Source organism: Fodinibius salinus (assembly GCF_008124865.1).
Taxonomy (GTDB): Bacteria; Bacteroidota; Rhodothermia; order Balneolales; family Balneolaceae; genus Fodinibius; species Fodinibius salinus.
The window spans coordinates 461,372-519,042 of sequence record NZ_VNHY01000002.1 but is presented as its reverse complement, the minus strand read 5'-3'; the positions used below and the strand labels follow the sequence as shown (position 1 = coordinate 519,042).

Genomic DNA, 57,671 nt, shown 5'->3' with positions numbered 1-57,671 from the left:
CATCTATCTCACCAAAGACCTGATGGAAATATCCAAACTCGAAACCGGTGAGCTTAAGTCAGATGTGCAAGATATTTACCTGCGAAATGTTATAAAAGAAGTCGTTGAAAACCTCCAGTACAAAGCTAAGAAAGAAGATGTTAGCCTACAGTTTGAAGATTTTTCGAAAAGTGTGCTCGTCAATGCCGACCGTAACCAAATAAAACAGGTCCTTATTAATCTTATTGAAAATGCCATTAAGTATAACGAACCAGGTGGCAGTGTTACTGTTGGTGCCAAATCATTTTCTAAAGATGAAGACCGTATGCTGGTTTATGTTGAAGATACCGGTATTGGCATTAATCAACAGTTTATCGACCGGGTAACCGAGCGATTCTTCCGTGTTGACAAGTCGCGTTCCCGGGAGAAGGGCGGCACAGGTTTAGGACTGGCCATTGTAAAACATATTATGGAAGCTCATGGCGAAGAATTCTTCATTGAAAGCACCCCGGATATCGGATCTACATTTAGCTTTACCCTTTCAAAAGTTGATCGCACTTCTGCTGCAGCAGAAGTGGAAGATTAACTTTTCTCGGGACAACCTATATAGCCAAAATAGAACCATAACTCCATAAACTATTATTACTTTCACTCTTTCCATGATTTTGGCTAATTTCCAACGTCACTCATATAATCAACTGATATTATGTTACATGCCGTTATAATGGCCGGTGGATCCGGCACTCGTTTCTGGCCTCGGAGTACCGACGCCAAACCCAAGCAATTCTTAAATATATTTGGGAATAAAACAATGCTCCAGGCTACTGTGGATCGTATTAATTCACTGATTCCAGCTGACCGCGTCTGGGTTATCACCAATCAAAAATATGTGGACTTAGTACAAGACCAACTACCAGACGTACCCGAGCAAAACATTGTAGGTGAACCGGTAGCAAAAGATACCGCTCCCTGCGTGGCCTTGGCCGCTGCACTTATTCACGAGCAGGATTCTGACGGAACCATGATGGTGTTACCTGCAGATCATCAAGTTACAGAACCCGATGAATTTATAGATACTCTTAAATCAGCTGAAGCCAAAGCACAGGCCGATGATTCACTGGTTACTATCGGTATCAAACCTGATCGCCCTGAGACCGGTTACGGCTATATTGAATTTGATAAAGATAAATCTGAAGAGTACAATGGCCGTGAAATTAAAAAGGTGAACCAATTCAGGGAAAAGCCAGATTTAGTAACTGCACGACAGTTTATCCACTCAGGCAATTTCTTGTGGAACAGCGGTATGTTTATCTGGAAAACCTCTACCATTCTCGACCAATTTAATCAACACCTGCCCTCTGTGGGTAAACAGGCACAAGAGTTTTCTTCGGCTCTTACATCTACGGATCAACAGCAAGCCATACATGATTTTTATCAGGGTTGTCCTTCGATCTCCATTGACTATGGTATTATGGAACAATCCGATACGGTTTATGTAATACCGGGAACGTTCGGATGGAATGATGTGGGCAGCTGGAAGGCCGTTTATGACCTCCGGGAAAAAAATGAAGACGGTAATGTGATCCAATCAGACACAACCGTACTTACGGAGTCCACGGATAATCTCATTCACAGCAACGGAGACAAGATTGTGGCCTTGGCAGGAGTTGAAGATCTGGCTGTCGTCCAAACGGACAATGCTATTTTGGTATGTAACCTCAATGAAGCCCAGGACGTTAAACAAATCGTCAACCAGCTGGATGAAGACGAGAAGTTGAAAAAGTATCTGTAATGCCACTAGAACATAGACAGACCGGGTCTAGCAGAAGTGCGCAATGATATAATAATCTGCTTGATCCATGTTGATGTTGTATTACACCTCTACCACTAACTGGTCATAAGCCAGTTGCACATGCTCAGGAAGCCGCTCATTTGTGGACTTATGATTCACATATGAATTCATGTGAATCAGATAGGTCTGCGGAATATCCAGTTCATCTGCAATATCCACTGCTTCGGGAATAGTCATGTGTGTGGGATGTTCGGGCCTCCAACGGAGACCACTTAATACCAATATCTCTGAACCACGAACCTTTTGTTTGGTTTTATCAGGAATTGCTTTCACATCCGTAAGATAAGATACATCGTTAACACGATAACCAAGCACGTTAACTTTGCCATGGATAGCGGGAAGTGGCGTAATATTCACATCCCGAAAATGAATGGAATCTGTTATATTCCTGAGATCAATATCAGTGGCACCGGGATAGCGATTTGGGCCAAACATATATTCAAAGCGGCGGCGGATGGCTTCCAAACATTCTTTACTTCCATAAACGGGAATACTCTGCCCCTGTTTGTAGCAAAACGGACGCAAATCATCCAGTCCAGCTATATGATCCATATGCTCGTGGGTAACAAGAACCAGGTCAACGGCACTAATACCCGATCGCAACGTTTGCAGCCGAAATTCCGGCCCGGTATCAATAATAATTGAACTTTTCTCAGTCTGTAGCCAAGCCGAACACCGCCAACGAGTGTTTCGAGGATCCCCGTCAATTTCTTCTTTTCCAAATCCCCCGGCCACGGGCACGCCCATAGATGTACCGGTACCTAAAAATGTTAATTGCATTATTCGAGAGTGATATCCATTTCTTCTATTTCGCTGTCTTTAAATTTTTCGAAGCGCTGCCACAGCTTTTCGAGTTGCTTACGCACTACCGGCTTTATATAAATGTCTCGCAGTTCTTTGTCCTTTAGGATACGTGCCAGCAACCCCACTTGCTGTTGGGGAGGCTTTTTCTTGTTAAGCACCACTAATTTTTGTCCTTCCATTACGCAAGAATCCCCGCGAAATGTTCCTTTTTCCTTGCGGATGGTATAGCCAGCCTGTTCAACGAGTTTTTCTAGTTCTAAAAGTAATGTCTCTTTTTTCATAATAATTGCTAAAAGGTCATACCTAGTAGAACAACATGCCCATTCATCCGGTAGTCATACACTTCATCATCAATGTCATAATTTCGAAAATCATAATTGTATCCTACACTTAGCCCTAAATTACCAAACAATCCGTCAAAATATAAGCGGCTTTTGCCCGCTATAGATGTAAGGCTACCTCCGAAAAGTCCACCGGATGCAAATGCAAACCCATAGCTGGGTACTGCTCCCAAATCAATACGAATATTTTCTGTGGGACGCACAATCAGCTTTGTGCCAATTCCTCCGGCCAAGCTCCCGAAGTTAAACCTGCTAAAAAGGGACTGCACAAAATTACTGCTGTTCATCACCGTATATCGCGATAAAAGCCGAAAGGGTAGTTGCACCTCAAATGCTTTTGAACGATACAATGGAATACCGAAATTTAACTTTCCCCCGATATCAAAATAAGAAACATCATTAATTCCGGTGATTGGTCCACCTTTTCCAACCGAAAAGTCAACCGTAGGCGATTGATAACCCAACCGAATAACAGAACCGTTGAAAGAAAACAATCCGCGGTCTGGCTGTGCGGAGTTTGTTCCACGATAGCTCACACTCATCAATTCCAACCCGGCATATACTTCATTTTGTGGTTTTACATATTGGGGACTGTCATCTCCCATAGAAAACATTTGGGCTGTTCCTACCTGGGGTAGCAAAAAGATTAAAATGATAATTGCTAATACTACCATTGGTTGCCATTTGCCTGCAACTCCCTCTAACGCTAATTTTTCAAGATTTTTCTTCATTAACAATTGGTTGGGTTATCCAGGGTCTCTACACAACGTTTAAAGTATTTTGAGACATTTCCATTAATAAAGTGGAACGATTTCTATAGCAAATACATTTGATAAAGTAGAATTTGAAGAAAAGTAACCAGCGTTTAGCTAATGGTCTCAAAAATATTATGCAATAGTATTCTATTAATTTAGTTAAAGTGATGTATCCCTAATACATCCCATCACCATCCCGACGGAGGGCCGTAACTGATACTTACGGCTCTCTATTTTTTTAATTCAGTAAGTGCGAAACAAGTATAAATTCCGGTACCTGCACGCTGATCTCCTCCCCATCGGCACGTTCCATTATATAATAACCGCTCATACTCCCTTGGTAAGAATCGAGCACACAGAAGCTATTATACTGATGATTACTACCAGGTTCAATCATCGGTTGCTTGCCTACGACCCCTTCCCCCTCAATTTGATGATCCTTTCCACTGGAATCATGTATCTGCCAATGCCGCTTAAGAAGCTGCACCTTCTGGTCAGCTATATTTTCAATAGTGATGAAGTAGGCAAATACATGTTTTGATATCAGCGGATTTGATTCCTCTTCGAGGTACATCGGCTTAACCGATACGCTGATATCATGCGAAACCTGTACAAATTTGGGACGATACATAGCGTTAATAGTTTTAACTTTTATACGTCATAGTAATTAAATTGAACTTGGCAATCAATAATACAAAAATAGACCATTTCTTTCTTGACAGTTGTCCCATATGATCCTTATATTTGGGCTCTCATTGGTCTGGCATTTCAGCTGGTAAAAAGTCGTAATTTTAGCGACATTCTGCTAATTTGCTGACCATATTTTAAGATTTTGCATTTTCGGTCCGGTAGTTCAGTTGGTTAGAACGCCTGCCTGTCACGCAGGAGGTCGCGAGTTCGAGTCTCGTCCGGATCGCAAAACGATAAGCCGCTAGCTCCCAAAGAGTTAGCGGCTTATTTATTTAGACGAAATCATTTAGAACATCCTATTTAAAATTTCGGGGACAACATAGGGACAACAGAATTTTTTACTATTGTTAGCTTAACGTATTTCATACTACTAATTTACTTGTGTGACAAAGTCATATGAGGTCTCCCAACATTATTTTGATCCAGTAATTACAAGAGCCTCTTCTGAATTTATAGTCACTTGATCATATGTTACGTGGTTGTACCCAACCTCTTTAAAAGTTGGATCACTTTGCATATTCAAAACAGTTAGTTTAGTAAACTAGGCGGGATTCATCCCTTACTTTCTAAAAGATTTTGATCGGTGGCATCAAAACAAATAGCATCTGAGACGTATTCTTTGACTTGATTAATATCCTCCATGTCATTATCGATAGCAATGATATAGGCTCTTTCCTCGGAAAGTTTTTTGGCCAACGCACTGCCAAAGACCCCAATACCGATAACTGCAAAATGCAATTCATTTCATCGTTTTATAATAGATACTGTTATTCATTAAAATTAAGAGACCATAATTGTTTCTTCCGGGTACTCGTACTTATGGGTATCCATGCGATTGGCAAAAGCCACCATAAACGTAAGAATACCGACACGGCCCAGGAACATGGAAACCACAATAATAAACTTCCCCCAGCCGCTTAACTCAGCGGTTATTCCCCGAGATAGGCCCACGGTAGCAAAAGCAGAAATCTCTTCAAATAACAGATCCAGAAATGCATGATCTTCCACCACAGATAGCAAGATAGTGCTTACACCAATACACGAGGAAGCAAGCAACAGGACCGTTACCGCGCGGAATATAGCCGAGGTGGGAATCGTACGATTAAATAGCTCCATCCGATTGTAGCCCTTAATGGTCATGGTAATAGACCGCATAAGGACGGCGAATGTTGTGGTTTTGATTCCCCCGGCTGTTGAGGCCGGAGATCCCCCAATGAGCATAAAAATCATCATAATCAATGTTGCAGAAATACCGATGGCACCGGTATCTAAGGTGTTAAACCCAGCCGTTCGGGTCGTAACACTTTGGAAAAAGGAAAGCATTAGTTTATCTCCGAAAGGATATCCCGCTAGTGTTTTATTCCACTCCATCCACAATATGAGTCCGGCACCCGCTACTATGAGTACAACTGTAGTAACCAATACCGTTCGGGTATGGATGGATAAGCGTTTCTGCCAGCGACTCTTCTCAATTTTCTTGCGAATCAACTCCCATATAACCGTAAATCCCAATCCGCCTAATACAATAAGTGTCATCGTAGTTATATTGATCCCCATATTTGTGGCATTCGCCCCATCCGCCAAGCTGTTTGTGAATAGTGAAAACCCCGCGTTACAAAAGGCCGATATGGCATGGAAAACCGAGAATAAGATACGCTGACCGTGGTTTGGAAATTCGATATCCCAACTGAGATAATAACTAATGGCCCCAATGGCTTCTATAGCAAACGTAAAGCCCACCACTCGTTTCAGCGTTGAAGCCACCAAAGTGGTATTTTTTTCTGCAACCATACCTTTAATAGTGTTCATCTGGCCTACGCCTAAGCCACCGCTTATAAACAAAAACAGAAAGGTCGCAAATGAGATAATTCCAATCCCTCCAAGCTGGATTAGGGTTAGTATCACCACCTCACCAAACAACGTGAAGTGCGTTGCGGTATCCACCACAATAAGACCCGTTACACAAACTGCGCTGGTAGAGGTGAACAAGGCATCTATAAATTGAAGGCCAAGACCGTCCTGCGTGGCTCCCGGCAACATCAACAAAAATGCACCTACAGCAATAAGAGAAAGAAAGCTGTATACCAGGAACCGTGCCGTATTTTTTTGTTTGTCAAGCAGTTCCGGCAAAAATTGCAGAAACTTAATTATGACGAACAAAAGCAGATAGCCTTTTAGAAATCTAATAAATGCCACGCGAGTATTTTCGATCCCTAAAAAATAGGTGTCAACCAGACGGATAAATGACAGGCCTAAATCTGTCAACACGACCAGTGACAACATCGATAATATGGCCTCGAACCAGCGTTTTCTCAGGAATACAGATCGATCTCCAGTAAGCACAAGCCGAATAACAAAGTTTGCTACAAACCCAACAAGGATCCAGATCTCTATTTGGTCATTTAATCGCGTTACTTCTGGAGTCAATTCAAAGGCAATAGGTATGAGAATACTGGCGATGACCAATAGACTAAGCAAAACCGTAATTGCTCGAAAATACGGTTGGGCCACCTTATCTATTTCGTAGAGATCATCCTGGACATAATGGAACTCAAGATTTACCTTTCTTTTAATTTTTTCCCAGCGACGGAGCAGTTCAAGCCACTTTTGCTTCCAGTGATGAGGTATTTTCATGGATAGGAAATTGGATATATATTTACAAGTTTAGCCCAAATCTTCATTCTTACTACAACTGCCCCTTTATCGGTTGGTTACCTTTCTGGTGCTGTAACATATTCTTGATTATTCTCACAATTATAGATTTTTGATTTTATCCAATGTCGCTATCATAATACCGCTATTCCAGTTAAAGCATGCCACTTAAAAATTCTCTATATCGTGATCAGCCAGATTAGAACCAAGCGTTTCTCCTTCGGAAAGGTCAACCTCATTGACTTCATAAAGTGATGCCCCCCGATACGAGTTTAAAAATGTGGTCATACTAAAATTGCGGGTGATTTTTTATATATAATGTCAACAAAGAAACGTTCGATCCTATGATAATGAAAACACTATGCCAAAGTGAGAAAGACCACTCTAAAAATGGTAATAACATGCTTCATTTGATATAAATCCAGGTTTTCAAAATAGATCAACATTCTCTGTAGGTAATTGGTTATTATTTTGGGATACCTTATTCCCAAAATGGGACGCCGGGTAGAGTAGGATACTATAATGACATATCCTTATAAGTTGTACTCATCTATTTTGCGATAAAGGGTACTTGTCCCAATTTCTAACATCTCGGCAGCCTTTGTTTTATTGCCCTCAGCCTGTTCTAAAACTCTCTGAATATGAATACGCTCCATCTCCTTTAATGAGTTTGGATTGCCTGACTTGAAAGAGGAATCGCCATGAAATTCAGGCGGCAACAGTTCCGGTATTATGGCATCGCCTTCAGCAAGAATAGCAGATCGTTCAATAATATTTTTTAGTTCTCGAATATTTCCCTGCCAAGAATAAGATAACAACAGATTCATGGCCTCATCATCAATACGTCGTACCCGTTCATTAAGACGCTTTAGAAAGAAATTGGCCAACAATGGGATATCGCTTTTCCGGTCCCTGAGTGGAGGAATATCAATTTCAAACCCAGCTAAGCGATAATAGAGATCATCCCTAAACGTATCTTCATTGGCTTCCTTCTTTAGATCTTTATTCGTAGCAGCAATTACGCGAATATCAACCGTTCGTTCTTCGGTTTCACCAAGTTTAGTAAACTTTTTATTTTTAAGGAAACGCAACAGTTTTGCCTGCAAACCAATATCCATATCACCAATTTCATCCAGAAATAGTGTCCCACCATCGGCCTCTTCTATCAACCCTTTTTTGGATTCTTTAGCTCCTGTAAACGCACCCTCCTTAAAACCAAACATCTCAGACTCTAACATATCCTTGGGGAAAGCACTGCAATTTAACGCAACAAAAGGCCCACCTTTTCGGGGGCTGGCTTGATGAATAGCCTGAGCAAAAAGCTCTTTTCCCGTTCCGGTTTCTCCCTGGAGAAGTACACTCATATCAGACGTCGCTACTTTTTTTGCCATGCGAACGGCTTCTTGGATGGCTTCCGATTCACCTACAATACTTTTAAATCCATACTTATCATCAACGCGTTGTTCGAGATGACGGAGCTTATACTGCATCTGGGCCTTTTCCGCGGCACGCTCTACCATTACATGGATTTTGTCATCATCATCGCCCTTGGTGATATAGTCAAAAGCCCCCTGCTTCATGGCATTGACTCCATCCTGGATAGTGCCATAAGCGGTAATAACAATGACCTCAATAAGCGGATACTTCTGCTTTACTTTTTCAAGCAAATGCATGCCACTGCCATCTGGAAGCTTAACGTCCGTCACGACCACGTGAACAAAGTTATTTTCTAGTTCCTTTAGACCTTCTTTGAGGTTTTTTGCCTGTATTACATTAAATCCTTCCAGCCCAATTATTCTGGAAAGAAGTTCTCGAAAACGGTCTTCATCATCAATAACTAATACGTTATGCTTCATAACTATTTAATTTTTTCGAATTTCTATTTTTGGGGAGTGTAAAATAAAAAGTACTTCCCTTACCAAGCTCACTTTCAACGCCAATTTCTCCTCCTTGTGCGTTGATAAACTCCTTGGCGATAGACAAGCCCAAACCACTTCCCCCATTGTCATTTTTGTCACCATAAACCTGGAAATACTTTTGGAATATTTTTCCGAGATATTCCTCGGGGATCCCTTTTCCATTGTCAGTAACTGAAAACCGAATGGCACGAGGCTCATCTGCCGCTTTTAACACTATTTGCCCGCCGGGCGGGGTGTAGCGTACAGCATTCGAAATTAGGTTTACAAGTACCCATACTGATTTCTGCATATCGGCTTTAACGGCAGATAATCCTTCCTCACATTTAATTTCTATATCGATTCCCTTTTGGTCTGTCTGCATAACCATAGTTTCGTAAGCATAGTCAAGCAAGTCAGAAGGGTGGGCAGGCTGACTATTTAGTTGGATATTCCCGGACTCTATTTTGGAAAGATCAAGAAGTTCTGCCGTCGTTCTTTTCATCCGATTAGTATCATTTCGGATACTGTCAATAAGGTCGACCTGCTCCTCATTCAAAGGTCCAACTCTCTCATCTTCTAACAGCCGCAAACTCATATTGATAGAGGCAATGGGAGTTTTAAGCTCATGAGATACCACCGCCACAAAGTTGGTCTTGGCCTCATTCATTTCCTGAAAATGGGTGACGTTCTTTAATGTAATAATCGTCCCGATCTGTTTGTCATCTTCCTGTGCACCATCATCCAGGAGGACCGGCAGGGTCTCTTTCGAATAGTAAATGTGCCGATCTTCTGAAGCAATCTTTATTAAATTCTCATCATCTTTTTGTTGATGCTCTTCCTTATTCATTATGTCCTGTATAAGCTTGCGCACCAGATCATTCGTTGATGCAACATCAGGGGCATACTGCCCAACCAATTGCTCGTGATCCAACCCAATAAGCTCCTCTGCCTTTGAATTTACAAACAGGATATTTTTTTCATGATCAAGTCCTACGACAGCCTCATTCATCTGATTAATAATAGCTTCAATACGTCTCTTTTCACTCTTTATTTTGGCCAAATTACTAGAATCGTATTCCTGCAACCGAACAGCCATAGTATTAAAGGCCTCAGCAAGCTCCTGGTATTCGTCTCCCGTTTCAAACTCCAAGCGTTGGTCATAGTTCTGATCCGCAATATTTTTTATACGCTCTATAAGCTCTCGGATCGGATTAACAATATAGTTGGGATATTTTAGGAGTAGGACCAGTGCCAATAACGTACTTATTGCACCAATAATCGTCATATATAAAATAACTTGTGACGCGGTTTCTTGAGCCCGATCCTTTTTTCGATCAATAGCATCGAGATTCATATACGTGATCTGTGAAATCAGCTCTTGGATCTCTGCATATTTGTTTGTGATAGTCTGATAAGCGTTCATGCCTCGGGATTCTTGTGAACGAAACCGGTCAAATTGTTCTAGGTATTGCATAAGAGCCTCCCGTAGCGCCCTGCTTGCCTCAGGTTCACCAGTTTCCGTAAAATTTTTCATTTGTTTTGACATCTCCCGTTTTAAAATTCGTTTCAGCGAATCCACATTGGTTGATGCAGAACGGCCTGTATCAGACAACATATTTACTTTTTTCTTGTGGAGTTTACTCATCGTATGCTCCATATGTTGCATGTAGGTAATTGTCCGACTGTTGTTCTGAATGATGTCAACGGTATTTTCAGCAAGTGTATTTACGGATACCAAGCTACTGCCCCAAAGTAAGACCAGCAGAAATGCTAAAAACCCAAGTCCTGTATACAGCTTAGTTTTAATGTTCATGCCCATTATGTGATACCACGATTAAATCAATGTTTAAGTTTTCTACCAGGTGAAGCACTTTTTCGGTAAGTGTTCGTAATCCCAATTTATTCCATATTGTCCGTTTAGGAGCCCCCATCATGACCCATCGGACATCATGCTCCTTCGCATATTCAACGATAGTTTCAGCAATATTATCAGCTTCTTTTTTTTCCACTTCGGCTCCCAGCTCTGTGGCCATTTTAAAGTTATTGATAAGGTAACGTTGATCGGCCAGGTCAACGCGATCGCTGCTTTCCTCTCTGGACTGAACATACATTACAGTCCATTCTGCTCGCATCGTCGAAGCCATGCGTGCCGCGCGACGTATAAGATGTTTGCCACCCTCTGGATTTGTACTGATACAAACCATGATACGATTGCCGGTAATGGTATCTTTTTCATAAACCTCGGCATCAATTTTTCTGCCCAGCTGGCCAGCAGCTTCTCGAAGAGCCAGCTCTCTGAGTTGTAACAGATTTTCCTTTATAAAGAAATTTTCCAAGGCAGTACTTATTTTTGATGGATCATAGATCTTCCCATCCTCCAAGCGCTCAAGCAGTTCGTCTGCTGTTAAATCCACATTTACAATTTCATCGGCCATCTGTAACACTGTGTCCGGCACGCGTTCTTTGACATCAACACCGGTGATCTGCTTAATATCATTATTCAACGATTCCAGATGCTGTATATTTACAGTGCTGATTACATTAACGTTATTTTTAAGAAGTTCAACTACATCTTGCCAACGTTTCTCATTTTTAGATCCCGGAACATTGGTGTGAGCCAGCTCATCTACTAAAATAACTTCAGGTTTATCCAATTTGATAGCTTCCAGGTCCATTTCCTTGAGTTCTTTCCCTTTATAAAATACTTCTTTCATAGGTATTCGCGGGATTCCCTCCGTCAGTTCTGCCGTTTCTTTTCGGCCATGTGTTTCAATGATGCCGATCTTAACATCTACATCCTTTTCTAATAGTTCATGAGCCTCTTCCAGCATACGATAGGTTTTCCCCACTCCGGCAGCCATACCGATATATAGCTTGAACTTTCCACGTCGCGACTTTCGGATGAGCTCTAAAAATCGCTCTACTTCCGATTCCCTAAGCTCTGTTTCTTTTTTGTTCATTGAGATATTTAGAATATGATTACCGGTATAGTAATTATACAGATATCATGCCAAACACGTATTTGATTACCCATATAGCCTTTCAAGCCTATCTGAATGGGGTAATACCCATTTCTTTTTTAAAAACTCCATTCCTACTACCATAATCACAAATAGATTCTCCCATTTTGGGATAGTCATATACACTAAAAGCTAAACTATTTGTTCAGCTATTTTTCAAATATATTCATTTATACCCAATATTGTTTTAAAGATGCAAAAAGCCTTTTCATCCATAAAGGCTTCGGCGGGGCTCCCGGCCGAGACAAAAAGATGGGGTTTGATAATGCTTTTGTTATGACATTTGGGCGATCTACCAAGAATGTTTTTTTGACCCAGTACTCGTTGCGGGTTCCAAGTAGCACGCAATCAGCATATTGGGCTTGTTTTTTGAGTATATTGCCCAGCGCTCCGCTTTCGAGCTCAGTTTCTAAAATATGTCGGAGCGATATTTCTCCTTCAAATCCCGGATTATCCTGCTTAAATATGCGCAGAGCTTTGTTGAGGGAATGCGTATAGTCATTAATCCCGGTTTCCCAGGGACCTCCCTTAAAGGAGTGAAACAACACAATCCCTTGATGTCTTCCATGTAACAGGTAAGAGGCATGTTCCAATACAGGCTCAACCAGGGAGAGTTCGTCTACCATGACCACTACTTTTCTGAACGTTGATTGTATATGAGGTTCACCAATCAGGATATTTCCCTCAACATTCGCAAAGATTCGGTCCACAGCGGCTGTATTCATTATATTTTGCTCACTCTTTACGCCCCATCCCATTACCAAAAGAGAAGCTTGGTGCTCTTTGGCAACATGAATTACGGCATCGGGGATGTTATTCGAAATCCGTATCAGCAGTTTTGCTTCCAGGCCGGCAGCCCGCACGCGCCGCAAGCCCTCCCGCAACAAAGTTTTTGCACTATCCAATCTGTCTTCTTCTATCTTTTTGCCCTGATCCGAAACACCGAGTACATGCAACAATAGTAACACCCCGTTATGCCTGTAACATGCTTTAATAGCGGGCGGGAGTAACGCTTTAAAAGAACCGGGATTACTAATAGGAATTACAATTGTATACCTGTCGGAATCAGTGTGTGTTCTATTCTCTAATGAGGCAAGCTTAGCTTTAAACGTATTGCCTTCCAGCGTTTGGATGTCAAACAAATTATTGCCGTTGGAGTGTTCTATAGATACCATTACTAATCCCCCGTTTTGATAGGACAGTTACAGTGTCACCAATTTCAAATTGCGTATCGCCACGAGGTATAATCAACTCCCCTTTCCTGTAAATAGCTACTACTATGTCATGGTTTGTGATTAGACCAGCTTCCAGAGCATCCATAATCGTTTTTCCGACCAGGGACGAATGTTTATCCAGCTTTATTTCCCCAAGTTCAGCTCCTCCACGAAGCTGAATAAAGTTGCTCAAGCCCGGTTCCCCGACATTTCTATACAGGTACTCCCCAAGTAAACGATTAGGGTCAGCAACGGCATCAACGGTCAGGTTGCGGAACAATTCTTTATGATCCGGATCGCTTACTGAGCTGATCAATCGGGGAACACCATACTGGCGACCAATTAATACCGATGTCAGGTTTACCGCGTCATCGTTTGTTGTGGCAATGAGCGCATCGGCCTCCGCAATGCCGGCTTTTTTAAGAATATCGTCTTCGGTTGCTTTCTCGTGTAAAACGCGGCACTCAAATTCTTTTGCCATTTCCCGGGCCGTTTGTTTATCAGCTTCAATAACAACCACCTCGTGATGATCTCGCGTAGCAAGTTCAACAATACGCCGGCCTATAGAGCCGGCCCCAACAATTATCAGGTACATAGTTCAGGAAGTAATTTTTAAAAATTATTTTGTTAGAACTAAGAGATCAGGCTACAGCATCTTGTAGCATATCCTCTTGCACTAATCCCAAAAACATCCGCCCTGAGCCAATCCTTCAGAAGGGGCGGATGCTTTGGGGTATGCCGTTACAGGCTCAGCCCGAATACCAGGTATGACTGCTCGGCGTAGGGATTCAGGATATAGCCGCCAAACAGGGGCAGGCTAAACTTGTCGGTAATTTCCAGTTCCCGCGACACCGAAAGGTTCAGGTTGATGATACCCGCTTTAGTCGTACCGTAATAGGCAGATTCCGCCGGCACCCCCCCAACAGTAAATGACATATCGGTACCTCCCACAGAAAAGGGGACGCTTGTCTCCAAGTAGATAGATTGGTCAGGATCGTTGTAGGCATTAATCGCCCCGTAAAACGTGATCGGGAAAGATGCGGGACCTGTAACACTGATGTTGGGCTCAATATAGTGCGCTCCCGCACCGTCGTCATCGAAATTGAAAAATTCTGATCCGGTGGGGAAGTAATAGTCGGTCACTCCAAGCGAAATATTTCCAAAGGAATAACTTATATACAAGTCGTGCTCAGAGGCTCCAGCCGCACTGACGGTACTGTTCTCAACAGGACTTATGGCATAGGAAGCCCACGTGCCAGCGGTAAATCCGCCAGAAGTAAATTCAATATGTGGTTGGATACTGGCTGACTTTCCAAAGTCGATCCCTCGCCAGACGTAGCGATTCACAAAATCAGCACTGCAATCAACATCCTGCGCTTTGGCTTGTTTTACAGGTAAACTGCAAAGCCCTGCGATAGTAATACATATTGTGACCAGTAAAAGAGGATACTTGTTCTTTGTTATTGAAATGTTCATAATAAAACTCCTTGTGTGTTTAGACATATAATTATGTTTAGGCACCATTTGAACCGGCGGTTGGTACGCATATACCACCGCCGGTTTTATTTTTACTTTTGGGTTCCCATCTCGTTATCCAGTTCATCCAGCGCTACATTAAGTTTTAATACATGCACACGCTCATCCGGACCGAGAAAGCCAAGCGCAGGGCCTTCTACATGATTATTTACAAGTTCACGCAGACGATCCTCAGGAATATCCCGGACCTTACTTATGCGTGGAATCTGCATGTGAGCAGCCTGTGGAGAAAAGTGCGGGTCCAGATCACTGCCCGAAGCTGTCACCATATCTGTGGGAATATCCTCTTTGGTGATATCAGGATTTTGGGCCAAAATGGAATCGATACGTGTCTGAACCGTTTCCAGGTAATCCGGATCCATAGGTCCCTTGTTGGAACCACCGGTTCCAGCTGCATCATAACCTCCGGGCCGACTGTTAAAATATTTGTTGGATGTAAATTTCTGACCGATCAGCTCGTAGCCAACCACTTTGTTATTAACTTTGACGACTTTGCCTTCACCGTTATGACTTGTTCCCAGCATGGCTACTCCTTTTATCAAAAAGGGGTAACCGAATGCAAACAATCCCAATAAAACAACACTTAGCAAAAATGACTTTAAAAGTTCGTTCTTCATAATTTTAGAAATTAGATTATTATTTAATTCCTCCAAGGGTTTCAGATCCTTGGAGGATTCAGTTTTATACCAAATTGATTAGAATGTCGATTAGTTTAATCCCTACAAAAGGAGCTATTATACCACCAAGCCCGTATATAAACAGGTTCCGAGCCAGCAGTTTGGAGGCACCCATCGGTTTATACTCAACCCCACGCAGCGCCAATGGTATAAGCAGCGGAATGATAATGGCGTTGAAAATAGCCGCCGATAAAATTGCCGACTGTGGACTGGCCAAGTTCATAATATTAAGCGCCTGCAGTTGAGGATACGCGAGGATGAACAACGCCGGAACAATGGCGAAATACTTCGCCACGTCATTGGCAATAGAAAAGGTGGTCATTGTTCCCCGGGTAATAAGCAGCTGCTTACCAATCTCGACAACCTCGATCAACTTGGTAGGGTCGTTATCCAGATCTACCATATTCCCGGCCTCCTTGGCTGCTTGGGTACCGGTGTTCATAGCAACGCCCACATCAGCCTGCGCCAGTGCAGGTGCATCATTGGTCCCGTCACCCATCATGGCCACAAGCTTACCATCAGCCTGTTCTTTTTTAATGTACTCGAGTTTATCTTCAGGAGTTGCTTCAGCAATGAAGTCGTCCACCCCGGCTTTTTCGGCAATGTATTTTGCCGTCAGCGGGTTATCACCGGTCACCATCACGGTTTTAACACCCATTTTACGAAGACGAGCAAACCGTTCTTCGATACCTTTTTTGATGATATCCTCAAGCTGAATAACACCAATGGCCTCCTTATTTTCGGCTACAATTAGCGGTGTACCCCCATCGGATGATATTTCTTCCGCTTTCTTTTCCAAGTTATCAGGAAAGTTGTTTCCCGCCGTTTCTACCAGGTCTTTGATCGCATCCACCGCACCTTTGCGAATCTCCGTGCCATCCGGCAGGTTAATTCCGCTACTCCGCGTTTCGGCAGTAAACTTGATAAATTCTACCTTGTCTTCATCCGGATCTGGAATAGGTTTATCCATTTCTTTTGCAAGCTCAATAATGGATTTTCCTTCTGGCGTAGTATCAGCCAGCGAACTGGAAACACACTGTTTGATAAAGTGATCTTCATCTACACCATCAACCGGATAAAAGTTAGTAGCCTTGCGATTTCCGATAGTAATGGTTCCTGTTTTATCAAGTAGCAGCGTATCAATATCTCCTGCTGTTTCTACCGCTCTCCCTGATTTACTAATGATATTAGCCTGCAGGGCCCGGTCCATTCCCGCAATACCAATAGCCGATAACAAACCACCGATTGTGGTCGGTATTAAACATACGAACAAGGCTATCAGAGAAGCTATAGCAATGGCTGTGTTGGCATACATGGCAAATGGCTGTAGTGTTACTACCACTACCAGAAATACCAGCGTAAACCCTGCCAGCAAAATACTCAGTGCCAATTCGTTCGGTGTTTTTTGACGCTCGGCCCCTTCTACGAGGCCAATCATTTTATCCAGAAATGATTCCCCGGGATCAGAAGTCACCTCAACCTTGATACGGTCGGACAGTACTTTGGTACCTCCCGTGACTCCCGACTTGTCGCCACCGGCTTCGCGGATCACGGGCGCTGACTCTCCAGTTATCGCTGATTCGTCAATAGAGGCCAGACCTTTTATGATTTCTCCGTCGGCCGGAATCACATCTCCTTCTTCTGCGATAAAGATATCGCCTTTTTTGAGTTCCGAAGATTTTATTGTTTTGGTCGACCCGTCCTCTTTGAGGATTTTTGCCGGAGTCGTCTGTCGAGTCTTTCGCAGTGAATCGGCTTGAGCTTTACCACGCGCCTCTGCCAGAGCCTCTGCGAAGTTCGCAAAGAGGATGGTGAATAGCAGGATGAGAAATATGGAAAAGTTATAGCCAAAGCTTCCCTGGTCAACCATACCAAAGAGGATGGCTAAACTTACCAGCAGCATGACAGCTGCCCCAACCTCTACCGCAAACATTACCGGGTTACGAGCCATCACATTGGGTTTCAGCTTTACAAAAGCCTCCCGTATAGCTGTTCTAACAAGTGCAGGTTCAAATAATTTTGGTTGCTTCTTCATAGTATTATATATCCTTTTAAATTAATAGAGCATGAAATATTCGCCGATTGGACCCAGAACTAATGCTGGCAAAAATGCCAACGCTGCAATGATTACAATTACAGCAAGTAAGACGACACCAAAGGTAGCCGTATCTGGTTTGAGCGTTCCGGCTGTTTCTGGCACATACTGCTTGCTAGCCAGATATCCGGCAATAGCAACAGGTCCGATGATTGGCACATACCGGCCTAGCAAAAGTGCAATCCCTGTGGAAATATTCCACCATGGGGTATTGTCGCCAAGTCCCTCAAAGCCGGATCCATTATTGGCCGTGGCCGAAGAAAACTCATACAACATCTCGGAAAAGCCGTGAAATCCGGCATTATTCAACCAGCCATAATCGGGATTATGGGTAATAAGCCAAGCCGAAATAGCCGTACCGGTCAGAATAACAGCGGGATGCAGCAGGGCCACGATGGTGGCGATTTTCATCTCCTTGGCCTCCACTTTTTTGCCCAAGAACTCCGGTGTTCGTCCTACCATCAGCCCAGAAATAAAGATGGCGATGATCACGAAAACGTAGAAGTTGATAAAACCGACTCCTACACCACCATAAAAAGCGTTGATAAACATACCCATCAAGGTGGCAAATCCGCCGAGGGGCATCAGGCTGTCATGCATAGAGTTGACCGAGCCGTTAGATGTAGAAGTGGTGGCTGTTGCCCAAAGTGCAGAGGCTGCTGGACCAAATCGGGTTTCTGTCCCTTCCATACTGCCCAGCTCCTGTGAAACGCCCATTTGTGCAATGGCCGGGTTTCCTCCCATTTCACCAGATACAGCTGCGGTTGTTAATGCTAAGTATCCAACCGTCATCACCGCAAAGAATATCCAGGCCAGCTTTCGCTTTTCGGTGTAATATCCAAAAGCAAACACCATCGCCATGGGAATAAGCAGAATTGCCATGGTTTCTGCGATATTGGTAATATAATTAGGGTTTTCAAAAGGAACCGAAGAGTTGGCCCCAAAGAATCCCCCGCCGTTGGTACCCAGCTGTTTTATAGCAATTTCAGCAGCGGCAGGTCCCTTAGCAATAGTCTGCTGGTGACCCTCCAGAGTAGTGATAGTATCAGGCCCTTCCCACGTCATAGAGGAGCCATTTAATACCAAAATTGAACCGGCTACAATAGCAAGTGGCAATAATACATATACACAACTACGTACAAACAAGCGATAGAAGTTGCCCAACTTTTCCCCTTGCTTGGTTTTAATAGCCTTGAATATTGCCGCCGCGGCTGCCATCCCGGTACCGGCACTTACAAACTGCATAAAGGTAATAAAGCCGAGCTGTGACCAGTAGGTCAGGCTCGATTCACCGGAGTAGTGTTGCAGGTTACAGTTTACCACAAAACTGATAACCGTATTAAAAGTCAGGTCCGGCGACATATTGGCTATTTCAGCCGGATTCCAAAACCAACCTTTTTGGGTTGCCAGCAACACCATCCCCCAGACAAACCACATCATGTTGATGGTGAGCAGAGCTGCTAGATGTTGTTTCCAATTCATCTCACGACCGGGCGTAATCCGGGCGATCTTATATACCAGCTTCTCCAGCGGATTCAGGGCCGGATCCATCATAGTATGATCGCCGCGGTAAACCCGCGCTATATATTTACCGAGTGGTATGGCCAGCAAAATTGTAAGCAGGTAAATAAAGCCAATACCAATTAATTGCGTATCCATAGATATCTTAAATTTAGATTATTGATTGAATGTAAATGCTAATTAGAACTTTTCCGGGTGCACCAGTACGTAAAACAGGTACCCGAACATTCCGATTGCTAGAAAGAGTAATACCATCATAGTGTTGTTGTTTTAGGGTTTATATCTCAGCAAAAAAGTCGATGCTTTTAAACAGTCCCCAGAAAATCGCGAGACCGAAAGTGACGAGTGTAATCCAGAATATGAGTGTCATTGTTTATTTTTTTTGTTTTGGTTCACGTTCACGTAGTCAGGTAGGAAAAAGCGTGCCAAAGCCACCATAGGCGGGAAATTAATTACTGTAAGATCAATATTATCAACTACTTACAGTTTTTTATGGTTGGCCTGAAATACTTTTAGTGATTGGAATTCCAATTCAAAGTGAGAGACTGAATTATCAATTTGAAAGGACCAAGGCACTGGGCGGTACTTATAACCTTGGTAGACCTATTCTATAATTATGGCTGGTTTCGGAGAGGAGATTGGGGGAGCTTGAAATTCAAACACTCTCTAAAAGACATGATATGAGAGGCCTTGAGGTTTAAAGAAACTATTCAAGAATTTAATCCCATTCTATGTTAGTAGTAAAGTACAACTAGGAAGTAATTCCCATCCAATTCTTTGGCTTATCTGTGAGTTGACCAATAACAGCTTGTTCTACTAGACCAACTTTTGCAATAAACACCGGCCGGCTTCATCCTTGAGCCAAGTTGCTAGCCCCGGAATTTCTTCCTAAAGGATATGGAATCAGAACCCCAGTACTGTCTAGGTTTTACTGTACATATCGTTCAAATACGTTCTTGTAGCAAATTTTCGGCTGTAATTGATTGACAATAGTTTTTCCTGTAAACCAGAGGATTCTGTCGGTCAAATTTATTCACAATAGATCTTAGCTTTCTTAGCGTTGATTTTTTATCCTTTTCGCTGAAAGCTGGGACCATGTAAATGGTTCCCTCCTTGCTCCCCAGCAAATAAGTTATTATAGATCTGACAGTCTTAAGGTCATTAACTTGCATGATAACATCTTCAAAATGTGTTTCCACATGTTCTTTAACCACTTACAGGTTACTGTTCGCACCATATAGCTTTTGGTTTTTTCTTTATCCTAAAACAACCCATCATTTTTGCCCCACATTATAGTAAAATCAATATCCTAGAGTTGGCAAGCTGTTCGATGGCATGGGAAAGGCGGTGGGCAATGCGTACCGTGATCTCCACCTTACATCCCGCTGACTCTATAATTTGTCGCACATACTCCAGCTTAAGTTCTCGTTCTAATTTAAATTCCTCCGCTTCGGACGTTGGCAGCTGATACGGGATGTCGATAATATTAAGCAGGATAATTTTCCCATTATTTCGTTTATCTGCTCGAATAGCAGGTGGGCAGGAGTGCATTACTAAGATCTATATCTTGCAATGGAACAAGCGCTGTATATCCATTTTTCTCATGGGTAAAGCTGAATTCTAGATTTGATTTCATGGCTTGAATATTTGTGCTTGGAAAGGAGTGTTGCTGTTTTACCTTAACAGCGAAAATTCCATGAAAGAAACCACATATCTCTTAGGCTTATCATATGTAAAGCCATGTATATCAATAATTTATAGAGATAGTACAATTACCCATCACTTGGATATAATCCATAAATACCAACCCATTGGGGGAGGGTTAATTCTCGAATTGACAGGGCTATACCTCGCTTTTTTGTTCTGATATTTCATCTGCAAGATTTTTAGCTGCCTCAATTTTTGGATTAATGACGTCAGTAATTCCAATCTTTTGGATAATCTGCTCTTCCCGTTCTGAGCCAACAATTACGTAAATTTTATTGACCCCTCTATCCTGGAGTTCCAAGGCTATGTACTCAGCAGCCTGAAAGTTTTCATCCCCTACTGAGATTATTGCAACGTCTACTTTAGCTACTCCAAGCTTTTGTAGCAAGTCGGCTTCGGTTGCATCAAAACTGACAGACGCGGCTACCTTATCCTTAATCTTCTCAACCTTATCCATATCTTGGTCAATGGCAACCACATATAGACCCCGCTGGGATAAAAGTTTTGCCAAGGTGTAGCCAAATGAACCTAATCCAATTACGGCATATTTCGTTTCTGATTTAAACATTATTTCTAGGCCTTAAATGTTTGAATGATATCTTTGCCTATTCCTTCTTTTGATAATACTGTTACGGTATCTCCACCCTCAAAAGTAGTGTTTCCCCGGGGAATAATAAGTTCACCATCTCTATAAATGGCGACTATAATGAGGTCTTCGGAGATTTGTTCCAATTCCAGTGCGTCTAATATAGTTTTACCGATCAACGAGGAATGCTCTGCAAGTTCAATCTCAACAATCTCACCCCCACCGTCCAGACGCATAAAATCCTTTATACCTGGTCGTTGCATGGATTTATACAAGAACTCTCCGTTCAGTCGGTGTGGGCTTTCCACAGAATCGATATCCAATTCGTCAAATAAACCGATATGCCCTGGTTCTCTGACGGAACTCAACAACCGGGGAACATTATATCGCCGTCCCAGCATCATCACCAACAGATTGGTTGAATCATCGTTGGTCGTGGTAATTAATGCATCTGCTTTTTCTATGCCCGCCTCTTCCAAAACATCCATCTTGGAGGCGTCGTCATTTATAACGAGGCAATCATAATTAGAACTGGTCTGTTCAGCCAGGTCAGTATTTTTCTCGATCACCACGACCTCGTGACCATCTCCTGTTGCCAGATCAATGACTCTGTTTCCTATTCGGCCAGCCCCCACAATAATGAGGTACTTAATACGGTCTGTTGTTGTCATAATTGTGTTTTAATGCGTTTGGATTAAGTCTTGGATTGGTTAAAAAATGAGCGAAGCATAATGAGTATCGGAATAAGCTCCAGACGTCCCATCAGCATCTGAATAATATACGTTACTTCTGTTACTGGATGCATTGAGGGACTTGTGAGTCCACTAGATAGCCCTACGGTACCCTGGGCAGATACTGATTCAAAAATGGCATCGATCAGCGTAAAATTATCTCCCATGAACGTTGCACTCATAAGGATTCCGCCCAGTAATACCAGCAAATACATCATAGAAAACACATAGGCCTCCATCAGATCATTGGAAATTTCTTTATAAGAGTAGCGTTCTGTCCCGAGGCTCATTGCAATGATGCTATTGGAAGGCTGGGTTACTTGTTTTAACCTCCATCCAAACCCCTTGGCCATGAAGTACGCCCGAAAAATCTTTATTCCACCTACTGTAGCTCCCGTTGATCCACCAATAATCATTGGGATCGTAGCCATTAATAGTGTGGCATGAACCGGCCAGGTGCTCAGATCTGCCGTTTGCCAACCGGTGGTCGTCAACGCACTAACAAACTGGAATACACCCTCACGGAATGATTGTGCAAAATCGAATATCCCCGAAAGCATTAGAACTAAAAAGGCCGACCCGATTACACTTAATAACATAAGCCAGCGGCCCTGGTAGTCCAGCCATAGTTCTTTTAAACTGCCTTTTTCATAGATTTTGTAGTAAAGCGGAATTGAAATGGCTCCGAGGATCATTGGCAACAGATATATCATCTCCATGAGGTATGAACCATAACCGGAAATGCTATCATCGAAAGTGCTGAATCCACCCGTTGACTGCCCGGTCATGGCATGGTTCACTGCTACAAACAGGTTTTCCAAGATATCATAATCGGGAAATACCACCCAGGTGCTGATAAATATATACAGTGCCGACAGTGAGGTTACGGTCAGATAGACCTTCCAAATAGCTTGTGTGGTTTGCCGGATATTGGGTCTAATTTTTTGACCACTGGCTTCAATACTATAAAGAGCTGAGCCGTACATCCCTCCAGATTGACGCAGAATAGCCAGTGACAAGACGATCATACCGGCCCCACCTAACCATTGCGCAAATGAGCGGTAGAAGAGCAGCCCATACCCCACGGAAGGTTCATGTACACTCATGGTCAAACCAGTGGTGGTATATGAACTCACGCTCTCAAACAGGGCATGCAGAAAACTCTTAAAATTGTAAAGGCTTGAAGAATACGTTTCACCGGCTGGTAGAAACGACTGGGCTACTTCAACCGGAGTAATATGAGCAGCGATGAAAAAGGGAAGAGCTCCAAAAAGGGAAGTTACCATCCAGGCAGCCGCTGCCGTTATCATCGCCTGGCTTTGGCCGTTGCTTTCTACCTTTTTATTACTTTTATAGGCGATTATTCCAAAAATGGTAGTAATGACTGAGCTGATTATAAAGGACAAGGCAGAGTAGGTTTCGCCATATAGAATTGAAACCAACCCCGGTATCAGTAAAATGGGACCAATCAATAATTGAATACCACCAATATCTCTTATGATGGCTCTAAGTTGACTTTTTTCAGCATTCATATATCTGATTAACTAATTTTTATAAGCTCTTTTTACTTAATTCTATGAGAATTTATTCAACCATTGATTCAGGCTTCAGGCTTTTTAGCTGATGATTGAGCAGGTGCTCAACGCTGTTCATTTCTTTGGTATATCGTTTCTGTTTCTTGTGGTATTTACTTTGGCCATTACAGCCACAGAAAACAAATTGAAAAAAACGTGCCACCCTTTACCTTTGTTTTCACAATATTCTACTAACTATATGATAAACAACAACTTATCTGATTTTCATTATGAAACTAATCGTTGCTAACACACTCATTGGTGACTCATTTTGGGAGGGTGTCTTCTATAAATGGGAGGATTGGGGTAGCTGGACTACCTCAACTATATTGATTAGATATGCTTCAATATCAGTTCAAGCAGTATATAACAAAAGAAAATTACCAACATTGACTTAAAATATTGGTAGACGAAAAATCTTTCATTAATTATCAATTATGGTGTGAAGCCTTATGAAAACCAATGCTTCTAACTCCCATGATCGCAACACGATAAGCCCTTAATTCACAAAGAGTAAGGGGGCTTTTTTGTTTGCCTATATTTTCCCCATTTCTTTTTTAATTTGGGTAACTGGATTAGACTCTTATATCCATCTCCTATTCTTCCTTCTCTTAATTTTCGACCTTCTACGCTATCTGGACCATATATTACCCCCCCGCTCTAAATATTTCTTCTACATCAGAAATCGCACTGATCCTACATTTAAATATATCAATGTCTCTTTTGGTTGTCCCTTACTCAGATATACCCGTTGCTCTTAAAAGCAATCCCGTCCTACCATCCGCCACTCTGATTACAAAAGTTAACCTGCCGGTTTTCTAAAGCTTCTTATACTCTCCCAGGGCTACCTTCCAGCTATAATCTTTGAATGACACCGATGGGTGAGCTTCCTCCGGAATGACTTCATACCTTTTCAAGAAAGGCACAATTCCATCCTTCCCCCCAAAGTCACCGCGATACCAGCTGAATAACGGCGTTACCGCTACTTCGTTTTTCTCTTTATTGTATTCTGTGCTGCTTTTAAGAAATTGTTCGGCAGTTGTATCCAGCTGCTCGTTAACACGGTCGGCATGATAAACAACAATAAGAGGACAACTTTCAGCTCCGCAATTTAGTGCAAAATGTATGCGCGGATCGAGCGTGTCCCAACGCATTCGCCTTTCGAAATCATCTGTAAACCATCCGATCTTATTAAGAAAACCCAATGATTGTTTAACTTTGGACCGACGAATAATACCATGTTCGATATCATCAAGGCTTAGCTTTTTACCGGCAATGGTCACCTGATCTGATGAAAAAAAGTTATAGCCAAACGTTTCGTTTCTGCTCTTCAAGCGCTCGGGTTTTTCTTTCAATAAAATCTGCACATAGGCATTATAAACATTCAGCCAAAAAGCTTTTTGCTCTCCCTGGGTATCAAGACTTTGGGCTAGCTCTTCTATAGATACATTAGCTAATGAATCTATAATGGATTTGTAACTGCTGCCTTTTTTAACTGCTGTTATTAATTTTACAGAAAGATTGGCATACAGATCACTACCCTCCACCTGATCGGTACTATTTACTTTGTTTACATCTGTTTGATCAGTCGTCATTCCCATGAGAAAAATACCTATAGTAAAAATTATAAGACTAACGTGCTTCATAACTCAACTTTTTGGGCTTAATAAACTACATGCAATAACAGCAACTTATTGTAACATAATATATGATATTGCTTAGAATGTTATAGACGTATCATTCGCATCAATTCTTACGTTTTAAAACTTATTTTATACATATCAGTATTATTGTCTCCAGGTAACGACACAAAGCAGGGTGCTTTGTATTATCTTTTTCTAGTTCCATTTCGGTGAGCCACTGCTCAAAAGCCTGCACGCCTAACTAAATTTGCTATGTACTGCGCCGATCATCCAAACTTACAAACGGATAGTTAACCACCCCAAGTTTTAAAATTAATACTCACCTGTTAAACTTTGTCTCTGAAAACCCTTATTTTTGGGGACTTACTTAATTTGTGAAGTGCTTGTATATTTAAGATATACCGGTTACAAAAATTATTAATAATTTTAAGTGTAATAAAAACATACACTTACGCTAATTATGGATTCTCTGTACTCTTCTTATGATGTAATTGTAGTGGGTGCCGGCCATGCCGGTAGTGAAGCTGCCGGAGCTGCCGCCGAAATTGGTGCAAAAACCCTGCTTATTACAATGGATCTAGACGCCATTGCTAAAATGTCGTGCAACCCCGCTATTGGCGGTATAGCTAAGGGACAACTGGTACGTGAAATTGATGCGCTTGGCGGACTTATGGGTAAGGTTGCTGATAAATCTGGAGTGCAGTATCGTATACTCAATACCAGCAAAGGACCTGCAATGTGGAGTCCTCGCTGCCAGAGTGACCGCGCGCTCTACAGTAAGACGATGCGACTGGAACTCGAGAAAAAAGAAAACCTTCATTTTCGACAGGATAATGTGGTAGATGTGTTGACCACAGAAGACGGGAAAAAAGCAACCGGTGTCCGCACTTCTACCGGTCAAACTTTTGAGGCACAAACCGTTATACTAACAACTGGTACTTTTGGAAATGGACTTATGCATATCGGCGAAACCCAGATGGGTGGCGGTCGCTCTGGCGAACGCGCTTCCATCGGAATTTCTGCTGCACTCGAAGACCTAGGCTTTGAAGTAGGACGATTAAAAACTGGCACCCCGCCACGTATTGACGGCCGATCTATCAACTATGAAAAGATGGATATACAGTATGGTGATGAAGAGCCTAATGCCTTTTCTTTTATGACTGAATCACTACCCACGCGCGAAGAGCAACTCACCTGCTGGATTTGCGATACCAATGAAGAAGTCCATGAAGTGTTGCGCTCTGGCTTTGACCGCAGCCCCATGTTTAATGGCACTATTGACTCCACCGGACCGCGATACTGTCCCAGTATTGAGGATAAAATCAATCGGTTTTCTGAAAAAGACAGTCATCAGCTCTTTTTAGAGCCTGAAGGATGGAACACCTATGAAATGTATCTTAACGGATTTTCAACTTCCTTGCCCGAAGATGTACAATATAAAGCTCTTCGCACCATTCCGGGCTTTGAAGATGCTATTATGCTGCGTCCCGGCTATGCTATTGAATACGATTACTTTCCTCCCTATCAGATACGCCGGAGCATGGAAACAAAAATTACCAAAGGACTCTTTTTTGCCGGGCAAATTAACGGCACCACCGGCTATGAAGAAGCAGCATGTCAAGGACTTATGGCCGGAATAAACGCTGCGCGCAAGACTCAGGACAAAGATGAATTTATCCTCAAACGTTCGGAGGCTTACATTGGAGTGCTCATTGATGACCTGATTACTAAAGGTACCGAAGAGCCTTACCGCATGTTTACCTCTCGAGCTGAGCACCGCATACTACTACGTCAAGATAATGCTGACTTGCGACTTACAGAACTGGGACACAAAATTGGGCTCGCCTCTGATGAACGTTTTGAAGCATTCAAAACTAAAAAAGAAGCCATTGACAAAATCCATGATCTCGTAGCTGACTATACCGTATACCCCGAAAAGATGGATCCGATGCTCAAAGAACGAGGCACCTCCACCCTGTCGCAACCGGTTAAAGCAAAAACACTCATCCCCCGCCCTGAACTATCTATTAGAAATATCTTTGAGGCCGACCCAGAGTTAAAAGAAAAAGCCCTTGAAATTACTACCGACGGGCTTGTTTTTGAGCAGGTTGAAATACAGATTAAATATGCCGGCTACATTGAAAAAGAGTTTGAAATGGTAGAAGAAATGAAGAAGCAGGAAGACACTCTTATTCCCGACGAACTCAACTACGATAAGATCAACAGTCTTTCTGCTGAGGGAAAAGAAAAAATGGATCGCATCCGTCCCGAAACTTTGGGACAAGCAAGCAGAATTAGTGGAGTAAGCCCTAGTGACGTATCTGTTCTCATGGTCTATCTGGACAATTAAGAAACCCCAACCATCAAAACTTTACGTTTCACGTGAAACATATCTCAGTAAATCGACACAATGTTCCACGTGAAACATTTAGCGCTGTTGATGATCTGGTCGACAAATACCAAGAAGAGCTTAAAAGCTTTCTCGATCACTTATTGTGGTGGAATAAACGAGTAAATCTTGTGAGTCGGAGTGTTTCACGTGAAACAGTTTGGGAGCACATCCGCCACTCACTGCTATTATCGCAATTAGAGGTGTTTTTATCTGCTGATCTTATAATGGATACTGGCACGGGTGGCGGGCTTCCAGGGCTTCCTTTGGCTATTACTCATCCGAAAAAACACCTGCTCTTAAATGATCTGGTTACCAAGAAGTGCTTAGCTATTAAACAAATAGCTAAAAAAATGGAAGTAAATAATATTGGGATTGTTGATGGTTCTGTAGAACAGATTCAGCAAGACCAACCCTTTCTTTTGATTTCCAAACATGCGTTTAAAATAAATGAGCTATATCAGATGACGCAACATCTTCCCTGGACTAGTATGGTTTTTTACAAGGGAGAAGATCTTAGCAATGAACTGGAAAATATTTCCGCGCCTCTTGAAATAAATTCTTACTCCCTTTCAACTGAAGAAAAATTCTACGAAGGAAAGTCAATAGTGGTTGTTAATCGTTTATAATAACTGAGCTACTTCCCTCCCCTACAAAAGTAAATGCTACGGAATCTTAAATTCGAAGAGCTGTCTTTTTTCAGTTATTTTATCAGCTCATAAATCAGCAACTTAAAGGGTGCCCAAAAGATGAATAGCTCCGAGCGTAGAATGAAGCTTATCCTTATGCTTCAACAATCCAACAGCCGTATTATGGTTGATGATATCGCCGAAAAATTTGACGTCAGCCGACGGACAGTTTTCAGGGATTTTAACTCTCTTTCTGAAATGAACGTGCCTGTAACCTATGACAAATACAATGGGTATGGCATAATGCGGAGTTATAAGATACCACCACTGATGTTTACCTCAAAAGAACTAGCCACTATTATGGTTGGGCTCAACTTTGTAAAGTCCCAAATTGATAAAAAACTGATTGAAGATGCCAAAGGTGTAGAGCTTAAAATAAAAGAAGTAGTGCCCGATGACCTGCTTGAATTTATGGAATCGTTGGAAGAACGTACTGTAGTTGATCCATACTTAAATTTTGGTGGTCAAAAAATGGAGGGTGGTGACTGGTATATTATCAGCAATGCGATCTCCGAAAACCAATCGATTAAATGTGAGTACCGGGCAAAATCAAATGAAGAAGTTACCAATCGGAAAATTGATCCCTACCTTATTGTTTTTTTCCGAGACCACTGGAATGTTATAGGTCATTCCCACAAAAGAGATGCTGTACGTAATTTTGTACTCGATCGTATGTCAGATATCCAAATTCTGGATGAAAATTTTGTACCGCATGGCAAAATCGACGTAGAAGGGTTAATTTTCCGTTCTGACGAGAGTTCGTACAAAGTGGAGGTCGATGTACAAAAAAGTGCCCTAAAGCGATTCAAGGCTAATCTGCCGGCTAAAATTATTAATAAAAAAGAAATTAAGCCTAACTTATTTAGGTTTTCGTTTTTCTTTGATAATCTGCGGTTCATCAATGAATGGCTTCTGCAATTCCCAAGGGAGCTAAAAATTGTCGGTCCCGAGCTTTTAATTGAAAAAAGAAAGAAGTTGCTCAAAGAAATGATGGAACCAACTAAATAAAAAACCAGCTGATTTCAACTGGTCCTTAAAGTTTGATCTATTTTTCCTTGTTATAGTTTATTCCTGAAATCCCGCATCAGCAACAAAACCATTATTTTCAACTTCATGCATCATGAAGCAGTGCCCCTCTCAATTTCATTTTATACACAACTTATAAAAAATAACCTCCTCCCCTTCACAAGCTTATGATTCTTTATTAAAAAAATTATCCCACTATCTTTAAAAACTAAATTGATAGTCCTTTCTTGAAATAGGAAACCCTGGCAGAGTTTTCTATTCTGCCAGGGCTGGTAAACTTTAATATTTATTGGGTCCTACACCGTTGCATCCTCTTCTTCGTTGACAACGCGTGTTACGGCCCCAATCTTTGCATCAGATTCGAGACGCATAATCCGAACTCCCTGGGTATTTCGTCCCATCGTTCGGATATCACCACAATTCATGCGAATTACCTTGCCAGATTCCGTGATAATCATCAGATCATCTTTGTCCGACACTTCTTTAAGGGCAATAAGATCACCCGTTTTCTTGGTAACCTTGAGCGTAATAACTCCTTTCCCTCCACGGCTTTGCTCGCGATAATCTTCTACCAACGAACGCTTGCCGTATCCATTTTCTGATATCGCTAGAACTGTAGCTTCATGAGTGTTTTTGATGACAACCATATCCACCAATTCATTTTTATCGGAGAGTGTCATTCCTTTCACTCCGGTAGTATTTCGTCCCATATCTCGAACTTCACTTTCATGGAATCGAATAGCACGTCCTTCGCGATTGGCAAGGATAATATTACTTTCACCGTCTGTTAGTGATGCTTCAAGCAGGCTGTCGTCCTCATTAATATTGATGGCAATAATACCGTTAGTGCGTGGACGACTATATGCTTCAAGGGTTGTTTTCTTAACTTTTCCATCTTTGGTTGCCATCACGATGGAATGATCGTTAATGTATTCCTCATCATCTAATGTTTTAACAGGAACGAAAGTTTTAATGTTATCATCCTTATCAATATTGATAAGGTTGACAATTGCTCGTCCCCTTGCCGTTCGTGAACCTTCGGGAATTTCATATACCTTGAGCCAATAACACTGACCCTTTTCGGTAAAGAACAGAATATAATTGTGATTGGTCGCAACAAACAGGTGCTCTACATATTCGTCATCCTTGGTGTTGGTCCCTTTCATTCCCTTTCCACCACGTTTCTGGCGTCGATATCCGCTCACCGGCATCCGCTTAATAAAGCCTTTGTTTGAGATCGTGATTACCACATCTTCATCAGCAATCATATCCTCAACGCTAAAGTCTTCGGCCGAATGCACAATCTGCGTACGACGCGAATCTCCATATCGATCCTGTATCTCCAGCAACTCTTCCTTTATAATATCCGTCTGTCGGTCGCGATTGCCCAGGATTCCGCGGTAACCTTCAATCTTTTCGGCAATGTCCTTGTACTCTAGTTCTACTTTGTCACGCTCGAGCCCTGTCAGTTTTTGCAGGCGCATATCCAAAATGGCTTTGGCCTGAATGTCCGTCAGTGCAAACTTGCTGCGAAGTGCTTTATTTGCTTCTTTGGGACTGTCGGAAGCACGAATTGTTTTAATAACTTCATCCAGATCATCAAGAGCAATTTTAAGACCCTCAAGAATATGAGCACGTGCTTCGGCCTGGTCGAGATCATACAGCGTACGACGGATGATAATCTCAATACGATGCTCAACATAATGATGAATTAACTCTTTGAGCGGCATTACTTTAGGACGTCCTTGCACCAAGGCCAGGTTAATCACGCCAAATGTTTTCTGCATCTGCGTATATTTGTACAACTGGTTGAGTACAATACCCGTATTGGAACCCCGCTTAAGAACTACAACTATCCGCATGCCTTCGCGGTCAGATTCATCACGGATTTCTGAAATTTCTTCAATTTTTTCATTGCGTGTTAGCCGCGCAATCTTCTCTATAAGCGTAGTTTTGTTTACCTGATAGGGAATTTCTGTAACTACAATTTGCTCGCGACCCCGACGAAGTTCCTCAGTAGTACAACGGGCACGCATCGTAATTTTACCGCGCCCTGTTTCATAGGCTTTCTTAACGCCGTCATACCCATAAATAATACCTCCTGTTGGGAAATCAGGCGCAGAGATATGCTCCATCAACCCTTCGCAATCAATATCAGGATTCTCGAGGTAAGCAATGATGCCGTCAATAGTTTCAGTAAGGTTATGCGGAGGCATATTTGTGGACATCCCCACGGCAATACCAGATGCTCCGTTGAGTAATAGGTTAGGCAACATGCCCGGCAATACCGTTGGCTCTTGCAACGTATCATCAAAGTTGGTCTGGAAATCAACGGTTTCTTTGTTGATATCCGTAAGCATCTCTTCTGCAATACGCTCCATCCGTACCTCTGTGTAACGCATGGCCGCCGCGGAGTCACCGTCAATAGATCCAAAGTTCCCTTGTCCGTCAACTAGTGGATAACGCAGCGAAAAGGTTTGTACCATTCGCACAATAGAATCATAAACCGCCGAGTCACCGTGCGGGTGATATTTCCCCAACACTTCACCGACAATACGTGCACTCTTTTTATAGTTTCTGTTGTGCAGCATTCCCAGTTCACTCATCCCATATAAAATGCGCCGGTGAACGGGTTTTAGGCCATCCCGAACGTCCGGGAGGGCTCGAGAAACAATAACAGACATCGAATAATCAATGTATGCCGATTGCATCTCGTCTTCTATTGCAACAGGTACAATTTTTTCTCTAGCCATAGATATTTCTAGTCTAAATCAGGTTGTAAATAAAATTTTAGATATTGATGTGCGGCTTAAATGTCGAGTGTAGCATATTCCGCATTATTCTCGATAAATTCGCGACGGGGCTTAACGTCAGCGCCCATAAGCCTTGAAAATACTTTATCTGCCCGAGCGGCATTTTCAACCGTAACTTTTTGCAGCGTACGTGTTTCCGGGTCCATCGTAGTTTCCCAAAGCTGCTCCGGATTCATTTCTCCAAGTCCCTTATATCGTGATACATCAAACTTGGTTCGGGAGTCTTTGAGATCAGCTATGATACTATCTCGCGTGTCATCATCCCATGCATACTCAATATTATCCCGCGTATATGAAATACGATAAAGCGGTGGAGTAGCAATATAAATATGTCCTCCTTCGATAAGCGGCTTCATATAACGATAGAAGAAGGTAAGAAGCAGCGTGCGAATGTGTGAACCATCCACATCAGCATCTGTCATAATAATAATTTTGTGGTAGCGTAATTGCTCGAGATCAAAATCTTCTTCGGAGTGTCCTACCCCGGCACCAAGCGCCGTAATCATGGCCTGAATTTCATTGTTTTCGAGAATGCGGTTAATCTTGGCTTTCTCGGTGTTAAGAATCTTACCACGCAGGGGCAAAATAGCCTGAAAGCTTCTGTTTCGCCCCATCTTTGCAGATCCGCCGGCAGAGTCGCCCTCTACCAAATAAATTTCGCTGTGTTCAGGATCTTTTATGGAACAGTCTGCCAGTTTACCGGGCAGCCCTCCACCACTCATAGCACTTTTACGCTTGATAAGGTCTCTGGCCTTTCGGGCAGCTTCACGTGCCTCGGCGGCCAGAATAACTTTCTTAAGAATCTTTTTGGCTACTTTAGGATTCCGCTCGAGAAATTCATTGAGTTGCTCATAAACAATTTTCTCAACAGCACTTTGAACCTCGGAGTTACCGAGCTTTGTTTTTGTCTGTCCCTCAAATTGTGGCTCAGGTACTTTTACACTCAGCACAGCTGTCATTCCTTCTCTAAAATCTTCACCGGATACGCTAATATCACTCTTAATTAAATTATTGTCCTTAGCATACTTTTTTAGAGATCGAGTCTGTGCTCTTCGGAATCCGGAAATGTGTGTACCGCCCTCACGCGTATTAATATTATTTACGTAAGAATGTACATTTTTAGAGTACCCTCCATTATATTGGATAGCTAACTCTACCGGAACCATATCAACTTCTCCGGTAATCATGATAGGCTCCTTCATCATGGGATCACGATCTTCATCCAAATACTCAACAAAATCTTTAACTCCGCCCTCGTAATGGAATTCTTCTTCACGTCCATTGCCTCGCTTATCCTCAAGCGAAATCGTAATTTGGGGATTCAAAAAGGCAAGCTCCCGCATCCGATCAGCAACAATATCGTACTTAAATTCCCGGGTTTCTTTAAAAATTTCCGGATCGGGCGTAAACGTAATTTTCGTACCCGTTTTGTCGGTTTCCCCCTTCTCTTCAAGCGGCTGAACTGTTTTGCCGTGTTCAAATTCCATCACGTAAATTTTGCCATCACGATGAATCTCAGCATAAAAGTGTGATGAAAGTGCGTTCACGCAACTCACACCTACTCCGTGAAGACCACCAGAAACCTTATATGTATTTTTATCAAACTTACCACCCGCGTGCAGTTTGGTGAGTACAACTTCTACTGCTGGTAATTTAATTTTGGGATGTTCATCAACCGGAATTCCACGACCGTTATCTGTAATAGTGATCGAACCATCTTCATTAATTTCTACATCTAACTGGTCACAGTGGCCCTCCATTGCTTCATCAATAGAGTTATCAATAACCTCATTTATCAAGTGATGAAGTCCGCGCTTTCCAACATCTCCAATGTACATCGCCGGACGTTTACGCACAGCCTCCAAACCTTCTAAGACCTGTATATTTTCCGCCTTATAATCCGAACCTTTCTTTTTCGCCATAAATATAGAAGTGACTAAGGGTTAAAACAATGATGAAGACGCCTGAAAATAGGGCATAAATAGGCAAAATCAAAGTGATCAATGGGCCTAACTGGCTAACCCCCTAAAAACAGTTAAAAGCTTGTTTTTTAAGGTTTTTCGGTCTCCGGGATTGGGCTATTTTAAAAGCTTTTGGAAACGGTTAAAATTAAGATCTTTTTATCACGAAAAGAAACATTGATATTTTTTGGGAATAAGCCTATTTTTCTCGTCAATCTGAGCAACAATTAAAATGAGTCCTTGACTAATTATTTATGGCACGCAAAGATGATATTACGGGGAAAGGCGCACAAAATGGCTACCGTTCCTCGAATGCAAATAACAAGACGAAGCACAAATTTGAGCAGAACCTGCAAAAAAAGAAGTTTTATGTGCCCGAAGAAGATAAGTGGGTAACGCTGAAGGTTTCTGCCAAAACACTTCGTACCATTAACAAGAAAGGAATTCACGCTGTACTTCAAGAAGCGCGTGAGAAAGGAACGATTATAAAAGACGTTTAACTAGTTATTCGTTAATTGTCGTTAGACGAACTGTTAAGCAGTTAACGATTAACCGATAATTTTACAATCAAAGAATTATGGCAAAAGGAAATAGAGTACAAGTAATCTTGGAATGCACCGAAGCACCGGGTACTTCGCGATATCATACTACAAAAAATCGGCGAAATACTCCTGACCGACTGGAGCTAAAAAAATATAACCCCGTTCTTCGCAAGCATACCGTACACAAAGAAATTAAATAGTAACTTTTTAGAATTATGGCTAAGAAAAAAACATTTGGAACTGAAGAAGGATCTGAAGATAACTCGGATCGGCGTATGGCAAAAGTGATTGTTGCTACCGAAACCGGTAATAACAAATTCGGTTATAAAGAAGCAATAGTTGATGAAGATGATGTGCAGGATTTCATCAACGAAAACAAAGACTAGCATTTTCTTTATTTCCGAAAGAGGTTGCATTCGCATTGGCGAATGGAACCTTTTTTTATGTCTTTGAAAAGCTAGTCGTCTCAATATTTCACCAACATATTATGTCTATTAAAAATCAAATAATGGCTGATTTAAAACAGGCCATGAAGGATAAGGATCAAGACCGGCTACGTGTTCTTCGTTCTCTTAAATCAAAGCTACTAGAACGTGAAATCAGTGAGCGTAAAGATGGTGAAGCGTCCCTTTCTGATGAGCAAGCTGTTGAGGTCCTTATGAAGGCTGCCAAGCAGCGCAAGGAATCAATCGAACAGTTTGAAAAAGGAGATCGGCAAGATCTTGCGGATGGAGAACGTGCCGAACTGGAAATTATCGAATCTTATCTGCCGGAGATGCTTTCGGAAGATGAAGTTCGCGATATTGCCCAAGAAAAAATAAATGATCTTGGCGCTGAAGATATGTCCGACATGGGGCAAGTTATGGGTATTATGATGCAAGAGCTTAAAGGCAAAGCCGAAGGATCATTGGTTAGCAAGATCGTTAAGGATGAACTTTCTTAATTCACCACTATGAATTTGCTGGATTGCCTGATACTACTGCCCATAGCCTTCTTTTGTTACCGTGGTTTTGTTAACGGCATAATTAAGGAAGTGCTCAGTATTGTCGGCATGATTCTGGCCGTCTTTTTTTCTTTTCAATACATGGATCCGGTGGGAAAACTGATTGCTCCCCTGTTTTCAGAAGCATCTGCTGTTATTCCCTTTGCCTCCGGGCTGCTCATTTTTATCACTACGTTGGCCATTGTTCACCTGATTGCTTATCTCAGCAAAAAGTTTTTAGAAATCGTTAAGTTGAACACGATTAATCGTCTGGCCGGGGCCGGTTTTGGGTTTTTGAAAAGCGGTATAGCTGTAAGTGCCATCCTGTTAATCTTAGCAGGATTTAGCCTGCCTTCAAAAGAAGCTCGTCAAGAGTCAGCCACCTATCCTTACATTGTATATCTTGCTCCATGGTCTTACGATATGATAGCTAAAGTATGGCCTGGAGCTGAAGATTTTTCGTCTACTGTTCAGCATACGCTCGATAAATATAATCCCATTGATGATTTTCCCATTTTAGATAATAACAGTAATTCCTAATTATATTATGTCATTTTTACCTGTTCAAGAACAACTAGAAGTTATAAAGCGTGGTACTGTCGAAATTGTACCCGAAGATGAGCTTGTTGAAAAGCTCAAGAAATCGAAAGAAGAAGGTTCCCCACTAAAGATTAAATTGGGATGTGACCCTACCCGGCCGGATCTACATCTGGGGCATTCGGTCATCCTTCGAAAACTGCGACAGTTTCAGGATCTAGGCCACGAGGCAATTCTAATAATTGGAGATTTCACCGCCCTGATTGGAGATCCCACCGGACAAAATAAAACGCGTCCTGCTCTGTCACCTGAAGAAATAAAGGAAAATGCTGAAACTTATCTCGATCAGGCCACGAAAATTCTGGATGAAAGCAAAACCTCCATTGTTTATAATTCAGAATGGCTGGGAGATATGGATTTTGAGGATGTCATTAAGCTGACCTCTAAACTAACGGTAGCCCGTATGATTGAACGGGATGATTTCTCCAAGCGATACAACAACAATCAACCTATTTCGCTACACGAATTTTTATATCCACTGGCACAAGGACAGGATTCTGTACACCTGCAATCGGATGTTGAGCTGGGCGGAACCGATCAAAAGTTTAATTTATTAGTAGGTCGAGAACTCCAAAAAGATGCTGAACAAGAGCCCCAGATTGCCCTTATGATGCCACTGCTTGTGGGCACGGACGGGACCAAAAAGATGTCGAAATCATACGACAACTATATTGGTATTACCGAAAGTGCTAACGATATGTACGGCAAGGTGTTATCGATTCCCGATGATTTAATGTACTCGTGGTTTGAGCTGCTTTCGGATGTGGATGTAGATGAGCTCCCAAAGTATGAAAAGAAAATTGAAGAAGATCCTCGTGATACCAAACATGAGCTGGCACTGAGCATCACCCGTATTTATCACGGTGAAGATAAAGCGCAGCAGGCCCGTAAAAACTTTGAACAAACCGTCATTGGCGATGCCATCCCCGATGATGCTCCAACTCTTGAATATTCTTCGGGTAATGAAGTGCGACTGTTGGATATCGTCTCCGATGCCGAATTCACCTCCAGCAACGGTGAAACCAAGCGCCTTATTCAACAAGGTGGTATCTCTATTGATGATGAAAAAGTTTCAGACAAGGGATACAGCGTAACCTTTGAGGAAGATACAGAGTTCACTCTAAAGGTGGGCAAACGGAATTATGCGATTGTAAAAGGTAAGTAATTAGAGTAAAGTCATAAGTAGAAATAAGTGACTACTCTAAATCAACTTCTTAACTTTTTTACCTTCTACTTCCTACTATAACATTATGCTTAAAATTTCATCCCTAAACGCTAATGGTATTCGCGCAGCGCACCGTCACGGTTTTACAGACTGGATTGAGGAATCCCATCCCGATATTATTTGCCTACAAGAACTACGGGCTATGGAACACCAGGTGCCTGATCCTATTCAAGAATTAGATTATCATAAGGCTTATCATACAGCAGAAAAAAAGGGCTATTCCGGAGTTGGAATCCTATCCAAAGAAGAACCTATTAACATAGAAAAGGGCATTGGTGTTGCTTGGATTGACCAAGAGGGGCGCATTATGATGGCCGAATATGAAAACCTCATCGTTTTCTCCATTTATGCACCTAGCGGCACAACAGGCGATGAACGACAAAAACTAAAAATGGAATTTCTGGATATCTTTCTGCCCTTTGCTCAAAAATATTTGGCAAGTGAAAAACCAGTTGTTTTTTGTGGTGATTTCAATATTTGTCACAAAGCTATTGATATTCACAATCCCAAGAGAAACAAAAACACCTCGGGGTTTTTACCCGAAGAACGTGAGTGGGTTAGTCGCTTGCTCCAAACAGGTTTTGAGGATGTCTATCGCCGGCTCCATGAGGGAGAATCCGATCTTTACAGCTGGTGGAGCTATCGTGCTGCATCTAAAGAACGAAATAAAGGATGGCGTATTGACTATCACATGAGCAGCCCCGAATTACTGGAATTAGCCGAAGAAGCTACTATCGAAAGAGCGTGGGACCTCTCCGACCACGCTCCTGTGAGTGTTAGTTATGCCATTTAATGCTTTTCGATCACAAAATGATATATTCACAGCATAGATTACCAAACAACATTAATTCTACAATTTATAAAAATGGGAACGCATTACGAGGGGAGCGAAAGAGAGCTGCAAACATTAAATGCTTTTATTAAGCTGGTCCGAGCGACCGAAAGTATTAACAATAGGTTAAACCGCCACCATGCCGAGGTGGATCTTACCGTCAGTCAATTTGGTGTGCTCGAGGCCCTGTATCACCTTGGCCCACTAAATCAAAAATCCTTGGGAGAAAAACTCCTTAAAAGTGGCGGTAACATTACTATGGTCATTGATAACCTTGAAAAAAGTGGATGGGTTGAGCGGCAGCGAGATCCCGAAGACCGGCGGGCCATGCTAATACACCTTACCGACGAAGGAGAAGCATTTATTTCATCATATTTTCCACAGCACCTGTCACGTATTGTCGAAGAGTTTGACATACTTTCATCCCAAGAGCTTGAGGAACTAGCTACTATTTGTAAAAAATTAGGACTACAAGAAGAAAAATAGCAACATCAATCATAACGTATCGCATCAGCGGGCTCTACCCGAGAAGCTCTGCGCGCAGGATACCAGCTGGCCAGCACACATAGCAGTAAACTGCCAATAAGCACAATACTCACATCCAGGTATTCAATACTCACGGGATAGGCGTCAATAATAAATGCCGAAGAAAGCTTGATAAGACCATACTGTTTCTGCAGCCAGCTAAGCAGCAGGCCTATTCCCCCGCCTATAAAACAACCGATCAGTCCAATATATAACCCTTGCCGGATGAATATTTGTTTGATATCTGAGGGCGTAAAACCCATTGTCTGTAGCACACCAATATCACGATTTTTCTGAATGACAATCATCGTCAATGAACCAATGATATTTAACACAGCCACAATCACTATAATCATCAAAATAAGATACGAACTCCATTTTTCGAGATACATTATATCATAAAGTGGCTGTTGCAAATCATACCAGGTTGATATTTTATAAGTACTGCCCAGCTTATTCTGCAGCGAAGTTTTTACTCCTTCAGCCTCTTCGGTTTTTTGAAGTCGAATATCGATGCCGGAAATAGCATTCTTAGTTTCAAATAACCGCTGTCCTGCCTCTTGTTCTATAAAAACTGCCGGCCCATCTGTAATTTGCAACCGCGAATACGTACCACGTATCTCAAATCGATAATTACGAGGCAGAGAAAACTGAGTTAACGATTTACGCATTCCATCAGCACTCAGCAAGGCAATTTTATCTCCCACCTCAAGGTTCATTTCCCTCATTAGCTTTTCATTAAGCAACATGCCCGGAATTCTATTTTTAACTCCTAAATCAATAGAACCCTTTACTATATTATTACTGAGCTTATTAATCTTAAAGTATTCATCTTGATTAATGCCTTTAACCTGTACTACCTGATCATTCACTTGCGGATGAACCATCAGCGACTTACCCTTTACGTAAGAAGCAAGATCCTTAATTTCAGGTTTATCGGCCAATGTTTGCTGCATATCTCCAGTAAATACAAACGTATCTGAAGCTGTCGATTCTATACGTATATCCGGATCATTCTGCAGCAAGAACCCCTTGATCACCTCAAAGAACCCACTAAATACCGACAGTACTACAATCAACAGAGCTGTTCCAATAGTAACACCCGTAATACTGATCCCGGTAAGTGTAGAAATCAGCGAAACATGCTTTTTTGAAAAGAGATAGCGTCTTGCTATTAGTGCATTTGTTTTCATAGATCCAAAATAATGATAATGCAGAAGGATTACATGCGACCGAACCAATTAAAATATTTAGCTTCCCAATTTTTTATCTAAACCCATACTATATTTTTTTATACCTTGTTTTTTATAAAACCACTCAGTCAACAATCAAAACCTACACTTTTATGCTACGCCAGCCGATGTCATCCACATTTAACAAAGCTCTCTCTATAATTTTTCTTGTTTTTTTTCTCTTTTTAGGAATAAATAATACTGCCATTGCCCAACGTTTTGGCGGGAACCAGATGGAGGAAGGTGTTTCTGACCGTACCTACAGCTCATCTGCCATGCAAGAGTTAGATTACCGAAATATTGGTCCCTTTCGGGGTGGACGTTCCGTTGCGGTAAGTGGTCATCCCGACCAACCCGATACTTATTACGCAGGATTTACCGGTGGTGGAGTCTATAAAACGTCAGACGGAGGTAAAAACTGGGTTAATATTTCCGACGGTTTTTTCAAGACCGGATCAGTGGGAGCAATTACAGTCGCTCCATCAGATCCAAATATTATTTACGCAGGAATGGGCGAAACCTGTATCCGTGGCAACATGTCGCCCGGCGACGGTATGTACAAATCAGTGGATGGTGGAAAAACCTGGACCCATATTGGACTACCCGAATCTCATTTCATCGGCGAAATTGCCGTCCATCCGAAAGATAAAGATGTTGCCTGGGTAGCAGTTATGGGGCATGCCTTTGGAACGGAGGGCAATAAAGAACGCGGCGTTTACAAAACGACGGACGGCGGTAAAACATGGCAAAAAGTACTCTTTCATAACAAACACACCGGGGCTGTTGATATTGAAGTAGATCCCAACAACCCACGTATTCTATACGCATCCTTGTGGGAAGCCTTCCGTAATCCCTGGAAAATGTCGAGCGGGGGCAAAGGCAGTGGACTGTACAAAAGTACTGACGGTGGTGAAACATGGAAAAATATTTCACAACGTCCAGGTATGCCCAAGGGACTGCTCGGCAAGATTGGTGTTGCTGTTTCTCCAGTTAATTCCGATCGCGTGTGGGCAATAATAGAAAATGAAAATGGTGGTGTCTTTCGATCTGATGACAACGGAAAAAGCTGGGACCGTATCAATAGTGAACGCAACTTACGACAACGAGCCTGGTATTATACCCACATCATGGCAGGCACCGAAAGTGAAAACGAAGTATATGTACTGAATGTAGGGTTTTATAAATCTACCGACGGTGGTAGTTCATTTGAACGCATCGGCACACCCCACACCGACCACCATGATTTATGGATTGATCCCAATAATAGTGATCGCATGGTCGTTGCTGATGACGGCGGCGGACAAGTAACCTACAACGGCGGTAAAAGCTGGTCATCAAACCATAAATATAGTACAGCCCAATTTTATCAGGTTATTACTGACAACCAGTTCCCCTATTGGATTTATGGTGCCCAGCAAGATAACAGTACGGTAGGTATTAAAAATAGAACAGCCGATTATGGTATTGACAAACGAGACTGGCATCCTGTCGCCGGAGGTGAAAGCGGTTATATTGCTCCAGATCCCGAGAACGCCAACGTAACTTACGGCGGCAGCTACGGCGGATACTTCAATAAATTTAACAGCTTTACGAATCAAAGCGACCGCATTGACGTATGGCCGGACAACCCTATGGGTGCAGGCGCAAAAGATTTGAAATATCGCTTCCAGTGGACCTTCCCAATTTATATTTCTCCGCATAATCCTGATTTGCTGTATGCCACTTCGCAGTTTGTCCACCGCTCAGATGATGAAGGAATGAGCTGGGATACCATCAGCGAAGATTTAACCCGGAATGACAAATCAAAACAGGAGGAGTCCGGCGGTCCTATCACTAAGGATGATACCAGCGTAGAATATTATAACACCATTTTTACCTTTGCTGAATCACCCGTTAAACAGGGTGTTCTCTGGACCGGTGCTGACGACGGGCTCATCCACGTGAGTCGAGATAATGGTGACAGCTGGACCAACGTAACGCCCGACGGTATGCCCGAATCACTGGCTAGTATCATCGATCCCTCTCCCCACGATGCCGGTACGGCCTACCTTGCTGCCAACCGGTATAAGTTTGATGATTTTCAACCAATGCTGTACAAAACAACAAACTACGGCAAAAGCTGGACTAAGATTACGGACGGTATCCCCAAAAAGGATTTCACGCGCGTAATTCGTGAGGATCCCAATAAAGAAGGACTGCTTTATGCTGGTACCCAAACAGGTGTTTATGTTTCTTTCAATGATGGTGAGCAATGGCAACCCCTGCAGCTAAACCTCCCTAGTGTCCCAGTTACTGATCTAGCTGTCCATAAGCGAGAAAAAGACCTTGTAGTTGCTACACAGGGACGCTCGTTTTGGATACTCGATAATCTCTCGGTCCTGCATCAACTTAATGACAATGTTATAAATTCTGGCTATTACTTATATAAACCGGAGACAACCTATCTCTTTGGAAACCACACTGATGTTCAGCCAGGACAAACACTAGGCGAAAACCCTGAAGATGGCGTAGTTGTACATTATAATATTACTGATGCTGCTGTTGATCAAAAAGAAGTACAGCTGCAGTTTGCCGAGCCGGACGGTGATGTTATACGAACGTTTTCTAACCAAGAAGATCTGGATGGAAATGAGGTTAAAAAATCAGAAAAATTTTATGAAAAAGAACATGAGGTTTCCCCCGATGTGCTAACAACCAAACAGGGTCAAAACAAGTTTGTCTGGAATATGAGATATCCCGGTGCAACTGATCTCGACGGCCGTCAAATTCTGTGGGCTGGATCTACCCGTGGCCCCACCGCTGTACCTGGTGCATACAAGGTACGGCTAATTGTAGATGGAGAAACGGTGAACGAGCAATCCTTTAAAATTACCAAAGATCCGCGTATTGAAACTACGCAAGATGATTTTGAGGCACAGTTTGACCTCCAGCAAACAATTATTGCCAAGCTCGACACCACTCATAAAACAATTAATCGTATTCGGGAAATGCGAAAAGAACTCATGGATGTTAAAAAAGAATATGCTAACGATAAGCAAATTCAGGACCGCATTCATTCTCTGTTACATACTTTATCCGAAGTTGAGGGCGAACTAATGCAGACCAAGGCAGAATCCTTTCAGGATGTACTTAATTATCCCATTAAGTTAAATAACAAGCTTGCCTCGCTGGCCAATACGGTTGGCACCGGTGACGGACGGCCTACTGAGCAGCAATATGCTGTTTATAAAGAACTAGCTTCCAAAGTAGATTCAGAATTAAAAAAAGTAGAACCTATTTTGCGCGGTGAAACATCTGACCTCATTGAAGAACTAGAGCAAGAATCAATTCCGATAGAAAATTAATACTCCCAAACTGTAATATTTTATAGTAATGTAGGATCATGGTGTGCTATGATCCTACATTATTTATTTGTATCTCTGACCGGAAACGATTCAGATGAACGCACATGCAGATCGCGCTGTGGAAAGGGAATTACAATATCATACTCTTTAAAAGCTCTTACTATGGCTTGGTTTAGCTGATTACGCACTTTAGGATGGTATTTTACATCTTCAATCCAAGCTCGCAACTGCATATTCCATGAAGACTCTCCAAATTCAACCAAATGTACTTCTGCTTCGGGTTTCTTCATTACAAACTTATTTTGAGCTGCAACTTCCTCAAGCGCTTTTATAACGGTATCCAAGTCAGATCCATAAGCCACCCCCACCTCGAGATCTAATCGATATGTTGTATCCCCGTGAGAGTAATTTATTACATCTTTTGATACAAACTCTGAATTCGGAACAATGATAGAAATATTATTGATGGTACGTACCATCGTTGAACGGATATTAATTTCAGTGATATCCCCTTCTATATTATTTACCATCACCCGATCACCAACACTAATAGGTCGCTCAAATAAAATTATAAGTCCTGATATAAAATTGGATGTTACATTCTGTAGTCCAAATCCAATACCTACAGAAAGCAACCCAAAAATAACAGTTAAACTCCTTAGATTTATACCTACAACATTAAATGATATCAGCACTCCAACAGAAATAATGATGTACTGAATAATTCGGGAAAGGGTATAACTTGTTCCTTTATCAATTCGAAATTTTTGTAAAATGCGCTGGTTTAACATGCGGCGAACAAAAATGCCCAAGCTTATAAATGAAACCAGTAAAAAAATAAAAAGCGCAATTGTTGCTACCGTAACGGAAACTCCACTTACCGTAAACAACTTGAGGTTCAAAAAATAATGTAGATAATCCAGTGTTTCTTGCCAGCCCATAGTTATAATATTTTACTTTTTCTTTCACAATATACCATAATCAAAGTTATTTTCCTTCAACCATAATTTTTAAAATTGAAAATACTTGTTGATTGCACTATTTTCAGTAACTCGAATATTCTAAGTTCCTAATATATATTTATATGCGCATTATTATTTTTGGACCTCCCGGGGCGGGTAAAGGTACTCAAGCATCACGTCTCAGCGAAAAATACAATATTCCACATCTTTCTACGGGAGAAATTTTTAGATCTGCTATTAAAAATAAAACTCCTCTCGGTAAAGAAGTAAAATCTATTTTAGATGCTGGGGAATTGGTACCCGACGATAAAGTTGTTGCATTAGTAGATGAAGAACTTAAAAAAGATCAATATGAGAATGGTTATATTTTAGATGGATTTCCACGTACCCTTCCCCAGGCTAGTGCATTTGATGACATTCTTAAAAGAAATGAACAAACCCTGGATGCCCTTATTCAACTTGTCGTTCCCCAAGTTGAACTAGTAAACCGTATTTTAAAGCGTGATGAAAACAGGACTGATGATTCTCCCGAAAAAGTAAAAAATAGATTAAACGTTTATAGAAACGAAACCCAGCCCGTTCTTAATTACTACAAAAAACAAAATATTGTTAAAGAGATAGATGGTGTGGGGTCTATTGATGAAATATTTAATCGGATTGTAAATACGCTTGAAAGCGAAACTCAATCTACAGTTAACTGATAGGTTAACAAAATAATTTAGGCTACTTTTTTAAAAACCACATAAGAAATATAACTTATTTATACTAACTAAATAGTTAGTTTTTCTTTAATAATTCTAAAATTCCCGGCGTTAGCTCTTCTATACTACCCATATTACTAAACCCTGCAGCTCCGGGTCCCTTCACAAAAAGCGGTACTTCATTTAGCGTATGCGTTTTAACAGATAGATCTTCAATGTTTCCATGATCACTTGAAAGTATAATCGTTGTATCGTTTGGGGATTCTTTAATCAATTTATTTAAAAATCTATCATAGGTCTTTAAATAATTAGATGCTTTTTCGTGCTCTTGGCTGTGACCTGCTTTATCAGTAAGATAATACTCATATAGCAATACATCATAATATTCTGATTGGTTCAGTAATCGATCTGTTGCATTTTCGGGAGATATTCGTGGCACATCAATATTTAAATGATCTCTCCATGCCTGCTGGGTAATTCCTGCTGTCAGCGCTTTTTTATTCTTTACATCCTCTGCTGTATGTAGCGGAATTTCTGCACTTTTTGTCATCAATGTTGTGCAGCTCCATCTGTTTTTCTTCTGTGCCTTTTCAAAGAAAATATCAGGATATGCATTTATAAAACCACACTTTTTTCCCAGTCGTTTTGCCTTTGAAAATAAACTCTGTTCTGTTAGCAGGTGTTTTATACCTGAATGTGGAAACGGTCCAAAGTGTTTACCAATTTTTTTTGCAGCATTTTCTCCGGAAAAAAGCGTTGTTTGTCCCGTACCACTTTGTGGTAATCCCTCTACGCCCAGAACAGCATCTATCTGTTTAAAAACATGGTTGTTTTTAATTATCTCATCAGCATCTTTAGTAAAGGATTGACCGGCGGCCATTTTTTCAAAACCTGGATAGCTTAATCGGCTAAAAGGGTTTGCCTCTCCCTCCTCTCCTAATCCTACACCGTCTATGAAAAGAAATATTAAAGACATTTATTAAAATAACCATACCATATCCTGATAACTGCTCAGGATAACACATTATCTATTTTACTTCTCTAAAACCAAAGTAACGGGACCATCGTTGCAAAATTCAACATCCATATTGGCGCCAAATTTACCAGTTTCTATATTTAGCTCCGACTGTTGCTTAAAATAGCTCACCATTTCATTATATAATTTTTCGGCTTTCTCTGGTCCCGCAGCAGAAAAATAACTAGGTCTATTACCCTGCTCATAATCTGCATACAAAGTGAACTGCGGTACTACCAGTATCTCTCCTTTCACATCCTGTACTGATAAGTTCATCTTTCCACTCTTATCATCAAAAACACGGAGTTTCAATATCTTTTCTGCCAACCATTCCATATGCTGCTGATCGTCATCTTCATGAATACCCACCAGCAACATTAGCCCATTTTCAATAGCTCCTGTCTGCACATTTTCAACTCTAACCGATGCTTTTGATACCCGTTGAAGTACTATTTTCATAACTTTATTTGTTAATAACCCTGTGGATAAATATGTGTAAAACTCCTTCTCAAAAAAGACCATCCAAAACCAACAAAAATTCTCCACAGCTTTCAACAACTCAATTCAATTATCAACAAGTTATACAATAGAAAACTAGTGTATACAACATTTACCTGTTTTCTATAAAATGTTAATAACTCAAATACATTTGCGCTAAGTATTTGTTTTTATTCAAAATCTTATCCACAAAATAATCCACAATAGGTAGTTTTACGGATATTTCTTGTTCATTAAAAAGTTATCCACTTATCAACACGATCTACTATGTACTACAAATATTATAATCTTATTGTATTAATGGTTTACGAGTAGATAATGTGGAGAAAAAATCTTAAAAAGCAGATGTGAGTTAGGTATATTTATATCTCTCAAAGAAAAGGAAATCATCAATTTTAATTTTCTGTAATGAGCAAGAAAGAAATTACGTACAAAGATGCCGGTGTCGATATAGAAGCTGGTGAAGAAATGGTGGAATCTATCAAAGGAATTGTAAAACAAACCCACAGTGATGCGGTTTTGCAAAATATTGGAGGCTTTGGTGGTTTCTTTCGTCCCAATTTAGACAGCTATGAAGATCCAGTTTTTGTAAGTAGTGTAGATGGAGTTGGTACCAAGCTTATAGTTGCTTTTAAATCTGAAAAATATGATACCGTAGGACAGGACTTAGTTAATCATTGTATAAACGACATTGCTGTTTGCGGGGCCGATCCACTCTTCTTCTTGGATTATTTTTCAACGGGAAAATTGGAACAGGATGTTGGGTACGAAGTTGTTAAAGGATTTGGCAAGGCTTGTAAAGAAAATGATGTTGCATTGATTGGTGGAGAAACAGCTGAGATGCCGGATATTTACAGCGAAGGTGAATTTGACCTTGCAGGAACTATCGTTGGGCTCGTTGACAGAGAAAAAGTTATAGACGGCTCTAATATTCAGAAAGGAGATTTACTGCTTGGTTTTCGCAGTACAGGATTGCATACTAACGGCTATTCTCTGGCCCGAAAAGTACTATTTTCTGAATATGATGTAACGGATCACGTAGATAAACTAGGTACCTCAGTGGGAGAGGCTCTGCTGGCTATCCACAAATCATATCTAACAATTATCCGGAAGTTGCGAGATATACAGGGTGTTAATGGATTTTCGCACGTTACCGGTGGAGGCATCATGGGCAATACTGAACGCGTGGTACCCGACCAACTTTCAATCGACGTGGACTGGAAGGCCTGGGAGCGCCCCACTATTTTTGAACTTATCCAGGATCTCGGTAATGTGCCCGAAGACGACATGCGGTCCACCTTCAACCTGGGGATCGGACTCATCGCCGTTGTAGATCCGGAGGCCGCCGACAAGGTCAAAAAGACCGTGGACGAAATGGATGAAGATGTTATTGAGATAGGTCAAATTACCTAACAATAAACATTACCGATTATTCTATGATTGATGAAACTGATCTCAAACATTTGCGGCGTTGCATAAAGCTGGCTGAAGAAGCACTGGAAGTTGGGGATGAACCATTTGGATCGGTGCTAGTGTCGGCCGACGGTGAGGTGTTGTTTGAGGATCACAACCGGGAGGTTACAGAGGGTGACCCCACCCGTCATCCGGAAATTAAGATTGCGCGGTGGTCGGCAAAGAATATGAGACCGGAAGAGCGGGTTTCTGCCACAGTTTATACCACCGGAGAACACTGTCCCATGTGTGCCGCGGCCCACGGCTGGGTGGGACTAGGACGCGTGGTGTATGCCAGCTCCTCGGCGCAGCTAAGCGAGTGGAAGGAAGAATTAAGTGATAAGCCACCGCCCGTGAAGACCTTGCCCATTGAGGAAGTAGTGAGGGATATTGAGGTGGAAGGCCCCGTTCCCGAGCTTACCGAAAAGGTGCGCGAATTGCACCGCCGTTTTCACAGCCGGAAATAATTTAAGTAAACAGATTACTTATTGGTAAAATAATCGGATCAATAGAGATAAAATGGATGCCCTTGAGGACGTGATTCATATAAGTAAAAAGCTTCAGGTCTTACTGACACTTTAAATAATAAGAATACGGCATTGCATTGATAAAGGCGGCCCACAGCAAGCTGAAGTTAACTTGTGCGGTTTTGAGATAGCTCGCGAAGGCATACGGATATTGCTGTAATTGTAAACATAAAATTATACTGTTTTAATTACTATGACATACAGCCATAGGGTTATTTTTAATTTCAATGAGAATGCCAGCCTTCAAAATTGGGAAACGTTGGATGATGTGGTGATGGGTGGCCGTTCGCAAGGAGATATAAGTTTGAGTCCGCAGGGCCATGGGCGATTCAGTGGTTCCGTGTCATTGGAAAATAACGGTGGTTTTTCATCGGTCCGCTATTCTCCTGCTAACTTAGAAGTGGAACCACAAGACCAAATCAAAATAAAGTTGAAGGGCGATGGAAAACGATATCAGTTTAGAGTTAAACACGATCAGCAGGCCTACGAGTCGTACATCACCTACTTGGAGACCACTGGGGAATGGGAGGAAATTACTATTGTGCTCAATGACTTATTTCCCACCTTTAGAGGTAAAAATTTGAACCAGCCCAATTTTAGTCACAATTCCATTCAACAACTGGGCTTTTTAATTGCTAATAAGAAAGCTGAAGATTTTGAGCTGTTAATTGACAAAATTGAACTTATTTAGAATTGAGATACAACAGCTTAATCCCTAGTTAAAAACTTTTAGGATATTTAAAATGTGCCCGAAAACGATATACGCTCTACTTTTAATCTAGAAATTGGGATTATTGAGTGGGTAGAGGTCGTATCAATTGGACACAGCAATTAATATGCTACAACATGAGGAAAATTGGGGTTCAAGATTAGGTAAGTTTATAAGTAGGAAGATAGATTGGAACAAATTACTAATTTTTATGTTTAAGGTTATTTAACCTGTTTAATCTAATCACAAAAATACATTATGAATATTAGGAAAGGGATAATTCTATTGCCATTAGGTATTGTAGGTACTTTTGTTGCTTGCGATGGAGAGTCGCAACTTAAAGAGACACAAAATAAAAATAATGAAGTAGCAGAGATTGAAACCGCTACGCAAGAAGTAGATTCTGCAAATGCAGAGCTGGATAAAGACGTTTCTGATCTCGAAAAGAGCTTGGATGAATTAAATTCAGAAAACTAAAAGATTATACTTATGAAATTATCAATCAGAACACTTGGATTATTTTTTATACTAATTTTTGGTATTTATACAGCGGATGCTTTTGCTCAAGGTAAAGGCAAAGCTAAAAAAGAAAAGGAAAAACAAAAGACTGAAAAGGTTCAAAAAGAAGCTGACCAGAAAGAGAAGGACGCAACCCAAAAGACTGATAGTCTCAAAAATAAGGAAAAGAAAAAAGGTAAAGAGAAAGGAAAGGCGTATGGAAAGAAAAAAGATAAGTCAGGACGAGAGTTTGGTCAGTCCCGGGCTGCAGCAGCCAGAGAGCTAAAGAATAAAGTTGATTCTTTGGATCAAAAGATAGAACAAAGTGAAGAAAAATTAGAAAATGCAGCTAAGAGAATAGAACAAGCTGAAGAACAGTTAGAAAAAGAAAAGGAAGCCGGTAATCTTAGTAAAGAAGAAGTAGACAAACGTCATCAGAAAATAGAAAAGGCAAAAAAAGAACTGGAAGAGTTAGAGAAAAGTATAGAGGAGAAGAAAGAAAAACTAGAAAAGGCACGAAAAAAGGTAGATTCAGATAAATCTTCTAATGAAAAAGAAGAAGATGGAAAAAATGAAGAAAAAGAGGACGAGGAAGAAGATGATGGAGAAGAATAGGTAGAAAAAAATAAAGAATAAAAAAAGGCCCAGAGAATTATAACTCTCTGGGCCTTTTTATTTTAGAAAGTTAAATTGATTTAAAAACAACAATGCCATTATGTCCACCGAAGCCAAAGGTATTACTCATTGCCACATCAACTTTCTTTTCTTTAGCTTCACCCAATACAATATTTAAAGATTCGGGAATCTCTCCATCAATATTTTTGGTGTTGATAGTTGGAGGAATAAGATTTTCATTAATAGCTTTAATAGAGGCTATTGCTTCAATAGCGCCGGCGGCACCCAGTAAGTGACCTGTCATTGATTTTGTTGCACTGATATGCAGGTGGTCAGCACTGTCTCCAAATACATTTTCTATTGCTTTGGTTTCACTAATATCACCAACCGGTGTTGAGGTAGCATGCGTATTAAGATAATCGACATCCTCGGCGTTGAGCTCACTGTCATTGAGTGCCTGCTGCATCGCAACGGTTGCGCCTTTCCCCTCGGGATGGGTGGCCGTCATGTGATAGGCATCGGCCGTCATTGCAGCACCTGTAACTTCACCGTAAATCTTGGCACCGCGGGCTTTGGCATGTTCATACTCTTCCAGAATGAGGGCTGCTGCCCCCTCTCCCATAACAAAGCCGTCCCGATCCTTATCAAAGGGACGTGAAGCATGTTTGGGATCGTCATTGCGTTGTGACATGGCGCGCATGGAAGAAAATCCACCAAAGGAAGACTCAGTGATACCTGCTTCGGAACCACCGGTAACCATTACTTTAGCCTTGCCCCATCTGATATAATTAAGAGCATCCATGATGGCCGTGTTAGAAGTAGCACAGGCCGAGACGGTAGCATAGTTAATACCCATCAGACCGTACTTCATGGAGATGAGTCCTGGTGCCATGTTAATAATTAACTTTGGGACGAAGAATGGATTAAATCGTGGTGAGTAATCATTTTCGGCATAGTTTTTCACTTCTTCTTCAAAAGTAAACATACCACCCTGGCCGCTCCCCCAAATAACTCCGGCGTCAAAGGGATCCATATCTTCAAAATCAATACCGGAGTCTTCTACTGCTTGATCAGTAGCAATAAGTCCGTATTGACTAAAGGGATCGGAGCGACGAATCATATTATGCTCGAGGTGTTCGCCGGCATCAAAATTTTTAAGCTCACACGCAAAATGTGTGCGAAACTCAGAAGGGTCAAAGTTAGTAATTCTATCGGCACCACTAACTCCATTGATAAGATTATCCCAGAAAACTTCTACATTATTTCCGATTGGGGATAAAGCTCCTAATCCGGTAATAACAACACGTTTTGGCTTACTCATTAATAATAATTTTAGAAATATATCTTCAAATTTTGAGGAAAAACAGTGGATGTATCAATTAAGAAAAGTATTATTCAATATCCTTCCACTAAGGACAATCAATAAACTAAAGATAGCCGAAAAAAAGAAAAACAATTATTGAATATATATGACAAAATATGAGGATAAGAAAAAAGATAAAAATTGAGCATCCACAAAATAAAAAAGCCCTCTGTAAGGAGAGGGCTCTAAGTTAGGAGGTAATTAGCTATTCTGTGTACCGTAAAAACGTTCGGTAGTTATTTGTTTACCGCTCCAGTGTTGTACTGCAACTTGTTCAAGATCCATAGGACCGTCGGCACCTTTAAAAGTTACGGTCATGGTAGATTCAACAGCTGTAATACCTTCATCTTCGTTAGCGGTGATACCTTTTATCTCAATACCGTGAAATTCTTCCACGCTGCTAAAAAATTCATTTTCACGTTGACGGTTTGCATCTTTTCCATCAACCTCTGTACCATCTTCTAGAACCATTGTTACATCTTCGGCATAATATTCCTCAAAGGCATCCATTGCAGAACCTTCTGCAATATGATTGTATATGTCAGTAATTTTATTAAAATAACTCATATTTTAAATAGTTTAATATTAAATTATTGTGTTATTATATAACTACGTTAGCCAAAGAATCGTTTACCAATATCAAAATTTTTAGTTTGCAGGAGTTAGCGAAGCCGTCTATCTTTTGGCACAACAAAAAGTGATGTTAAAATAATTATTTATGGCTAACGCAAAGCTTTTAGATATAGCGCATGGACGCAGTGGAGATAAGGGAGATGGAAGTAATGTGGGAATAATTGCCCGCCATCCGGATGTGTATCCTTTTCTCAAAAAAACGCTCACAGCTGATGTGGTAAAAGAGCACATGAAAAATATTTGTGAGGGAAAAGTAGAGCGTTATGAGCTTCCGAATATAGGTGCTCTTAATTTTGTTCTTCATCAAAGCCTGGGTGGTGGTGGAACGGTTTCTCTAAAACTGGATGCCCAAGGTAAGACGCATGCTGCTATGCTTCTTCGGATGGAGTTGGATATTCCCGAAGAGTTGTTGGAGAAAGCAAAAGCCACGAAGTCTTAAAAATTATGACAGAAAGTGACTACATTAGGAAGATGGATTACTATCTGAAAATATAATGGGGATTTTCACCTCGGTATGATCCCATTGTATAATCATATTGGTTGAATCATTTACTATTTCTGAAAATTGAATAGTAAGTGCTTCAAAAGCGGAACTTTTTTGTATGGCCGAGGCGTGAGTCCGCAACACGTCATGAGATGAATTATAATTGAATGCTCCCCATTGACCTAAAACATCATTTAAGACAATAGTCCAGTCGTTATTTTTACGGGGAATAGTAAATAGTGCATAGGTACCTGCATTTACCTTTTTACCACCCAAAATGATGTCTTGAGTTGTTGTAATTTCAGTAGCTTCATTGGCTCCGGTTCGCCAGATCTCACCATAAGGAATAAGCTCCCCAAAAATATTTCGCCCCTTCTTATATGGCTGACCATAAACAACTTTGATATAGGTGTCGGAGGGTTTATGTAGGGTATTGGCAATGGCAATTGGGCTTTTACGCCGTACAGGATTGGGTTCTTTGGGCTTAGGCTTAGAAGAACATGCCGAATACAGCAAGAGAGTAGATAAAATAAGAATGAACGTTTTATGAGCAGATAAAAACAAACGCATAATAATTATATCAGTAGAATTAGTAATCTAAAGATTAGTAACAAATAAGGAGCTTAAAAATCTCCGACAAAAAAGTTGATGTTATCTCGGCTTGGTTCGTACCCAAAGCCAACACCAATATCAAAAGTCAGGTTTGATATGCGAAAACGACCCCGTAATCCAATCCCAAACATATTTCGTGATCCCTTTTTGATATTAGTAATAGTGGGATCTGTTATGGTGTTTGTAAATGTAACAATATAAATATTGCTAAGATACAGTGGAAATAGAAACCCGCCGTTATCGACATAGGCCAACGGAATGGTATAGCGGGTAGAAAAACTAAGCAGGTTTGATGCACCGGGAAAGACAGCTTCGGAAAAACCGCCGGAGACAATCGACTGGTTATTAAAAATGAGTCCCGATTGTGTTACTCCCTCAATTCCAAGTCGCAGTGATTGATTCCACCGGCGAAATGGAGATAAAAAGGTATAAACTCCCCCGGAGAGTGCGGTAGATTCCAAAAATCGAATCGGAATGTTATTGGATTGACCCGAAAAGTTGGGATCGTCAGAATTGAAATTATGTTCCACCTCAGTATAAAAAAGGGCACCTGAATTAGGTTGTAAATCTCGAAGATTTTGCTGCAGTCGATAATTAAACTGGGTAAAAATATTAGCAACGGTACTGTTGAAAAAATCGGAAGAACGGTTATTTGATTGGACATCAAAAAACCGAAATTGGGACTGCCGAATCTCGGGTTCAATAAAAAGAGAGGTATTGGTAATATTTTGATTTAACCTAAGTTGAAATGGAATGCTAAGAGCTACACCACGCTCTTGTTGCAACAAAGAAAAAGTGGATAAATTGTTTTGGCTTAAAAGAAGAAAATAAGTTGGTTCGCTAAAAATGCGTGCTTTAAAACCAGGATAAAATGTTTTGTTTTGGTATAAAACGTTAAACCAGCTGCGGTTTTCGAAGTAGGTATATTCGGCAGAATAGCTTTGATTGGCCAATAAATTATTACTATGCAGTGAAAGCCCCCATTCATAAACATCTTGATTAGAAACCTCGTTAAAAACCGGTAACACTGTACGGGGCTTTATCCATCCTAATCCGGATTTATATTGTCCCGACTCCCACTGTTTTGATTGTGTAATGATAGAATCAGTAGTCACTGATTGCTGTTTTTGAATAGTATTGGATATCTCTGTCTGCCATATATTATTGGGAATGTAATTGCCGTCAACATTACTTCGATTAATAATAGCGGGAAGCTGCTCATTTTTTTCTTGCCGGATAAAAGCGATGCGGTTGCCGCTGGGATTATAAGACCCTTCAAATGCATTATAGGCAACATTAGTAATTTGGATAACAGTATTGGTTGCTAGATTATACTCATATAACTGAAGGATGCCCGAAAAATCACTACTAAATAACAGCTTCTTTTCTTTGGGATGCCACTCGGGATCAAAAACAGAACCACTTGAAAAAGAGATAGTTGGATTTTGGCTAAGTTCGTCAGAGAGGTTGGAAAGATCGGAAATCCAGAGCCCCTGTTTCCCTTGTTTATTGATGACAACAGCTAATTTATCATTAACAGGACTTACTGCCACGGCTTTAATTTCTCCCGTTTTTGGGACAGAAAGGGTATTAATTTGCAAAGAGTCTTGCTGTTTATTTTTATTTTGCACAGACACAAGTTGAGAAGAAGCCGGTTTGGTGCCAAGGGCAAGGAGTTGATCCTTATAAAAAACCGGTGCGTAGAGTCGCCCATCATCCGTAATTTGTGTTTTTATATGAGAATCAAGCTGCACTCGAACCAGCTCTGCTTTGGCAGTATTGTCATAAATAGGATCGGCTTGATAATAACTGTAAATAAGTTCCGAGCGGTCGGTCGAAAGATCATAGCGATAATCACTGATGCTATTGGTAGTAAGTATCCGATTAATTTTTGAGGTGTTGAGGTTGTAACTATAAAATCCCGGGCGGGCGTTATAGAATGATCCATAGAAAATAAGTGTGGAGTCTGAAAGCCATTTGGCCCGGCGAATGTTGCGTCCCTTAAAGGGGATATCAGGAGTTATAAACTGCTGGCTGACGTTAGTTTTGGATATTTCTGTTTTTTTATCATCCTCAAAACGTTCATATAACTGGGTGGGCCATAAGCCGGTTGCATTATGCAGAGCCCATCCGTATCCCAAAAACGGCCAGTCCATATAAAAATCGATCGCTTTTCGGGTTGTCTGTGGACCGAACTCTTCTTGTATCCAGGAGGTAAAGGTATATCCACCAATATAGTGCCTGTTAAAAGGCCGGGTATAAGTAGTGTGTTGCACGTGCTGCCCCATCGACCACCGCTGATCACTGTTAAAGATGGCATTATATTGGTTGGTAAAAAATGGATAATTCCCGCGACCTCCATTTGGAACAATATTATCTGTTTCGTGATGTACAGCAATACCTTCGGTGATGCCCGATGGGATGGCGCCGTGAAATGAACGCGCCAGGTCGGGCGAAAAAAGACTAACGATTTTTGGGATGTTAAATCCACCGAGGTTGCTAAATTGCAAAGCGTGGGTTAGTTCATGGGGACCTACGTTGGTCAGCCAGTTTCCCGTCTGTGGATTCAATGATTTGCCTTTTATAGGCGGCAGCTCAATTTCTGATCGAAAATGCAGGGGACTGACAAATCCGTTGGAGCGATCGTTATAGTTATTTAAAATTATGGGAAAGTCAGAAAGGTTACCCCCAACCAGTAGCTGAGTTTTAGCATATTGGGATTCGAGTATTTGTCCCATCCGAAGGGCGGTAGAATCATTGCCGCGGGCGTACAATAATTTTAAATGCGGGGTTTTAAGATATTGCCAATGTTGGTTAGGCGGTCGATACTGTGTGGGATAAAACTGAGCACATACAGCTAATGAAAAACCACAAAAGAGTAAAGTAAGAGCTACAAATTTACGCATCATTTTACGCTAATGGTGCTTAGAAAACTAAAGTATTTTCTAAGATGCTGAAAGAACATCAACATGACAAGCAGGTTTTTACTTAGCCGATGTAATCAGGAAGGTATTGATAAATGGCCCAAAAGTGAGAGAAAGTACCTGCCAGTACAAAAAGATGCCAAATTTCGTGAAAGCCAAACCAATTGGGAATGGGATTTGGCTTTTTTACACCATAAATAACGGCGCCAACAGAATAGGCAATGCCGCCAATCCCAATCCAGATGATAAAAGCTATTGGAAGTTTATCTATCATTGTGGGGAAAATTAAAACGGCTAGCCAGCCCATTCCCAGGTAGAAAGCAGTGGAAAGCCAGCGGGGGGCATTCATCCATAAAAACTTTTTAATGATGCCAATGAGGGCTAATCCCCAGATGGTAATAAATAAGCCCCATCGCCAGCTGTCTTCAAGCACAAGTAAACAGATGGGGGTATAAGTACCGGCAATGAGTACATAAATCATGCAGTGATCGAGTTTTCGAAAAAGTTCTAACGTTTTCTCTTTGATGTGTAGTGCATGATAGAGAGAGCTGACGGTATATAGTAGAACCATGCTTATCCCAAAGATCAAAAAAGAAATAATATGGCTACTTAATTGTTGATTTATGGCCTCATACAGTAAAAAAAGAGTCCAACAAATTGCAGCAATGGCACCCACGCCATGGGTAATGCTGTTGATAGGCTCACGTAAATATTTTTTTAGTTTTTCCATAGCCTTACGGTTAAGAATCAAGTTATCATAACGCTGTGAAATGACAAAACGTTTAGTATGTTAAGGAATGGAAATTAATATTTAGTTATTATTCTTAATAACCTGTTAGAGGTTAAGAAATAGATAAGGCCAAAAAATAGTTTGTGAGGAGAGAAAAAAGGTGGCTGTTGCATTAAAACTTCTATAAGAAAAGTCAGTGCTTGCCTAATATAAAATATCCCGAATCCCTAACAACTAAGGATTCGGGACAATAGATAAAGAAAAGTAAGTATTTTAATTGTCACCTTTTGTTTTTTCAATAAACGCTTGATTATCAACGGCCGGTGGGTTTTCTGTGTTTGCAATCATTACTGCAGAGCCATACATCGTACGAACTATCTTAGACATTTTATCAAAGCGAATTTTATGTACTTCATCCGAGGGACGATGATAATCTTCATGTACACCGCTAAAGAAGAACACAAAAGGCACCCCCTTGCGACCAAAATGCCAGTGATCACTGCGCCGGTAAAACTG

General features: G+C 41.3%; 55 protein-coding genes and 1 tRNA gene (2 of these 56 running past the window's edge). 22 read left to right on the top strand and 34 right to left on the bottom strand.

Going from position 1 to position 57,671, the window contains the following annotated elements; translation table 11 throughout:
* A protein-coding gene (locus LX73_RS07185) for a sensor histidine kinase (RefSeq protein WP_148898805.1) crosses the window boundary here: on the top strand, positions 1–565 show its 3' portion. The gene continues 530 nt to the left of window position 1, outside the view; only the last 565 of its 1,095 coding nucleotides appear in the window; its start codon lies off the left edge, out of view; it ends in the stop codon at positions 563–565.
* Between the two features lie 120 nt (positions 566–685).
* Positions 686–1,771 (top strand): mannose-1-phosphate guanylyltransferase, encoded by a 1,086-nt coding sequence (locus LX73_RS07180; protein ID WP_148898804.1) that lies wholly within the window; start codon positions 686–688, stop codon positions 1,769–1,771.
* Positions 1,772–1,852: 81 nt separating this feature from the next.
* On the opposite strand, the gene LX73_RS07175 is transcribed toward LX73_RS07180, so the two are convergent.
* From LX73_RS07175 to apaG, 4 genes are all read right to left on the bottom strand, one after another.
* A complete protein-coding gene (locus tag LX73_RS07175) occupies positions 1,853–2,611 on the bottom strand; it encodes an MBL fold metallo-hydrolase (protein ID WP_148898803.1) in 759 nt (252 codons plus the stop codon).
* Positions 2,611–2,916: a hypothetical protein gene (locus LX73_RS07170; protein ID WP_148898802.1), complete on the bottom strand. Its 306-nt coding sequence runs from the start codon at positions 2,914–2,916 to the stop codon at positions 2,611–2,613. The genes LX73_RS07175 and LX73_RS07170 overlap by 1 nt, the downstream gene beginning before the upstream one ends.
* An 8-nt stretch (positions 2,917–2,924) precedes the next feature.
* A complete protein-coding gene (locus LX73_RS07165) occupies positions 2,925–3,707 on the bottom strand; it encodes a hypothetical protein (protein WP_148898801.1) in 783 nt (260 codons plus the stop codon).
* A gap of 262 nt (positions 3,708–3,969) precedes the next feature.
* Entirely contained in the window at positions 3,970–4,362 is a 393-nt protein-coding gene (apaG, locus tag LX73_RS07160) for a Co2+/Mg2+ efflux protein ApaG (protein ID WP_148898800.1), read from the bottom strand.
* A 211-nt stretch (positions 4,363–4,573) separates the two neighbouring features.
* Here apaG and LX73_RS07155 point away from each other — a divergent pair.
* Positions 4,574–4,647: transfer RNA gene (locus LX73_RS07155), tRNA-Asp, on the top strand.
* 326 nt (positions 4,648–4,973) lie between these two features.
* Here the strand turns inward: LX73_RS07155 and LX73_RS07150 are convergent.
* The 18 genes from LX73_RS07150 to LX73_RS07070 all read right to left on the bottom strand — a co-directional run bounded on the left by LX73_RS07150 (position 4,974) and on the right by LX73_RS07070 (position 25,278).
* Positions 4,974–5,159 carry an NAD-binding protein gene (locus tag LX73_RS07150; protein WP_148898799.1) on the bottom strand — a complete coding sequence of 62 codons (186 nt, stop codon included), beginning with the start codon at positions 5,157–5,159 and terminating at the stop codon, positions 4,974–4,976.
* A gap of 42 nt (positions 5,160–5,201) precedes the next feature.
* Entirely contained in the window at positions 5,202–7,055 is a 1,854-nt protein-coding gene (locus LX73_RS07145; protein ID WP_148898798.1) for a TrkH family potassium uptake protein, read from the bottom strand.
* 551 nt (positions 7,056–7,606) lie between these two features.
* Positions 7,607–8,929, bottom strand: coding sequence for a sigma-54-dependent transcriptional regulator (locus LX73_RS07140; protein ID WP_148898797.1), 1,323 nt, complete (start codon positions 8,927–8,929; stop codon positions 7,607–7,609).
* On the bottom strand, positions 8,919–10,784 hold the full coding sequence (locus tag LX73_RS07135) for a HAMP domain-containing sensor histidine kinase (protein WP_170245615.1): 1,866 nt from the start codon (positions 10,782–10,784) through the stop codon (positions 8,919–8,921). Before LX73_RS07135 ends, LX73_RS07140 begins: the two co-directional genes overlap by 11 nt.
* Complete coding sequence (locus LX73_RS07130) at positions 10,774–11,931, bottom strand: sensor protein KdpD (protein WP_148898795.1); 1,158 nt, start codon at positions 11,929–11,931, stop codon at positions 10,774–10,776. The genes LX73_RS07135 and LX73_RS07130 overlap by 11 nt, the downstream gene beginning before the upstream one ends.
* A gap of 230 nt (positions 11,932–12,161) precedes the next feature.
* Positions 12,162–13,166 carry a universal stress protein gene (locus tag LX73_RS07125; protein WP_148898794.1) on the bottom strand — a complete coding sequence of 335 codons (1,005 nt, stop codon included), beginning with the start codon at positions 13,164–13,166 and terminating at the stop codon, positions 12,162–12,164.
* On the bottom strand, positions 13,135–13,800 hold the full coding sequence (locus LX73_RS07120; protein WP_148898793.1) for a potassium channel family protein: 666 nt from the start codon (positions 13,798–13,800) through the stop codon (positions 13,135–13,137). The genes LX73_RS07125 and LX73_RS07120 overlap by 32 nt, the downstream gene beginning before the upstream one ends.
* Before the next feature lie 146 nt (positions 13,801–13,946).
* On the bottom strand, positions 13,947–14,681 hold the full coding sequence (locus LX73_RS07115) for a TorF family putative porin (protein WP_211359381.1): 735 nt from the start codon (positions 14,679–14,681) through the stop codon (positions 13,947–13,949).
* A 92-nt stretch (positions 14,682–14,773) separates the two neighbouring features.
* On the bottom strand, positions 14,774–15,358 hold the full coding sequence (locus LX73_RS07110; RefSeq protein WP_148898792.1) for a potassium-transporting ATPase subunit C: 585 nt from the start codon (positions 15,356–15,358) through the stop codon (positions 14,774–14,776).
* Positions 15,359–15,422: 64 nt separating this feature from the next.
* Positions 15,423–17,453: a potassium-transporting ATPase subunit KdpB gene (kdpB, locus tag LX73_RS07105; protein WP_148898791.1), complete on the bottom strand. Its 2,031-nt coding sequence runs from the start codon at positions 17,451–17,453 to the stop codon at positions 15,423–15,425.
* A 21-nt stretch (positions 17,454–17,474) separates the two neighbouring features.
* A complete protein-coding gene (gene kdpA, locus LX73_RS07100; protein ID WP_148898790.1) occupies positions 17,475–19,172 on the bottom strand; it encodes a potassium-transporting ATPase subunit KdpA in 1,698 nt (565 codons plus the stop codon).
* Positions 19,173–19,214: 42 nt separating this feature from the next.
* Complete coding sequence (gene kdpF / locus LX73_RS13260) at positions 19,215–19,289, bottom strand: K(+)-transporting ATPase subunit F (protein WP_425461089.1); 75 nt, start codon at positions 19,287–19,289, stop codon at positions 19,215–19,217.
* 1,035 nt (positions 19,290–20,324) lie between these two features.
* Positions 20,325–20,585 (bottom strand): hypothetical protein, encoded by a 261-nt coding sequence (locus LX73_RS07090; protein WP_148898789.1) that lies wholly within the window; start codon positions 20,583–20,585, stop codon positions 20,325–20,327.
* Between the two features lie 292 nt (positions 20,586–20,877).
* Positions 20,878–21,309: a potassium channel family protein gene (locus LX73_RS07085; protein ID WP_148898788.1), complete on the bottom strand. Its 432-nt coding sequence runs from the start codon at positions 21,307–21,309 to the stop codon at positions 20,878–20,880.
* Positions 21,310–21,314: 5 nt separating this feature from the next.
* Positions 21,315–21,998 (bottom strand): potassium channel family protein, encoded by a 684-nt coding sequence (locus LX73_RS07080; RefSeq protein WP_148898787.1) that lies wholly within the window; start codon positions 21,996–21,998, stop codon positions 21,315–21,317.
* A gap of 23 nt (positions 21,999–22,021) precedes the next feature.
* Positions 22,022–23,590: a TrkH family potassium uptake protein gene (locus tag LX73_RS07075; RefSeq protein WP_211359380.1), complete on the bottom strand. Its 1,569-nt coding sequence runs from the start codon at positions 23,588–23,590 to the stop codon at positions 22,022–22,024.
* Positions 23,591–23,642: 52 nt separating this feature from the next.
* The gene (locus LX73_RS12965; RefSeq protein WP_170245614.1) at positions 23,643–23,795 is read right to left on the bottom strand and encodes a hypothetical protein; all 153 of its coding nucleotides are present in this window, start codon (positions 23,793–23,795) and stop codon (positions 23,643–23,645) included.
* Positions 23,796–24,450: 655 nt separating this feature from the next.
* Positions 24,451–25,278: a DUF547 domain-containing protein gene (locus LX73_RS07070; RefSeq protein ID WP_148898786.1), complete on the bottom strand. Its 828-nt coding sequence runs from the start codon at positions 25,276–25,278 to the stop codon at positions 24,451–24,453.
* 457 nt (positions 25,279–25,735) lie between these two features.
* Between LX73_RS07070 and mnmG the strand changes: the two genes are divergently transcribed.
* From mnmG to LX73_RS07055, 3 genes are all read left to right on the top strand, one after another.
* Positions 25,736–27,625 (top strand): tRNA uridine-5-carboxymethylaminomethyl(34) synthesis enzyme MnmG, encoded by a 1,890-nt coding sequence (mnmG, locus tag LX73_RS07065; protein ID WP_211359379.1) that lies wholly within the window; start codon positions 25,736–25,738, stop codon positions 27,623–27,625.
* A gap of 32 nt (positions 27,626–27,657) precedes the next feature.
* Positions 27,658–28,293 carry an RsmG family class I SAM-dependent methyltransferase gene (locus LX73_RS07060; RefSeq protein ID WP_170245613.1) on the top strand — a complete coding sequence of 212 codons (636 nt, stop codon included), beginning with the start codon at positions 27,658–27,660 and terminating at the stop codon, positions 28,291–28,293.
* Positions 28,294–28,413: 120 nt separating this feature from the next.
* Positions 28,414–29,361, top strand: a complete 948-nt coding sequence (locus LX73_RS07055; RefSeq protein ID WP_148898784.1) for a helix-turn-helix transcriptional regulator — start codon at positions 28,414–28,416, stop codon at positions 29,359–29,361.
* A gap of 314 nt (positions 29,362–29,675) precedes the next feature.
* On the opposite strand, the gene gyrA is transcribed toward LX73_RS07055, so the two are convergent.
* Together gyrA and gyrB are read right to left on the bottom strand one after the other, a co-directional pair.
* Positions 29,676–32,132, bottom strand: coding sequence for a DNA gyrase subunit A (gene gyrA / locus LX73_RS07050; protein WP_148898783.1), 2,457 nt, complete (start codon positions 32,130–32,132; stop codon positions 29,676–29,678).
* A gap of 56 nt (positions 32,133–32,188) precedes the next feature.
* Positions 32,189–34,114, bottom strand: coding sequence for a DNA topoisomerase (ATP-hydrolyzing) subunit B (gene gyrB / locus LX73_RS07045; RefSeq protein ID WP_148898782.1), 1,926 nt, complete (start codon positions 34,112–34,114; stop codon positions 32,189–32,191).
* Positions 34,115–34,407: 293 nt separating this feature from the next.
* On the opposite strand from gyrB, the gene rpmB reads away from it, so the two are divergent.
* The 8 genes from rpmB to LX73_RS07005 all read left to right on the top strand — a co-directional run bounded on the left by rpmB (position 34,408) and on the right by LX73_RS07005 (position 38,817).
* Positions 34,408–34,653, top strand: a complete 246-nt coding sequence (rpmB, locus tag LX73_RS07040) for a 50S ribosomal protein L28 (RefSeq protein ID WP_148898781.1) — start codon at positions 34,408–34,410, stop codon at positions 34,651–34,653.
* 77 nt (positions 34,654–34,730) lie between these two features.
* On the top strand, positions 34,731–34,895 hold the full coding sequence (gene rpmG / locus LX73_RS07035; protein ID WP_148898780.1) for a 50S ribosomal protein L33: 165 nt from the start codon (positions 34,731–34,733) through the stop codon (positions 34,893–34,895).
* A 15-nt stretch (positions 34,896–34,910) separates the two neighbouring features.
* Positions 34,911–35,081, top strand: a complete 171-nt coding sequence (locus LX73_RS07030) for a DUF4295 domain-containing protein (protein ID WP_148898779.1) — start codon at positions 34,911–34,913, stop codon at positions 35,079–35,081.
* Positions 35,082–35,203: 122 nt separating this feature from the next.
* The gene (locus LX73_RS07025) at positions 35,204–35,638 is read left to right on the top strand and encodes a GatB/YqeY domain-containing protein (RefSeq protein ID WP_246138187.1); all 435 of its coding nucleotides are present in this window, start codon (positions 35,204–35,206) and stop codon (positions 35,636–35,638) included.
* A 9-nt stretch (positions 35,639–35,647) separates the two neighbouring features.
* Complete coding sequence (locus tag LX73_RS07020) at positions 35,648–36,217, top strand: CvpA family protein (protein ID WP_148898777.1); 570 nt, start codon at positions 35,648–35,650, stop codon at positions 36,215–36,217.
* A gap of 7 nt (positions 36,218–36,224) precedes the next feature.
* The gene (tyrS, locus tag LX73_RS07015) at positions 36,225–37,439 is read left to right on the top strand and encodes a tyrosine--tRNA ligase (RefSeq protein WP_148898776.1); all 1,215 of its coding nucleotides are present in this window, start codon (positions 36,225–36,227) and stop codon (positions 37,437–37,439) included.
* Positions 37,440–37,524: 85 nt separating this feature from the next.
* Complete coding sequence (locus LX73_RS07010; RefSeq protein WP_148898775.1) at positions 37,525–38,292, top strand: exodeoxyribonuclease III; 768 nt, start codon at positions 37,525–37,527, stop codon at positions 38,290–38,292.
* A gap of 72 nt (positions 38,293–38,364) precedes the next feature.
* Complete coding sequence (locus LX73_RS07005; protein ID WP_148898774.1) at positions 38,365–38,817, top strand: MarR family winged helix-turn-helix transcriptional regulator; 453 nt, start codon at positions 38,365–38,367, stop codon at positions 38,815–38,817.
* A gap of 5 nt (positions 38,818–38,822) precedes the next feature.
* Here the strand turns inward: LX73_RS07005 and LX73_RS07000 are convergent, their stop codons facing one another.
* Positions 38,823–40,049, bottom strand: coding sequence for an FtsX-like permease family protein (locus tag LX73_RS07000; RefSeq protein WP_148898773.1), 1,227 nt, complete (start codon positions 40,047–40,049; stop codon positions 38,823–38,825).
* A gap of 152 nt (positions 40,050–40,201) precedes the next feature.
* Here LX73_RS07000 and LX73_RS06995 point away from each other — a divergent pair, with 152 nt between their 5' ends.
* Positions 40,202–43,432, top strand: a complete 3,231-nt coding sequence (locus tag LX73_RS06995; RefSeq protein ID WP_246138186.1) for a WD40/YVTN/BNR-like repeat-containing protein — start codon at positions 40,202–40,204, stop codon at positions 43,430–43,432.
* A 59-nt stretch (positions 43,433–43,491) separates the two neighbouring features.
* Here LX73_RS06995 and LX73_RS06990 read toward each other — a convergent pair whose 3' ends face one another.
* A complete protein-coding gene (locus LX73_RS06990; protein ID WP_148898772.1) occupies positions 43,492–44,373 on the bottom strand; it encodes a mechanosensitive ion channel family protein in 882 nt (293 codons plus the stop codon).
* A gap of 143 nt (positions 44,374–44,516) precedes the next feature.
* On the opposite strand from LX73_RS06990, the gene LX73_RS06985 reads away from it, so the two are divergent.
* Entirely contained in the window at positions 44,517–45,095 is a 579-nt protein-coding gene (locus LX73_RS06985; RefSeq protein WP_148898771.1) for an adenylate kinase, read from the top strand.
* A 76-nt stretch (positions 45,096–45,171) separates the two neighbouring features.
* Here the strand turns inward: LX73_RS06985 and LX73_RS06980 are convergent, their stop codons facing one another.
* Positions 45,172–46,071 carry an alkaline phosphatase family protein gene (locus LX73_RS06980; RefSeq protein ID WP_148898770.1) on the bottom strand — a complete coding sequence of 300 codons (900 nt, stop codon included), beginning with the start codon at positions 46,069–46,071 and terminating at the stop codon, positions 45,172–45,174.
* A gap of 57 nt (positions 46,072–46,128) precedes the next feature.
* The gene (dtd, locus tag LX73_RS06975; RefSeq protein ID WP_148898769.1) at positions 46,129–46,569 is read right to left on the bottom strand and encodes a D-aminoacyl-tRNA deacylase; all 441 of its coding nucleotides are present in this window, start codon (positions 46,567–46,569) and stop codon (positions 46,129–46,131) included.
* A gap of 447 nt (positions 46,570–47,016) precedes the next feature.
* Here dtd and purM point away from each other — a divergent pair, with 447 nt between their 5' ends.
* The 5 genes from purM to LX73_RS06950 all read left to right on the top strand — a co-directional run bounded on the left by purM (position 47,017) and on the right by LX73_RS06950 (position 50,409).
* A complete protein-coding gene (gene purM / locus LX73_RS06970; protein ID WP_148898768.1) occupies positions 47,017–48,021 on the top strand; it encodes a phosphoribosylformylglycinamidine cyclo-ligase in 1,005 nt (334 codons plus the stop codon).
* A gap of 23 nt (positions 48,022–48,044) precedes the next feature.
* Positions 48,045–48,527 (top strand): nucleoside deaminase, encoded by a 483-nt coding sequence (locus LX73_RS06965; protein ID WP_148898767.1) that lies wholly within the window; start codon positions 48,045–48,047, stop codon positions 48,525–48,527.
* 253 nt (positions 48,528–48,780) lie between these two features.
* A complete protein-coding gene (locus tag LX73_RS06960) occupies positions 48,781–49,278 on the top strand; it encodes a CIA30 family protein (protein WP_148898766.1) in 498 nt (165 codons plus the stop codon).
* Between the two features lie 276 nt (positions 49,279–49,554).
* Positions 49,555–49,773: a hypothetical protein gene (locus LX73_RS06955; RefSeq protein ID WP_148898765.1), complete on the top strand. Its 219-nt coding sequence runs from the start codon at positions 49,555–49,557 to the stop codon at positions 49,771–49,773.
* Positions 49,774–49,785: 12 nt separating this feature from the next.
* On the top strand, positions 49,786–50,409 hold the full coding sequence (locus LX73_RS06950; RefSeq protein WP_148898764.1) for a hypothetical protein: 624 nt from the start codon (positions 49,786–49,788) through the stop codon (positions 50,407–50,409).
* A 70-nt stretch (positions 50,410–50,479) separates the two neighbouring features.
* Here the strand turns inward: LX73_RS06950 and fabF are convergent, their stop codons facing one another.
* Together fabF and LX73_RS06940 are read right to left on the bottom strand one after the other, a co-directional pair.
* Entirely contained in the window at positions 50,480–51,730 is a 1,251-nt protein-coding gene (fabF, locus tag LX73_RS06945; RefSeq protein WP_148898763.1) for a beta-ketoacyl-ACP synthase II, read from the bottom strand.
* A gap of 243 nt (positions 51,731–51,973) precedes the next feature.
* Complete coding sequence (locus LX73_RS06940) at positions 51,974–52,339, bottom strand: nuclear transport factor 2 family protein (protein ID WP_148898762.1); 366 nt, start codon at positions 52,337–52,339, stop codon at positions 51,974–51,976.
* Between the two features lie 151 nt (positions 52,340–52,490).
* Between LX73_RS06940 and LX73_RS06935 the strand changes: the two genes are divergently transcribed.
* Entirely contained in the window at positions 52,491–52,844 is a 354-nt protein-coding gene (locus tag LX73_RS06935; protein WP_148898761.1) for an AtuA-related protein, read from the top strand.
* A 24-nt stretch (positions 52,845–52,868) separates the two neighbouring features.
* Here LX73_RS06935 and LX73_RS06930 read toward each other — a convergent pair whose 3' ends face one another.
* From LX73_RS06930 to LX73_RS06915, 4 genes are all read right to left on the bottom strand, one after another.
* A complete protein-coding gene (locus LX73_RS06930) occupies positions 52,869–53,459 on the bottom strand; it encodes a DUF2911 domain-containing protein (protein ID WP_148898760.1) in 591 nt (196 codons plus the stop codon).
* A gap of 53 nt (positions 53,460–53,512) precedes the next feature.
* Positions 53,513–56,410 carry a TolB-like translocation protein gene (locus LX73_RS06925; protein WP_148898759.1) on the bottom strand — a complete coding sequence of 966 codons (2,898 nt, stop codon included), beginning with the start codon at positions 56,408–56,410 and terminating at the stop codon, positions 53,513–53,515.
* 79 nt (positions 56,411–56,489) lie between these two features.
* The gene (gene trhA, locus LX73_RS06920; protein WP_148898758.1) at positions 56,490–57,155 is read right to left on the bottom strand and encodes a PAQR family membrane homeostasis protein TrhA; all 666 of its coding nucleotides are present in this window, start codon (positions 57,153–57,155) and stop codon (positions 56,490–56,492) included.
* Between the two features lie 273 nt (positions 57,156–57,428).
* A protein-coding gene (locus LX73_RS06915; protein WP_148898757.1) for a M28 family peptidase crosses the window boundary here: on the bottom strand, positions 57,429–57,671 show its final stretch. Its footprint extends 1,464 nt past the window's final position; 243 of the gene's 1,707 nt are visible here — the last part of the coding sequence; its start codon lies off the right edge, out of view — the gene reads right to left on this strand; its stop codon occupies positions 57,429–57,431.

Bases quoted from the DNA above. Each gene is read 5' to 3' on its own strand.
- trhA (WP_148898758.1), bottom strand. From the start codon at position 57,155: ATGGAAAAACTAAAAAAATATTTACGTGAGCCTATCAACAGCATTACC.
- LX73_RS07000 (WP_148898773.1), bottom strand. From the start codon at position 40,049: ATGAAAACAAATGCACTAATAGCAAGACGCTATCTCTTTTCAAAAAAG.
- apaG (WP_148898800.1), bottom strand. From the start codon at position 4,362: ATGTATCGTCCCAAATTTGTACAGGTTTCGCATGATATCAGCGTATCG.
- LX73_RS06935 (WP_148898761.1), top strand. From the start codon at position 52,491: ATGGCTAACGCAAAGCTTTTAGATATAGCGCATGGACGCAGTGGAGAT.
- LX73_RS06980 (WP_148898770.1), bottom strand. From the start codon at position 46,071: ATGTCTTTAATATTTCTTTTCATAGACGGTGTAGGATTAGGAGAGGAG.
- LX73_RS07175 (WP_148898803.1), bottom strand. From the start codon at position 2,611: ATGCAATTAACATTTTTAGGTACCGGTACATCTATGGGCGTGCCCGTG.
- LX73_RS07120 (WP_148898793.1), bottom strand. From the start codon at position 13,800: ATGTACCTGATAATTGTTGGGGCCGGCTCTATAGGCCGGCGTATTGTT.
- gyrB (WP_148898782.1), bottom strand. From the start codon at position 34,114: ATGGCGAAAAAGAAAGGTTCGGATTATAAGGCGGAAAATATACAGGTC.
- LX73_RS07170 (WP_148898802.1), bottom strand. From the start codon at position 2,916: ATGAAAAAAGAGACATTACTTTTAGAACTAGAAAAACTCGTTGAACAG.
- LX73_RS07165 (WP_148898801.1), bottom strand. From the start codon at position 3,707: ATGAAGAAAAATCTTGAAAAATTAGCGTTAGAGGGAGTTGCAGGCAAA.
- rpmG (WP_148898780.1), top strand. From the start codon at position 34,731: ATGGCAAAAGGAAATAGAGTACAAGTAATCTTGGAATGCACCGAAGCA.
- LX73_RS07030 (WP_148898779.1), top strand. From the start codon at position 34,911: ATGGCTAAGAAAAAAACATTTGGAACTGAAGAAGGATCTGAAGATAAC.
- LX73_RS07180 (WP_148898804.1), top strand. From the start codon at position 686: ATGTTACATGCCGTTATAATGGCCGGTGGATCCGGCACTCGTTTCTGG.
- kdpB (WP_148898791.1), bottom strand. From the start codon at position 17,453: ATGAAGAAGCAACCAAAATTATTTGAACCTGCACTTGTTAGAACAGCT.
- tyrS (WP_148898776.1), top strand. From the start codon at position 36,225: ATGTCATTTTTACCTGTTCAAGAACAACTAGAAGTTATAAAGCGTGGT.
- LX73_RS07135 (WP_170245615.1), bottom strand. From the start codon at position 10,784: ATGAACATTAAAACTAAGCTGTATACAGGACTTGGGTTTTTAGCATTT.
- LX73_RS06930 (WP_148898760.1), bottom strand. From the start codon at position 53,459: ATGCGTTTGTTTTTATCTGCTCATAAAACGTTCATTCTTATTTTATCT.
- LX73_RS07005 (WP_148898774.1), top strand. From the start codon at position 38,365: ATGGGAACGCATTACGAGGGGAGCGAAAGAGAGCTGCAAACATTAAAT.
- dtd (WP_148898769.1), bottom strand. From the start codon at position 46,569: ATGAAAATAGTACTTCAACGGGTATCAAAAGCATCGGTTAGAGTTGAA.
- LX73_RS07115 (WP_211359381.1), bottom strand. From the start codon at position 14,681: ATGAACATTTCAATAACAAAGAACAAGTATCCTCTTTTACTGGTCACA.
- LX73_RS06925 (WP_148898759.1), bottom strand. From the start codon at position 56,410: ATGATGCGTAAATTTGTAGCTCTTACTTTACTCTTTTGTGGTTTTTCA.
- LX73_RS07085 (WP_148898788.1), bottom strand. From the start codon at position 21,309: ATGTTTAAATCAGAAACGAAATATGCCGTAATTGGATTAGGTTCATTT.
- LX73_RS07010 (WP_148898775.1), top strand. From the start codon at position 37,525: ATGCTTAAAATTTCATCCCTAAACGCTAATGGTATTCGCGCAGCGCAC.
- gyrA (WP_148898783.1), bottom strand. From the start codon at position 32,132: ATGGCTAGAGAAAAAATTGTACCTGTTGCAATAGAAGACGAGATGCAA.
- kdpA (WP_148898790.1), bottom strand. From the start codon at position 19,172: ATGGATACGCAATTAATTGGTATTGGCTTTATTTACCTGCTTACAATT.
- LX73_RS07075 (WP_211359380.1), bottom strand. From the start codon at position 23,590: ATGAATGCTGAAAAAAGTCAACTTAGAGCCATCATAAGAGATATTGGT.
- LX73_RS06995 (WP_246138186.1), top strand. From the start codon at position 40,202: ATGCTACGCCAGCCGATGTCATCCACATTTAACAAAGCTCTCTCTATA.
- LX73_RS07140 (WP_148898797.1), bottom strand. From the start codon at position 8,929: ATGAAGCATAACGTATTAGTTATTGATGATGAAGACCGTTTTCGAGAA.
- LX73_RS06940 (WP_148898762.1), bottom strand. From the start codon at position 52,339: ATGAGTTATTTTAATAAAATTACTGACATATACAATCATATTGCAGAA.
- mnmG (WP_211359379.1), top strand. From the start codon at position 25,736: ATGGATTCTCTGTACTCTTCTTATGATGTAATTGTAGTGGGTGCCGGC.
- purM (WP_148898768.1), top strand. From the start codon at position 47,017: ATGAGCAAGAAAGAAATTACGTACAAAGATGCCGGTGTCGATATAGAA.
- LX73_RS07020 (WP_148898777.1), top strand. From the start codon at position 35,648: ATGAATTTGCTGGATTGCCTGATACTACTGCCCATAGCCTTCTTTTGT.
- LX73_RS07130 (WP_148898795.1), bottom strand. From the start codon at position 11,931: ATGAACAAAAAAGAAACAGAGCTTAGGGAATCGGAAGTAGAGCGATTT.
- LX73_RS06955 (WP_148898765.1), top strand. From the start codon at position 49,555: ATGAATATTAGGAAAGGGATAATTCTATTGCCATTAGGTATTGTAGGT.
- LX73_RS07145 (WP_148898798.1), bottom strand. From the start codon at position 7,055: ATGAAAATACCTCATCACTGGAAGCAAAAGTGGCTTGAACTGCTCCGT.
- LX73_RS06990 (WP_148898772.1), bottom strand. From the start codon at position 44,373: ATGGGCTGGCAAGAAACACTGGATTATCTACATTATTTTTTGAACCTC.
- LX73_RS07055 (WP_148898784.1), top strand. From the start codon at position 28,414: ATGAATAGCTCCGAGCGTAGAATGAAGCTTATCCTTATGCTTCAACAA.
- LX73_RS07125 (WP_148898794.1), bottom strand. From the start codon at position 13,166: ATGGTATCTATAGAACACTCCAACGGCAATAATTTGTTTGACATCCAA.
- LX73_RS07110 (WP_148898792.1), bottom strand. From the start codon at position 15,358: ATGAAGAACGAACTTTTAAAGTCATTTTTGCTAAGTGTTGTTTTATTG.
- LX73_RS06960 (WP_148898766.1), top strand. From the start codon at position 48,781: ATGACATACAGCCATAGGGTTATTTTTAATTTCAATGAGAATGCCAGC.
- LX73_RS06965 (WP_148898767.1), top strand. From the start codon at position 48,045: ATGATTGATGAAACTGATCTCAAACATTTGCGGCGTTGCATAAAGCTG.
- LX73_RS07070 (WP_148898786.1), bottom strand. From the start codon at position 25,278: ATGAAGCACGTTAGTCTTATAATTTTTACTATAGGTATTTTTCTCATG.
- fabF (WP_148898763.1), bottom strand. From the start codon at position 51,730: ATGAGTAAGCCAAAACGTGTTGTTATTACCGGATTAGGAGCTTTATCC.
- LX73_RS07025 (WP_246138187.1), top strand. From the start codon at position 35,204: ATGGCTGATTTAAAACAGGCCATGAAGGATAAGGATCAAGACCGGCTA.
- LX73_RS07080 (WP_148898787.1), bottom strand. From the start codon at position 21,998: ATGACAACAACAGACCGTATTAAGTACCTCATTATTGTGGGGGCTGGC.
- LX73_RS07090 (WP_148898789.1), bottom strand. From the start codon at position 20,585: ATGCACTCCTGCCCACCTGCTATTCGAGCAGATAAACGAAATAATGGG.
- LX73_RS06950 (WP_148898764.1), top strand. From the start codon at position 49,786: ATGAAATTATCAATCAGAACACTTGGATTATTTTTTATACTAATTTTT.
- rpmB (WP_148898781.1), top strand. From the start codon at position 34,408: ATGGCACGCAAAGATGATATTACGGGGAAAGGCGCACAAAATGGCTAC.
- LX73_RS06985 (WP_148898771.1), top strand. From the start codon at position 44,517: ATGCGCATTATTATTTTTGGACCTCCCGGGGCGGGTAAAGGTACTCAA.